The organism is Kocuria sp. WRN011, from assembly GCF_002295155.1.
Lineage (GTDB): Bacteria > Actinomycetota > Actinomycetes > Actinomycetales > Micrococcaceae > Kocuria > Kocuria carniphila.
Genome location: NZ_NSGI01000001.1, coordinates 512,822 through 569,351 on the forward strand (window position 1 = coordinate 512,822; position 56,530 = coordinate 569,351).

At 62.9% G+C, this 56,530-nt stretch carries 61 protein-coding genes and 1 riboswitch (1 of these 62 only partly in view); of the genes, 56 read left to right on the forward strand and 5 right to left on the reverse strand.

Annotated features, from left to right (window positions below; translation table 11 throughout):
* Positions 1-36: 36 nt before the first annotated feature.
* From rplL to gcvT, 3 genes are all read left to right on the forward strand, one after another.
* Positions 37-423: a 50S ribosomal protein L7/L12 gene (gene rplL / locus CKW39_RS02425; protein WP_095796560.1), complete on the forward strand. Its 387-nt coding sequence runs from the start codon at positions 37-39 to the stop codon at positions 421-423.
* A gap of 152 nt (positions 424-575) precedes the next feature.
* Positions 576-679: riboswitch (glycine riboswitch) on the forward strand.
* 170 nt (positions 680-849) lie between these two features.
* Positions 850-3,747 carry an aminomethyl-transferring glycine dehydrogenase gene (gene gcvP, locus CKW39_RS02430; RefSeq protein ID WP_095796561.1) on the forward strand — a complete coding sequence of 966 codons (2,898 nt, stop codon included), beginning with the start codon at positions 850-852 and terminating at the stop codon, positions 3,745-3,747.
* A complete protein-coding gene (gene gcvT / locus CKW39_RS02435; RefSeq protein WP_095796562.1) occupies positions 3,747-4,892 on the forward strand; it encodes a glycine cleavage system aminomethyltransferase GcvT in 1,146 nt (381 codons plus the stop codon). Before gcvP ends, gcvT begins: the two co-directional genes overlap by 1 nt.
* A 169-nt stretch (positions 4,893-5,061) precedes the next feature.
* Here gcvT and CKW39_RS02440 read toward each other — a convergent pair whose 3' ends face one another.
* Positions 5,062-5,451 (reverse strand): CDGSH iron-sulfur domain-containing protein, encoded by a 390-nt coding sequence (locus CKW39_RS02440; RefSeq protein ID WP_254049235.1) that lies wholly within the window; start codon positions 5,449-5,451, stop codon positions 5,062-5,064.
* Positions 5,448-6,497, reverse strand: coding sequence for an iron-containing redox enzyme family protein (locus CKW39_RS02445; protein ID WP_095796563.1), 1,050 nt, complete (start codon positions 6,495-6,497; stop codon positions 5,448-5,450). Before CKW39_RS02445 ends, CKW39_RS02440 begins: the two co-directional genes overlap by 4 nt.
* 208 nt (positions 6,498-6,705) lie before the next feature.
* Here CKW39_RS02445 and CKW39_RS02450 point away from each other — a divergent pair, with 208 nt between their 5' ends.
* The 5 genes from CKW39_RS02450 to CKW39_RS02470 all read left to right on the forward strand — a co-directional run bounded on the left by CKW39_RS02450 (position 6,706) and on the right by CKW39_RS02470 (position 18,082).
* Positions 6,706-7,449: an MBL fold metallo-hydrolase gene (locus CKW39_RS02450; protein WP_095796564.1), complete on the forward strand. Its 744-nt coding sequence runs from the start codon at positions 6,706-6,708 to the stop codon at positions 7,447-7,449.
* Between the two features lie 207 nt (positions 7,450-7,656).
* Positions 7,657-9,381, forward strand: coding sequence for a cytochrome c oxidase subunit I (gene ctaD / locus CKW39_RS02455; RefSeq protein WP_095796565.1), 1,725 nt, complete (start codon positions 7,657-7,659; stop codon positions 9,379-9,381).
* 306 nt (positions 9,382-9,687) lie between these two features.
* A complete protein-coding gene (gene rpoB, locus CKW39_RS02460) occupies positions 9,688-13,197 on the forward strand; it encodes a DNA-directed RNA polymerase subunit beta (protein WP_095796566.1) in 3,510 nt (1,169 codons plus the stop codon).
* A gap of 64 nt (positions 13,198-13,261) precedes the next feature.
* Positions 13,262-17,152: a DNA-directed RNA polymerase subunit beta' gene (locus tag CKW39_RS02465; protein WP_095796567.1), complete on the forward strand. Its 3,891-nt coding sequence runs from the start codon at positions 13,262-13,264 to the stop codon at positions 17,150-17,152.
* 168 nt (positions 17,153-17,320) lie between these two features.
* Positions 17,321-18,082, forward strand: a complete 762-nt coding sequence (locus tag CKW39_RS02470; RefSeq protein WP_095796568.1) for an IclR family transcriptional regulator — start codon at positions 17,321-17,323, stop codon at positions 18,080-18,082.
* Between the two features lie 123 nt (positions 18,083-18,205).
* On the opposite strand, the gene CKW39_RS02475 is transcribed toward CKW39_RS02470, so the two are convergent.
* Both CKW39_RS02475 and CKW39_RS02480 read right to left on the reverse strand, forming a co-directional pair.
* Positions 18,206-20,329 (reverse strand): heavy metal translocating P-type ATPase, encoded by a 2,124-nt coding sequence (locus CKW39_RS02475; RefSeq protein ID WP_095796569.1) that lies wholly within the window; start codon positions 20,327-20,329, stop codon positions 18,206-18,208.
* Positions 20,330-20,364: 35 nt separating this feature from the next.
* The gene (locus tag CKW39_RS02480; protein WP_095796570.1) at positions 20,365-20,940 is read right to left on the reverse strand and encodes a YdhK family protein; all 576 of its coding nucleotides are present in this window, start codon (positions 20,938-20,940) and stop codon (positions 20,365-20,367) included.
* 367 nt (positions 20,941-21,307) lie between these two features.
* Here CKW39_RS02480 and CKW39_RS02485 point away from each other — a divergent pair, with 367 nt between their 5' ends.
* The 12 genes from CKW39_RS02485 (at position 21,308) to CKW39_RS02535 (ending at position 31,003) form a co-directional block, all read left to right on the forward strand.
* Complete coding sequence (locus CKW39_RS02485) at positions 21,308-21,931, forward strand: CueP family metal-binding protein (protein ID WP_031272447.1); 624 nt, start codon at positions 21,308-21,310, stop codon at positions 21,929-21,931.
* A 121-nt stretch (positions 21,932-22,052) separates the two neighbouring features.
* On the forward strand, positions 22,053-23,249 hold the full coding sequence (locus CKW39_RS02490) for a 4-hydroxybenzoate 3-monooxygenase (RefSeq protein WP_095796571.1): 1,197 nt from the start codon (positions 22,053-22,055) through the stop codon (positions 23,247-23,249).
* Between the two features lie 45 nt (positions 23,250-23,294).
* A complete protein-coding gene (pcaH, locus tag CKW39_RS02495; protein WP_095796572.1) occupies positions 23,295-24,110 on the forward strand; it encodes a protocatechuate 3,4-dioxygenase subunit beta in 816 nt (271 codons plus the stop codon).
* Positions 24,103-24,678: a protocatechuate 3,4-dioxygenase subunit alpha gene (gene pcaG, locus CKW39_RS02500; protein WP_095796573.1), complete on the forward strand. Its 576-nt coding sequence runs from the start codon at positions 24,103-24,105 to the stop codon at positions 24,676-24,678. The genes pcaH and pcaG overlap by 8 nt, the downstream gene beginning before the upstream one ends.
* Positions 24,675-26,120 (forward strand): lyase family protein, encoded by a 1,446-nt coding sequence (locus tag CKW39_RS02505; protein WP_095796574.1) that lies wholly within the window; start codon positions 24,675-24,677, stop codon positions 26,118-26,120. The genes pcaG and CKW39_RS02505 overlap by 4 nt, the downstream gene beginning before the upstream one ends.
* Positions 26,117-26,557: an alpha/beta fold hydrolase gene (locus tag CKW39_RS15670; protein ID WP_254049236.1), complete on the forward strand. Its 441-nt coding sequence runs from the start codon at positions 26,117-26,119 to the stop codon at positions 26,555-26,557. The genes CKW39_RS02505 and CKW39_RS15670 overlap by 4 nt, the downstream gene beginning before the upstream one ends.
* Positions 26,554-26,904: an alpha/beta fold hydrolase gene (locus tag CKW39_RS15675; RefSeq protein ID WP_254049237.1), complete on the forward strand. Its 351-nt coding sequence runs from the start codon at positions 26,554-26,556 to the stop codon at positions 26,902-26,904. The genes CKW39_RS15670 and CKW39_RS15675 overlap by 4 nt, the downstream gene beginning before the upstream one ends.
* 14 nt (positions 26,905-26,918) lie before the next feature.
* Positions 26,919-27,326 carry a 4-carboxymuconolactone decarboxylase gene (gene pcaC / locus CKW39_RS02515; protein ID WP_095796575.1) on the forward strand — a complete coding sequence of 136 codons (408 nt, stop codon included), beginning with the start codon at positions 26,919-26,921 and terminating at the stop codon, positions 27,324-27,326.
* A 173-nt stretch (positions 27,327-27,499) separates the two neighbouring features.
* Positions 27,500-28,711: a thiolase family protein gene (locus CKW39_RS02520; RefSeq protein WP_095796576.1), complete on the forward strand. Its 1,212-nt coding sequence runs from the start codon at positions 27,500-27,502 to the stop codon at positions 28,709-28,711.
* A 39-nt stretch (positions 28,712-28,750) separates the two neighbouring features.
* Positions 28,751-29,449, forward strand: coding sequence for a 3-oxoacid CoA-transferase subunit A (locus CKW39_RS02525; RefSeq protein WP_016998027.1), 699 nt, complete (start codon positions 28,751-28,753; stop codon positions 29,447-29,449).
* Positions 29,446-30,105, forward strand: coding sequence for a 3-oxoacid CoA-transferase subunit B (locus CKW39_RS02530; protein WP_095796577.1), 660 nt, complete (start codon positions 29,446-29,448; stop codon positions 30,103-30,105). Before CKW39_RS02525 ends, CKW39_RS02530 begins: the two co-directional genes overlap by 4 nt.
* A 103-nt stretch (positions 30,106-30,208) precedes the next feature.
* A complete protein-coding gene (locus CKW39_RS02535; RefSeq protein WP_095796578.1) occupies positions 30,209-31,003 on the forward strand; it encodes an IclR family transcriptional regulator C-terminal domain-containing protein in 795 nt (264 codons plus the stop codon).
* On the opposite strand, the gene CKW39_RS02540 is transcribed toward CKW39_RS02535, so the two are convergent.
* A complete protein-coding gene (locus tag CKW39_RS02540; RefSeq protein ID WP_095796579.1) occupies positions 30,939-31,571 on the reverse strand; it encodes an RDD family protein in 633 nt (210 codons plus the stop codon). The genes CKW39_RS02535 and CKW39_RS02540 overlap by 65 nt on opposite strands.
* A 269-nt stretch (positions 31,572-31,840) precedes the next feature.
* Between CKW39_RS02540 and rpsL the strand changes: the two genes are divergently transcribed.
* From rpsL to rplM, 36 genes are all read left to right on the forward strand, one after another.
* The gene (gene rpsL / locus CKW39_RS02545; protein WP_016998029.1) at positions 31,841-32,215 is read left to right on the forward strand and encodes a 30S ribosomal protein S12; all 375 of its coding nucleotides are present in this window, start codon (positions 31,841-31,843) and stop codon (positions 32,213-32,215) included.
* Positions 32,215-32,685 (forward strand): 30S ribosomal protein S7, encoded by a 471-nt coding sequence (rpsG, locus tag CKW39_RS02550; protein WP_095796580.1) that lies wholly within the window; start codon positions 32,215-32,217, stop codon positions 32,683-32,685. Before rpsL ends, rpsG begins: the two co-directional genes overlap by 1 nt.
* A gap of 79 nt (positions 32,686-32,764) precedes the next feature.
* Positions 32,765-34,879 (forward strand): elongation factor G, encoded by a 2,115-nt coding sequence (gene fusA, locus CKW39_RS02555; RefSeq protein ID WP_095796581.1) that lies wholly within the window; start codon positions 32,765-32,767, stop codon positions 34,877-34,879.
* Between the two features lie 159 nt (positions 34,880-35,038).
* Positions 35,039-36,229 carry an elongation factor Tu gene (tuf, locus tag CKW39_RS02560; protein WP_095796582.1) on the forward strand — a complete coding sequence of 397 codons (1,191 nt, stop codon included), beginning with the start codon at positions 35,039-35,041 and terminating at the stop codon, positions 36,227-36,229.
* A 535-nt stretch (positions 36,230-36,764) separates the two neighbouring features.
* A complete protein-coding gene (gene rpsJ / locus CKW39_RS02565) occupies positions 36,765-37,073 on the forward strand; it encodes a 30S ribosomal protein S10 (RefSeq protein WP_003803825.1) in 309 nt (102 codons plus the stop codon).
* A 16-nt stretch (positions 37,074-37,089) separates the two neighbouring features.
* Positions 37,090-37,746, forward strand: a complete 657-nt coding sequence (gene rplC / locus CKW39_RS02570) for a 50S ribosomal protein L3 (RefSeq protein ID WP_095796583.1) — start codon at positions 37,090-37,092, stop codon at positions 37,744-37,746.
* Between the two features lie 6 nt (positions 37,747-37,752).
* Positions 37,753-38,382: a 50S ribosomal protein L4 gene (gene rplD, locus CKW39_RS02575; protein ID WP_095796584.1), complete on the forward strand. Its 630-nt coding sequence runs from the start codon at positions 37,753-37,755 to the stop codon at positions 38,380-38,382.
* On the forward strand, positions 38,379-38,684 hold the full coding sequence (gene rplW, locus CKW39_RS02580) for a 50S ribosomal protein L23 (RefSeq protein ID WP_016997045.1): 306 nt from the start codon (positions 38,379-38,381) through the stop codon (positions 38,682-38,684). Before rplD ends, rplW begins: the two co-directional genes overlap by 4 nt.
* 31 nt (positions 38,685-38,715) lie before the next feature.
* Complete coding sequence (gene rplB / locus CKW39_RS02585) at positions 38,716-39,555, forward strand: 50S ribosomal protein L2 (protein WP_095796585.1); 840 nt, start codon at positions 38,716-38,718, stop codon at positions 39,553-39,555.
* Between the two features lie 12 nt (positions 39,556-39,567).
* The gene (gene rpsS, locus CKW39_RS02590; RefSeq protein WP_016997047.1) at positions 39,568-39,849 is read left to right on the forward strand and encodes a 30S ribosomal protein S19; all 282 of its coding nucleotides are present in this window, start codon (positions 39,568-39,570) and stop codon (positions 39,847-39,849) included.
* A 50-nt stretch (positions 39,850-39,899) separates the two neighbouring features.
* Positions 39,900-40,265: a 50S ribosomal protein L22 gene (gene rplV / locus CKW39_RS02595; RefSeq protein WP_016997049.1), complete on the forward strand. Its 366-nt coding sequence runs from the start codon at positions 39,900-39,902 to the stop codon at positions 40,263-40,265.
* Positions 40,266-41,108 carry a 30S ribosomal protein S3 gene (gene rpsC, locus CKW39_RS02600; RefSeq protein ID WP_016997051.1) on the forward strand — a complete coding sequence of 281 codons (843 nt, stop codon included), beginning with the start codon at positions 40,266-40,268 and terminating at the stop codon, positions 41,106-41,108.
* A complete protein-coding gene (gene rplP, locus CKW39_RS02605) occupies positions 41,108-41,524 on the forward strand; it encodes a 50S ribosomal protein L16 (protein ID WP_016997053.1) in 417 nt (138 codons plus the stop codon). Before rpsC ends, rplP begins: the two co-directional genes overlap by 1 nt.
* 3 nt (positions 41,525-41,527) lie before the next feature.
* Entirely contained in the window at positions 41,528-41,833 is a 306-nt protein-coding gene (gene rpmC / locus CKW39_RS02610; protein WP_016997056.1) for a 50S ribosomal protein L29, read from the forward strand.
* Positions 41,830-42,114: a 30S ribosomal protein S17 gene (rpsQ, locus tag CKW39_RS02615; protein WP_016997057.1), complete on the forward strand. Its 285-nt coding sequence runs from the start codon at positions 41,830-41,832 to the stop codon at positions 42,112-42,114. The genes rpmC and rpsQ overlap by 4 nt, the downstream gene beginning before the upstream one ends.
* A gap of 571 nt (positions 42,115-42,685) precedes the next feature.
* The gene (gene rplN / locus CKW39_RS02620) at positions 42,686-43,054 is read left to right on the forward strand and encodes a 50S ribosomal protein L14 (RefSeq protein WP_095796586.1); all 369 of its coding nucleotides are present in this window, start codon (positions 42,686-42,688) and stop codon (positions 43,052-43,054) included.
* 1 nt (position 43,055) lies between these two features.
* Positions 43,056-43,400, forward strand: a complete 345-nt coding sequence (gene rplX, locus CKW39_RS02625) for a 50S ribosomal protein L24 (RefSeq protein WP_095796587.1) — start codon at positions 43,056-43,058, stop codon at positions 43,398-43,400.
* Complete coding sequence (gene rplE, locus CKW39_RS02630; protein ID WP_095796588.1) at positions 43,400-43,969, forward strand: 50S ribosomal protein L5; 570 nt, start codon at positions 43,400-43,402, stop codon at positions 43,967-43,969. The genes rplX and rplE overlap by 1 nt, the downstream gene beginning before the upstream one ends.
* A gap of 75 nt (positions 43,970-44,044) precedes the next feature.
* Complete coding sequence (gene rpsH / locus CKW39_RS02635) at positions 44,045-44,443, forward strand: 30S ribosomal protein S8 (RefSeq protein ID WP_095796589.1); 399 nt, start codon at positions 44,045-44,047, stop codon at positions 44,441-44,443.
* A gap of 32 nt (positions 44,444-44,475) precedes the next feature.
* Positions 44,476-45,012, forward strand: a complete 537-nt coding sequence (gene rplF, locus CKW39_RS02640) for a 50S ribosomal protein L6 (protein WP_095796590.1) — start codon at positions 44,476-44,478, stop codon at positions 45,010-45,012.
* 2 nt (positions 45,013-45,014) lie between these two features.
* Complete coding sequence (gene rplR / locus CKW39_RS02645) at positions 45,015-45,386, forward strand: 50S ribosomal protein L18 (protein WP_016997064.1); 372 nt, start codon at positions 45,015-45,017, stop codon at positions 45,384-45,386.
* Positions 45,383-46,108 carry a 30S ribosomal protein S5 gene (gene rpsE, locus CKW39_RS02650; protein ID WP_095796591.1) on the forward strand — a complete coding sequence of 242 codons (726 nt, stop codon included), beginning with the start codon at positions 45,383-45,385 and terminating at the stop codon, positions 46,106-46,108. The genes rplR and rpsE overlap by 4 nt, the downstream gene beginning before the upstream one ends.
* Positions 46,108-46,317: a 50S ribosomal protein L30 gene (rpmD, locus tag CKW39_RS02655; protein WP_095796592.1), complete on the forward strand. Its 210-nt coding sequence runs from the start codon at positions 46,108-46,110 to the stop codon at positions 46,315-46,317. The genes rpsE and rpmD overlap by 1 nt, the downstream gene beginning before the upstream one ends.
* A gap of 2 nt (positions 46,318-46,319) precedes the next feature.
* Positions 46,320-46,790 carry a 50S ribosomal protein L15 gene (gene rplO, locus CKW39_RS02660; RefSeq protein WP_095796666.1) on the forward strand — a complete coding sequence of 157 codons (471 nt, stop codon included), beginning with the start codon at positions 46,320-46,322 and terminating at the stop codon, positions 46,788-46,790.
* Positions 46,791-46,986: 196 nt separating this feature from the next.
* Positions 46,987-48,300 carry a preprotein translocase subunit SecY gene (gene secY / locus CKW39_RS02665; RefSeq protein ID WP_095796593.1) on the forward strand — a complete coding sequence of 438 codons (1,314 nt, stop codon included), beginning with the start codon at positions 46,987-46,989 and terminating at the stop codon, positions 48,298-48,300.
* 99 nt (positions 48,301-48,399) lie between these two features.
* Entirely contained in the window at positions 48,400-48,966 is a 567-nt protein-coding gene (locus CKW39_RS02670; RefSeq protein ID WP_095796594.1) for an adenylate kinase, read from the forward strand.
* A 116-nt stretch (positions 48,967-49,082) separates the two neighbouring features.
* Positions 49,083-49,916 (forward strand): type I methionyl aminopeptidase, encoded by an 834-nt coding sequence (gene map, locus CKW39_RS02675; RefSeq protein WP_095796595.1) that lies wholly within the window; start codon positions 49,083-49,085, stop codon positions 49,914-49,916.
* 37 nt (positions 49,917-49,953) lie between these two features.
* On the forward strand, positions 49,954-51,099 hold the full coding sequence (rlmN, locus tag CKW39_RS02680) for a 23S rRNA (adenine(2503)-C(2))-methyltransferase RlmN (protein ID WP_095796596.1): 1,146 nt from the start codon (positions 49,954-49,956) through the stop codon (positions 51,097-51,099).
* Between the two features lie 264 nt (positions 51,100-51,363).
* Entirely contained in the window at positions 51,364-51,585 is a 222-nt protein-coding gene (gene infA, locus CKW39_RS02685; protein WP_016997072.1) for a translation initiation factor IF-1, read from the forward strand.
* Between the two features lie 90 nt (positions 51,586-51,675).
* Positions 51,676-51,789, forward strand: a complete 114-nt coding sequence (gene rpmJ, locus CKW39_RS02690; protein WP_016997073.1) for a 50S ribosomal protein L36 — start codon at positions 51,676-51,678, stop codon at positions 51,787-51,789.
* Between the two features lie 161 nt (positions 51,790-51,950).
* A complete protein-coding gene (gene rpsM / locus CKW39_RS02695) occupies positions 51,951-52,319 on the forward strand; it encodes a 30S ribosomal protein S13 (RefSeq protein ID WP_095796597.1) in 369 nt (122 codons plus the stop codon).
* A 59-nt stretch (positions 52,320-52,378) separates the two neighbouring features.
* The gene (rpsK, locus tag CKW39_RS02700; protein WP_012397714.1) at positions 52,379-52,783 is read left to right on the forward strand and encodes a 30S ribosomal protein S11; all 405 of its coding nucleotides are present in this window, start codon (positions 52,379-52,381) and stop codon (positions 52,781-52,783) included.
* A 144-nt stretch (positions 52,784-52,927) separates the two neighbouring features.
* On the forward strand, positions 52,928-53,947 hold the full coding sequence (locus CKW39_RS02705; RefSeq protein ID WP_095796598.1) for a DNA-directed RNA polymerase subunit alpha: 1,020 nt from the start codon (positions 52,928-52,930) through the stop codon (positions 53,945-53,947).
* A 74-nt stretch (positions 53,948-54,021) separates the two neighbouring features.
* Complete coding sequence (rplQ, locus tag CKW39_RS02710; protein ID WP_095796599.1) at positions 54,022-54,783, forward strand: 50S ribosomal protein L17; 762 nt, start codon at positions 54,022-54,024, stop codon at positions 54,781-54,783.
* Positions 54,784-54,850: 67 nt separating this feature from the next.
* A complete protein-coding gene (locus tag CKW39_RS02715) occupies positions 54,851-55,747 on the forward strand; it encodes a tRNA pseudouridine(38-40) synthase TruA (protein ID WP_095796600.1) in 897 nt (298 codons plus the stop codon).
* A gap of 377 nt (positions 55,748-56,124) precedes the next feature.
* Positions 56,125-56,530: the 5' portion of a 50S ribosomal protein L13 gene (gene rplM / locus CKW39_RS02720; RefSeq protein WP_016997080.1), read on the forward strand. Its footprint extends 38 nt past the window's final position; only the first 406 of its 444 coding nucleotides appear in the window; it begins with the start codon at positions 56,125-56,127; the stop codon falls past the right edge of the window.

A 56,530-nucleotide genomic window follows, 5' to 3' on the forward strand; every position in this document is an offset into this window, starting at 1 on the left:
GGCACTGACAACCACGTAAAAGAAGGAGCCAACACCATGGCTAAGCTGACCACCGAAGAATTGATCGAGGCTTTCAAGGAGCTCTCCCTCATCGAGCTGTCCGAGTTCGTCAAGGCCTTCGAAGAGACCTTCGACGTAACCGCTGCTGCCCCCGTGGCCGTGGCTGGTGGCGCTCCCGCCGCCGGCGGCGAAGCTGCTGCTGAGGAAGAGAAGACCGAGTTCGACGTCATCCTCGAAGCTGCAGGCGACAAGAAGATCCAGGTCATCAAGGAAGTTCGTGCCTTGACCTCCCTGGGCCTGAAGGAAGCCAAGGACCTCGTGGACGGCGCTCCCAAGCCCGTTCTGGAAGGTGCCAACAAGGAAGCCGCAGACAAGGCCAAGGAATCCCTCGAGGCTGCTGGCGCTACCGTCACCGTCAAGTAATTCCCCGCGCTTCGAGCGCAGGTACGGCCGCGTAGCCTGACCCGCAAGGGCAGGTGGCGGTACTGCTACTTCGCAAAGCCCTGCACTGTTTTCGGTGCGGGGCTTTGTGCTGCCCGGGGTTGTGCGAAACTAGGACTGACCATCTTGGCCGTCACAGTGCGGCGGGAGAGCATGGCGGGTGCGTAAGCATCGCGCCATCGCCGAAGGAGCAAACCCTCCCCGGGAATCTCTCAGGCACCCGTACCGCCGCACCAGGCCACTCTGAAGAGCTCGTCCCTGGCATGACGCCGCGGCCGAGCACCGACGGGGCAGGTCGGTGATCGCGGATATCCGCGGCCACCGGCGAAATCTCTCAGGTTGATGTACAGAGCGGGGAGGAACTCACCGGGACTTAGCACGCCCTCAAGTAACCCAGGAGACCCTCACATGTCTTTCCTGCCCCGCCACATCGGCCCAGACGCCGATGACATCACCACCATGCTCAACGCCGTGGGCGTGGACAGCCTCGATCAGCTGATTGATCGGGCCGTCCCCGAGAGCATCCGATTCCGCGACACCTTGGACCTGCCTGCGCCCCTTGACGAGACCGAGGCGCTGGCGGCCATCCGCACCATCGCGGGCAAGAACACCGTGATGCGCCAGATGATCGGTCAGGGGTACTTCGACACGGTCACCCCCGCCGCGATCCGCCGCAACATTCTGGAGAACCCGGGCTTCTACACCTCGTACACCCCGTACCAGCCCGAAATTTCCCAGGGCCGCTTGGAACTGCTGCTTACGTTCCAGAACGCCGTGATCGACCTGACCGGCATGGACGTGGCCAATGCGTCCCTGCTGGACGAGTCCTCCGCCGTGGCCGAGGCCGTTCTGATGATGCGCCGCGCCAACCGCAAGTCCCGTAGCTCCCGTGTGATCGTTGACAGCCGTTCCCTTCCGCAGACGCTCGCCATTCTCACCGGCCGCGCTCGCGCCGCCGGCATCGAGCTGGTCATCGCGGACTTGGGCGCCGACGACGCCGCGGCCACCTTGGCCTCGGACGGAGACTTCTTCGGTGTGGTCGTCGCGCAGATCGGCGCGGACGGTGATGTCATCGATCCCAGCTCCGTGATCGAGGCTGCCCACGAGGCCGGTGCTCTGGCGACCGTGAGCACCGATCTGCTGGCCCTGACCATGCTGCAGAGCCCGGGTTCTGCCGGCGCCGATATTGCCGTAGGTTCCGCCCAGCGATTCGGTGTGCCGCTGTTCTACGGTGGTCCGCACGCCGCGTTCATGGCCACCCGCAAGGGCGTGGAGCGTTCGATGCCCGGTCGCATCGTGGGCGTGTCCACGGATTCCTCCGGTGCCCCCGCCTACCGTTTGGCCCTGCAGACCCGCGAGCAGCACATCCGCCGCGAGAAGGCGACCTCCAACATCTGCACCGCTCAGGCATTGCTGGCCATCGTGGCCGCCGCGTACGCCGTGTACCACGGTCCCGCAAAGCTGCGTGAGCTGGCCGAGCGCCTGCACGGGCTGGCCACGGTCTTCGCGGAGGGGCTGCGCGAGCGCGGTATTTCGGTCGCGCACGAGCGGTTCTTCGACACAGTGACGTTCACGGTCGAGGGCAAGGCCGATGACATCTTGGCTGCTGCGGCACAGCGCGGCATCAACCTGCGCCGCGTGGACCAGGACACCGTGGGCGTGAGCTTCGGTGAGTCTCACACCGGCGAGGACGTCGAGGACGTGTTGGCAGCGGTGTCCGAGGCGTGCACCATCGGGGAGAACGTGGAGCGCAGCTCCGATCTCCTGGATGGTGTTCCAGAGGAGTGGCACCGCACGGACGAGTACATGACCCACCCGGTCTTCCACACGCACCGTTCCGAGACCTCGCTCATGCGTTGGCTGCGTCAGCTGGCAGACAAGGACCTGGCGCTGGACCGCACCATGATCCCGCTGGGTTCGTGCACCATGAAGCTCAACGCCGCTGCGGAGATGGAGCCCATTTCCTGGCCGGAGTTCGCCAACATCCATCCGCTGGCCCCACAGGACCAGGCACAGGGATGGCACGAGTTGATCGAGCAGCTCGAAGGCTGGCTCGCGGAGATCACCGGTTACGCAGCAGTGTCCGTGCAGCCCAACGCGGGTTCGCAGGGCGAGCTGGCCGGGCTGTTGGCCATCCGCCGCTACCAGGTCGACCGCGGGGAAACCCAGCGCAAGACCATCCTGATCCCGTCTTCCGCCCACGGAACCAATGCGGCATCGGCGGTTCTGGCGGACCTGAAGGTCGTGGTGGTCGCGACCGCAGCGGACGGTCTGATCGATCATGAGGACCTCAAGGCCAAGATCGAATCGGTGGGTGACGAGCTCGCGGGCATCATGGTCACCTACCCCTCGACCCACGGCGTGTACGACACGGACATCTCCATGGTTTGCGAGGCCATTCACGATGCCGGTGGCCAGGTGTACGTGGACGGCGCGAACCTCAATGCGTTGATGGGTCTGGCACGTCCGGGCCGGTTCGGCGGAGACGTCTCCCACCTGAACCTGCACAAGACCTTCTGCATCCCACACGGCGGTGGCGGGCCCGGCGTGGGTCCCGTGGCCGTGGCCGAGCATCTGGTGCCCTACCTGCCCGGTAACGCAGTGGAGGCCAAGCTCGACGAGCGCGGCGCGGGCTTCCCTGTCTCGCAGGCCCCCTTCGGTTCGGCCGGTGTTCTGCCGATCACGTGGATGTACATCGCCATGACCGGTGCCAAGGGGCTCACCGAGTCCACGCGCACGGCCGTGCTGAGCGCCAACTACATCTCCCGGTCGCTTTCGGACGTGTTCCCCACGCTGTACTCCGGCGACGGTGGACTGGTTGCCCACGAATGCATCCTGGACCTGCGTGCCATGACCAAGGCCTCCGGTGTGACCGCAGAGGACGTGTGCAAGCGACTGGTCGATTTCGGTTTCCACGCACCCACCCTGGCGTTCCCGGTGGCGGGCACACTCATGGTGGAGCCCACCGAGTCCGAGTCCCTAGAGGAACTGGATCGTTTCATCGAGGCCATGCGCACCATCCATGCCGAGATGCAGGAGATCGCCGACGGCAAGGTCGCGCTTGCGGATTCCGTGGTTCGCCATGCCCCACATACAGCCCAGGTGCTCACTGCCGACGAGTGGGATCGCTCGTACCCGCGCTCGCAGGCCGCTTACCCCGTGCCCTCGCTGCGTCGCCTCAAGTACTGGTCGCCCGTGGGTCGCGTGGACAACGCTGCCGGTGACCGTAACCTGGTGTGCTCGTGCCCGCCGATCGAGGCGTTCGACGCCGCCTACGCCGTCGCTGCTGCGGGGGAGGAGCACTGATGAGCGAGAAGAAAACAGCCCTGTACGACGCACACGAGGAACTGGGCGCCCGGTTCACCGACTTCGGCGGCTGGTCCATGCCCGTGCGCTACGCGAGTGACACCGCTGAGCACCACGCGGTGCGCCGCGGTGCCGGAATCTTCGACCTGTCCCACATGGGTGAGGTGGAGGTTTCCGGTCCGCAGGCCGGGGCGTTCCTGGACTTCGCGCTGGTGGGCGTGCTGTCCGCGATCTCCGTGGGCCGCGCCAAGTACTCGGTGATCGTGGACGCGGCCGGCCGCGTGCTCGACGACCTGATCACCTACCGGCTCGAGGAGAACCGCTACCTGGTGGTCCCCAACGCGGGCAACCAGGAAGTGGTCGTGCGTGAGCTGACCGCTCGCGCCGAGGGTTTCGACGTCGCTGTGACCGACCAGGGTGCCGAGACCTCCTTGATCGCCGTGCAAGGTCCCCGCGCTCTCGAGGTGCTCAAGGCCACGGACCTGGACCCGAGCGACGTCGTCGAAAATCTCAAGTACTACGCCGCCGCTTCCGCTCGCTGTGCGGGCGTGGAGGTTCTGGCCGCTCGAACCGGTTACACCGGCGAGGACGGTTTCGAGCTGTACTGCAGCAACCAGGACGCCCCGGCGCTGTGGTCCGCGCTCCTGAAGACTGCGGAGAAGCTGTCCACCGAGGACGCTCCCGTGTCTGCGGCCGGACTGGCCGCGCGTGACTCGCTGCGGCTCGAGGCCGGTATGCCGCTGTACGGACACGAACTGTCGACCGAGATCACCCCGGCCGAGGCCGGCTTGGGCAAACTTGTGGAGATCGCGCTGCGCAAGAAGGGTGAAGCGGGCACGGACACGGTGGGCCGTGAGGCGCTCGCGGCCGTGGTCGAGTCCGATCCCGAGCGCACCCTGGTGGGTCTGGAAGGTGTGGGCCGCAAGCCCATTCGCGCCGACTACACCGTGGTCTCGGGCGGGGAGACGGTGGGGGTTGTCACCAGTGGACTGCCCTCGCCAACGCTGGGCAAGCCCATTGCCATGGCCCTTGTAGCCACGGACGCGCTGGGCCGGATCGCCGACGGCGACGTGAGCGTTCAAGACGCCCGCGGCCGTGACATTGAGGTCAAGCAGACCGACATGCCGTTCTACAAGCGCGGCTGACCAGCGCTTCAGACGTTCCGTTCAGCAAACGCTGTCACGACAACGGGCCGGATACCTCGTTCGAGGTATCCGGCCCGTTGAGTCCTTCGAGGTCAGTGCTGGTTTCGGAAGGCACGCTCTTGGCGTGTCGATGTCTACCGGAACGCGGGAGCTTTCGGGCTCGGTTTGGTCAGTCCCGGTCCTTGCGCGGCATGAACGCGCGAACCTTGGCCAGCTTGTGGGAACCGTCGCAGTGCGGGGCGATGCTGGTCATCCCACACCGGCACAGGGCAATGACCTTGCGTTCGGGCGGTAGCGGTTCCGCACCGGGCTCCGCAGCCATCAGGAAATCCCCGCGCACCAACAGGGGACCCTTGGTGCATACGGTGATCACGGGCGATTCGGCAGAGCCTGGCGCCGGCCGGGGTTCCGCAGAAGCATCGGTCTCGGACAGCTCCGTTGCATCCCTGAGATCGTTCTGCGTGCGGGACAGTGGTTGCGACTCGCGGGGGACGGAACGATCGGGCAGCGCCCCCTCGTTGTGGGGGTGCGGCATGTCGTCGGTCCTGTCCGCGCTCATACCCGGGGTTCCGGGGTGAGCAGCGAAGACCGGCCCGAGGACCATGCCTCCAGCATGTGATCACCCGCGCGTCCGTCCACGTAGAGGCACGCGGCGGCCCCGAAGAAGATATCCTCGGTCAGCTGAGGTTCGTCATCGACGAGGTTGCCCACGAGGTCTCGGGCGGCCAACTGTTCGTGCACGGCGTCGGCCTCGACGTGTTCGTCGAAGTACCAGGTGACGTCCTGGCCGTAGCCACGCTTGCGGAACGCGTTGCCGTAGTGCTTGTTGGGGATCGTCGAAGTCATTTCGAAGGCCGCAAGGTGCCCCACATTGGCCCCGCGCAAGCGGCGGTGGAGACCGAACATGCTGATGAGGTTGGTCGAGGCCAAGGTGCTCGCCGGTACCACGTCCAAATAGACATCAGGGGTGTCGTCCAAGCCGAAGTTGCGCATGGTGCGGGCAAAGATTTCCGAGTGCACCTTGTCCGGGTGACCGCCACCGTATTCGTCGGCCTGGATCTCGACCATGGCAGCCTTGGCGCGTCCCTGGAGCTTGGGGATGGACCACGTGTGCGGATCCGCCTCGCGCAGCGTGTAGATGGAACGCTGAATCAGGAACTCCCGAAGCAAGTCCTCGGTGGCGTTCTTGGCCAGCCACATGGCGGTGCCCGGCTTGGCGGCAGGTTGAGTCATCTCGAAAAGCATTTCCGCGGCGGCCTTGCCGTCACGGGGGAGCGGGGAGGGTAGTTCGACCTCGGCTCGCAGTTGTGCTTCGAAGCGTTCCTCGATGGATGAGCGAATACGGATCAGGTCCGGGTCCCACTCCCATTCGCCGCGCACGAACTCGGCCGGGCCGTAGTGCAGCAGGTACAGCAGGAAGAGGGAGAGCTGAAGGTCTTCGTCGGTCTTGATGTCGTGGCACTCGTCCAGCGCCCGTTCGACTGCGGCACCCAGTTCGAGCTTCGCTTCGGGGGATGGGTGCCCGTTGGTCAATAGGGCGATCAGCGCCGAGCTCGCAAGCCCTCGGGCAGTGGGGGCCTCGGTTCTTTCCTTGAGTGTGGTCACCGGTCTCAACTTTCTGTCACTCGCAGCATCCTGCTTGTATACATGGACCCAACAGTGTGGCCCACCATGCGTGACACCGCAGAGGACGGACCGTAATCTACTATAAGGCGGCTTAGCTTGGGTGGGTCGTCCACTACCAGTATGTGGTCCGAACCTTGTTCCGGGCGAGTATGCCCGTTCATGGGTTACGGGCTGGGAGGGAAGAAACGTGTTCCTGAAGAATGTGGCCCCCGGAATCCATTTGATCCAGAGTCATAACGTCAACTGCTATCTGCTCGAGGACGATCAGGGACTCACCCTGGTGGACGCGGGTCTTCCGAGGGTCTGGAACGAACTGGGGCATGCGATCCGTGAACTCGGGCGAGCACCCGCAGACCTCCAGGCATTAGTGCTGACACACGCCCATTTCGACCACGTGGGAGTGGCCGCCAAACTCGTTGAGCGTCTCGATATTCCGGTGTATGCCCACCACCAGGAAGTAACCCTGGCCGCGCACCCCTACCGTTACGCGCATGAGAATCCGGCCGCGGCGTATCCCTTGCGACACCCTCGGGCCATCCCGGTGCTGCTGTCCATGGTGTTCGGGGGCGCGGCAGCGGTGAAGGGGGTGACGGTCTCACAGCCGCTCGAAGCGGGGCAGGAGGTTCCTGTTCCGGGGCGTCCCAGGGTGGTCCTCTCTGCCGGCCACACGTACGGGCACTGCGCCCTGCACATGCCCCAATCCGACGCGCTGATTACCGGTGACGCGCTCGTCACGCTGGATCCGTACACTGCGCTCACCGGGCCTCGAATTGTGGCAAAGGCGGCGACCGCGGACAGCGCCATGGCCATGGAATCACTGCGCGCCTTGGCGCAGACCGGCGCCACGGTGGTGCTTCCGGGGCATGGGGACCCGTGGCTGCGAGGGGTTGAGCAGGCGGCCGATGAGGCGCGCCGCAGGGGAGTTGCTTAGCGGCCGGGTGAACCGGACGTGGCCAGGACGGTGGTCTGCATGATGGTAGTTAATGGGCGAATCATTAAAGCAGCAAGAAACTAATCAGTAGGTATACCATTTGCGATGGCCACCGCGTAGCGTGGACTGACACGGGCCCCTTCTCGTCTCATCGTCTCGGAGAAGTCGCTCCTGCACCAGAGCTGAACCGCTCGGTTAGGACATGTCATGGCCATCCACGCGTACACGGCAACCGAACGCCGCCAGCGAGTCGAAGCACCCGCGGTGCCCCGGTCCAAGGGCCGGATGATCGTCGGCTGGCTCACCTCGACCGATCACAAGACGATCGGATACATGTATCTGATCTCGTCATTCGCCTTCTTCTGTGTGGGCGGTGTGATGGCACTGTTGATCCGCGCCGAACTCTTCGATCCCGGTCTGCAGATCCTGGAGACCAAGGAGCAGTACAACCAGCTGTTCACCATGCACGGCACCTTGATGTTGCTGATGTTCGGAACACCGCTGTTCATCGGCTTCGCCAACGTGTTGGTGCCCATTCAACTCGGCTCCCCTGATGTCGCGTTCCCCCGGCTCAACGCGCTAGCGTTCTGGTTCTTCCTGTTCGGGTCCCTCGTGGCAATGGCCGGGTTCGTCACTCCGCAGGGTGCGGCGTCCTTCGGATGGTTTGCGTACGCCCCGCTCAATGACACGACCTTCAGCCCTGGTGTGGGTGGAGACCTGTGGTTATTCGGGCTGGCACTGCAGGGCTTCGGCACCATCTTGGGCGGCGTCAACTTCATCACCACGATCCTCTGCATGCGCGCTCCTGGGATGACCATGTGGCGCATGCCCATCTTCACGTGGAACATCCTGCTGACGTCCATGCTCGTGATCATGGCGTTCCCACCGCTCGCCGCCGCGCTGTTTGCGCTGGGTATGGACCGGCGCATGGGAGGACACATCTTCGATCCGGAGAACGGCGGCGCCATCCTGTGGCAACACTTGTTCTGGTTCTTCGGTCACCCCGAGGTGTACATCATCGCCCTGCCGTTCTTCGGCATCGTGTCCGAAATCATTCCGGTCTTCTCCCGGAAACCGATTTTCGGGTACAAGGGTCTGGTCTTCGCGACCATCGCGATCGCCGCGCTGTCCATCACGGTGTGGGCCCACCACATGTTCGTCACCGGAGCGGTGGCGCTGAGTTTCTTCGCGTTCATGTCCATGATGATTGCGGTGCCAACCGGTGTGAAGTTCTTCAATTGGATCGGCACGATGTGGCAAGGCTCGGTGACGTTCGAGACGCCCATGCTGTGGGCCCTCGGTTTCCTCTTCACGTTCCTCTTCGGAGGGCTCACGGGCATCATCCTGGCCACGCCCGCCCTGGATTTTCACGTATCTGACACGTACTTCGTGGTCGCGCACTTCCACTACGTGGTGTTCGGCACCGTGGTGTTCTCCATGTTCGCTGGCTTCTACTTCTGGTGGCCCAAGTTCACCGGCAAGATGCTCAACGAGCGGCTGGGTAAGGTCCACTTCTGGATGCTGTTCATCGGCTTCCACATGACCTTCCTCATCCAGCACTGGGTGGGGGTCAGTGGTATGCCCCGCAGGTACGCGGACTACCTGCCGGAGGACGGGTTCACGTGGATGAATCAACTCTCGACCGCCGGAGCCATGCTGTTGGGGCTGTCCATGATTCCGTTCTTCTGGAACGTGTACGTCACCCACCGGCACGCCAAGAAAGTGGAGGTGGACGACCCTTGGGGCTTCGGCTGTTCGTTGGAATGGGCCACGTCCTGCCCGCCACCGCGCCACAACTTTGCATCCTTGCCCCGCATTCGCTCCGAACGGCCCGCCCTGGATTTACATCATCCGGAGTTGGCGGCCTTTGCCAGTCAACAGTTCGACGCCGGGAAACCGGTGGCCGGGGGTGTCGGAACACGCGGCAGTTGATGACCCGGGCCGCGAAACCCGGCCGAGCGGCGTCGTCGTCCTGGGTGGGGGTTCGGCACGGAAGGGGAGGTCGGAAACCGGAGGGGCGGGGTATCTTACGACGAGTTGTCCCGTCCGTCCACTACGGGTCTGGACAAAGTGGAAAAAAAGTCCTAGACTGATAGCTTGCGTTGTCCCTTATACATGCGTGCCTTCATATAGCGGTGGGCGCCACCGGGGCGTGTTGCGCAATCAGCCAACACCGGCCCCCAATTCTCATCTCGGGAACCTCGCGAATTCACTGCATGTCTGTGGAAGGATCACATCTTGGTCGCCTCGAGCACCGATTCGAACGTCACCGCCAATCACCCCACGAGCGATAACATTCCTCGCCGAATTTCCTTCGCAAAGATCCACGAGCCGCTGGACGTCCCCAACCTGCTTGCACTTCAGACGGACAGCTTTGACCGTCTGGTGGGCAACGAGCGTTGGCAGGCCCGTTTGGCACAGGCCCAGGAGACCGGCGAAACCGGCGTGGCCACCACGTCCGGCCTGTCGGACATCTTCGAAGAGATTTCCCCCATCGAGGACTTCCAGGGCACCATGTCCCTGTCGTTCTCCGAGCCGGAGTTCTACGACCCCAAATACACCATGGACGAGTGCAAGGACCGTGACGCCACCTATTCGGCGCCGCTGTACGTCAAGGCCGAGTTCATGAACAACACCACCGGTGAGATCAAGCAGCAGACCGTGTTCATGGGCGATTTCCCGCTCATGACCGAAAAGGGAACCTTTGTGATCAATGGTTCCGAGCGCGTGGTCGTCTCTCAGCTGGTGCGTTCCCCCGGTGCTTACTTCGAAAAGGGCCAGGACCGCACCTCGGACAAGGACATCTTCTCCGCGAAGATCATCCCGTCCCGCGGCGCATGGTTCGAGCTCGAGATCGACAAGCGCGATCAGGTGGGCGTTCGCCTGGACCGCAAGCGTAAGCAGTCCGTGACCGTTCTGCTCAAGGCACTGGGCTGGACCGAATCCAAGATCCTCGAGGAGTTCGGCGAGTACGACTCGATCCGCGCAACCCTCGAGAAAGACACCACCGAAACCCGCGAGGATGCCCTGCTGGACATCTACCGCAAGCTGCGTCCGGGAGAGCCGCCCACGGTTGATGCTGCCCAGTCCCTGCTGGACAACATGTACTTCAACCCCAAGCGCTACGACTTGGCCAAGGTGGGTCGCTACAAGATCAACCGCAAGCTGGGTCTGGACAAGGCCTTCACGGATGCGGACGCTTCCGTGCTGTCCGTGGACGACATCGTGGCCATGATTCGTTACCTGGTCACCCTGCACGCCGGTGGCAGCACCATGGAGGGTGTCCGCGACGGGGAGCCGCGCGAAATTCACGTTGACGTGGACGACATCGACCACTTCGGTAACCGTCGCATCCGCGCGGTGGGCGAGCTCATCGAGAACCAGATCCGCACGGGCCTGTCCCGTATGGAGCGCGTGGTTCGCGAGCGCATGACCACTCAGGACGTCGAGGCCATCACGCCCCAGACCCTGATCAACATCCGTCCCGTTGTTGCCGCCATCAAGGAGTTCTTCGGAACCTCCCAGCTGTCGCAGTTCATGGACCAGAACAACCCGCTGGCCGGTCTGACGCACAAGCGTCGCCTCTCCGCGCTGGGCCCGGGTGGTCTGTCCCGTGACCGCGCCGGCATGGAAGTCCGTGACGTGCACCCCTCGCACTACGGCCGGATGTGCCCGATTGAAACCCCTGAGGGTTCCAACATCGGTCTGATCGGTTCGTTGGCGACCTACGCGCGCATCAACCCGTTCGGCTTCATCGAGACCCCTTACCGCAAGGTGGTCAACGGTGTGGTCACGGACGAGGTCAGCTACTTGACCGCGGACGACGAGCGTGGCGTGACCATCGCGCAGGCCAACGCACCGTTGACCGAGGACGGTCACTTCGCCGAGGACGCCGTTCTGGCACGTGCCGCTGACGGTTCCGGTGAAGCCGTGCTGGTCGAGCCTTCGGACGTCGAGTTCATGGACGTGTCCCCGCGCCAGATGGTGTCGGTGGCCACCGCCCTGATTCCGTACCTCGAGCACGACGACGCCAACCGCGCGTTGATGGGTGCCAACATGCAGCGTCAGGCTGTGCCGCTGTTGGTCTCGGAAGCACCGCTGGTCGGTACCGGTATGGAGCGCTACGCCGCTATGGACGCCGGCGACTCCGTTCTGGCCATCAAGCCGGGTGTGGTCGAAGAGGTCTCCGCCGATCAGGTGAAGGTTCTCAACGACGACGGCACCACCAAGCTCTACCCGATCAACAAGTTCGTTCGTTCGAACCCGGGTAACACCTACAACCAGCGCGTGATCGTCTCCGAGGGCGAGCGGATCGAGGACCGTACGGTCATCGCCGACGGCCCCTCGACCGACCAGGGCGAGCTGGCACTGGGTAAGAACCTGCTGGTTGCCTACATGTCCTGGGAAGGCCTCAACTACGAGGATGCGATCATCCTCTCCCAGCGCATGGTCTCCGAGGACGTTCTGACCTCGATTCACATCGAGGAGCACGAGATCGATGCCCGCGACACCAAACTCGGTGCCGAGGAAATCACCCGTGACATCCCCAACGTGTCCGAGGAAGTGCTCTCCGCCCTGGACGAGCGCGGCATCATCCACATCGGTGCCGAGGTTCAGGCCGGTGACATCCTGGTGGGCAAGGTGACCCCCAAGGGTGAGACCGAGTTGACCCCGGAGGAGCGCCTGCTGCGCGCCATCTTCGGTGAGAAGTCCCGCGAAGTGCGTGACACCTCCCTGAAGGTGCCCCACGGCGAGTCCGGCACCGTGATCGGCGTCCGCGTGTTCGATCGCGACGACGAGGACGACGACCTGCCCGCCGGCGTGAACCAGGTGGTTCGCGTGTACGTGGCCCAGAAGCGCAAGATCACCGACGGCGACAAGCTCGCCGGTCGTCACGGTAACAAGGGTGTGATCTCCAAGATCCTGCCCATGGAGGACATGCCGTTCCTTGCGGACGGTACCCCCGTTGACGTGATCCTGAACCCGCTGGGTGTGCCCGGCCGTATGAACCTGGGCCAGGTGCTCGAGGTTCACACCGGTTGGCTCGCCAAGCAGGGCTGGAACATCGAGGGCAATCCCGAGTGGTTGGACCGCCTGTCCAACTTCCCCAAGAGCTCCGGCCCCACCAACGTGGCCACCCCGGTGTTCGACGGCGCTAGCGAGGACGAGATCTTCGACCTGTTGGATCACACCAACCCGACCCGCGACGGCGATCGTCTGATCGACCGCAGCGGCAAGGCCCGGTTGTTCGACGGTCGTTCCGGCCAGCCGTTCCCGGACCCCGTGTCCGTCGGCTACCAGTACATCTTGAAGCTCCACCACTTGGTGGACGACAAGATCCACGCTCGTTCCACCGGTCCGTACTCCATGATCACCCAGCAGCCCCTGGGTGGTAAGGCTCAGTTCGGTGGTCAGCGCTTCGGTGAGATGGAGGTGTGGGCGCTGGAAGCGTACGGTGCCGCGTACACCCTCCAGGAACTGCTCACGGTGAAGTCCGACGACGTTCACGGTCGCGTCAAGGTGTACGAAGCCATTGTCAAGGGCGAGAACATCCCCGAACCGGGTGTGCCCGAATCCTTCAAGGTGCTCATCAAGGAAATGCAGTCGTTGTGCCTGAACGTCGAGGTCCTCTCGGCGGACGGCAACGCAGTGGAAATGCGTGATTCCGAAGATGACAGCTTCCGTGCAGCCGACGAGCTCGGCATTGACCTTTCGCACTCCGAGCCCAGCTCGGTCGAAGAGGTCTGATTCCCCACTCGTAACCGGTAAGCACGAACAACTTCAGGATTTTTAGAAAGAGGGACAGGACCTTATGTCCAACGATTCTTCACTAGGCCTCATGCGTATTGGCCTGGCCACCGCGGACCAGATTCGTAGCTGGTCCTACGGCGAGGTCAAGAAGCCCGAAACCATCAACTACCGCACGCTCAAGCCCGAGAAAGACGGCTTGTTCTGTGAAAAGATCTTCGGCCCCACCCGGGACTGGGAGTGCTACTGCGGTAAGTACAAGCGTGTCCGTTACAAGGGCATCATCTGTGAGCGCTGCGGCGTCGAGGTGACTCGCGCCAAGGTGCGTCGTGAGCGGATGGGCCACATCGAGCTCGCTGCTCCCGTCACCCACATCTGGTACTTCAAGGGCGTTCCGTCGCGCTTGGGTTACCTGCTGGACCTGGCTCCGAAGGACCTCGAAAAGGTCATCTACTTCGCTGCCTACATGATCACCTCCGTGGATGAGCAGGCCCGTCACGACGACCTGCCCAACCTGCAGGCTGCCATCGACCGCGAGAAGAAGCAGATGGAGGACACCCGCGACGCAGACATCGCTGCGATCGCCCGTGACCTCGAAACCGAGCTGGCTCGTGTCGAGGAAGAAGGCGGCAAGGCCGCCGAGAAGCGCAAGCTGCGTGACTCCGCCGATCGTCAGATGGCCAACGTGCGTAAGCGCGCCGACCGCGAGATCGATCACATCGAAAAGGTCTGGGACCGCTTCAAGAACCTCAAGGTCAACGACCTCGAGGGTGACGAGGCCCTGTACCGCCAGATGGTGGATCGCTACGGCATGTACTTCGAGGGCTCCATGGGCGCCGAGGCCATCAAGAAGCGTCTGGAGACCTTCGACCTGGCTGCGGAAGCCGAGTCTCTCAAGGAGACCATTGCCACGGGTAAGGGTCAGCGTAAGACTCGTGCCCTGAAGCGCCTCAAGGTCGTCAACGCGTTCCTGACCACCGACAACTCCCCGTTGGGTATGGTCCTGGATGCCGTTCCGGTGATTCCGCCGGAGTTGCGTCCCATGGTTCAGCTCGACGGTGGCCGTTTCGCCACCTCGGACCTCAACGACCTGTACCGTCGCGTGATCAACCGCAACAACCGTTTGAAGCGTCTGCTGGATCTTGGTGCTCCTGAGATCATCGTGAACAACGAGAAGCGCATGCTCCAGGAAGCTGTTGACTCGCTGTTCGACAACGGCCGTCGCGGCCGCCCCGTCACCGGACCGGGTAACCGTGCCCTCAAGTCGCTGTCCGACATGCTGAAGGGTAAGCAGGGTCGTTTCCGTCAGAACCTGTTGGGTAAGCGTGTGGACTACTCGGGCCGTTCGGTCATCGTGGTGGGTCCGCAGCTCAAGTTGCACCAGTGTGGTCTGCCCAAGCAGATGGCGTTGGAGTTGTTCAAGCCCTTCGTGATGAAGCGCCTGGTTGACCTCAACCACGCTCAGAACATCAAGTCCGCCAAGCGCATGGTGGAGCGTTACCGCCCGCAGGTGTGGGATGTCCTCGAAGAGGTCATCACCGAGCACCCGGTTCTGCTGAACCGTGCTCCCACCCTGCACCGTCTGGGTATTCAGGCGTTCGAGCCGCAGCTGGTCGAAGGTAAGGCCATTCAGCTGCATCCGCTCGTGTGTGGTGCGTTCAACGCTGACTTCGATGGTGACCAGATGGCAGTGCACCTGCCGCTGTCGCCGGAGGCTCAGGCCGAGGCTCGCGTCCTGATGTTGTCCTCGAACAACATCTTGAAGCCCTCGGACGGTAAGCCGATCGCCCTGCCTTCGCAGGACATGATCATCGGTCTGTACCACCTGACCACCGTTCGTGACGGCTGGGCCGGTGAAGGCAACAGCTACTCATCGGTGGCCGAAGCCATCATGGCCTACGACTCCGGCGAGCTGCACCTGAACTCCAAGGTCAAGATCGAGCTTGAGAACTTCGTGCCGTACGCCGGTTGGGAGGCTCCCGAAGGTTGGGAACCCGGCCAGCCCGCCCTCGTCGAGACCACCCTGGGTCGCGTGCTCTTCAACGAAACGCTGCCCGAGGATTACCCGTGGGACGAGAACGTCGCCGACAAGAAGCACCTGTCGTCGTTGGTCAATGATCTTGCCGAGCGTTACCCCATGACCCAGGTGGCTCACACCTTGGATCTGCTCAAGGACGCCGGTTTCCACTGGGCATCCCGTTCGGGTGTGACCGTGGCGATCTCGGACATCGCGACTCCGCCGGAGAAGCCCGCCATCATGGAGGGCTACGAGGCTCAGGCCGCGAAGATCCAAGGCCAGTACGACAAGGGCCTGATCGATGACGACGAACGTCGTTCCGAATTGATCGACATCTGGTCCAAGGCAACCGATGAGGTCGCCGAGGCCATGCGTAACAACCTGACCGCGAGCAACACCATCAACCGCATGGTGTCCTCGGGTGCACGTGGTAACTGGATGCAGGTCCGTCAGATCGCGGGTATCCGTGGTCTGGTGGCCAACCCCAAGGGCGAGATCATGCCCCGTCCGATCAAGTCCTCCTACCGCGAGGGCCTGTCGGTTCTGGAGTACTTCATCGCTACCCACGGCGCTCGTAAGGGCCTGGCCGATACCGCGCTGCGTACCGCCAACTCGGGTTACCTGACCCGTCGTCTGGTCGACGTTTCGCAGGATGTCATCGTTCGCGAGGCGGACTGCCAGACCAGCCGTGGTCTGGTGCTGCCCGTCTCGGAGACCGACGAGTCCGGTGTGCGTTCGTTGCACGAGGACGTCGAGAACACCGTGCACGGTCGTGTGCTGGCTACGGACGTGGTCGACGCCAACGGCGAGATCGTGGCCGAGGCCGGACAGGACATGTCCGACGCCCTGATCAATAAGCTGTTCACCGCCGGTATCGACGAGGTCCGCGTGCGCTCCGTGCTCACGTGTGAGTCCGCCGTGGGTGTGTGTGCTGCTTGCTACGGTCGCTCCTTGGCCACCAACCAGTTGGTGGACATCGGCGAGGCCGTGGGCATCGTGGCTGCGCAGTCGATTGGTGAGCCCGGTACTCAGCTGACCATGCGTACCTTCCACACCGGTGGTGTTGCCTCCTCGGACGGTGACATCACCCAGGGTCTGCCCCGTATTCAGGAGCTCTTCGAGGCGCGTACCCCCAAGGGTGTCGCCCCGATCTCCGAGGTGGCCGGCCGCGTGCGCATCGAGGACACCGACAAGTCCCTCAAGATCGTTATTGTCCCGGACAACGGCGACGAGGAATTTGCCTACCCGGTGCTGCGTCGCGCCAAGTTGCTCGTGCACGACGGTGATTCCGTGGTGGTCGGTCAGCAGCTCGTGACCGGTGCGGTTGACCCCAAGGAGGTGCTGCGTATTCGCGGTCCTCGTGAGGCTCAGAAGCACCTGGTGGACGAGGTCCAGGGCGTGTACCGCTCCCAGGGTGTGGGCATCCACGACAAGCACGTGGAGGTCATCGTCCGTCAGATGCTGCGGCGCGTGACCATCATCGAGTCCGGCGACACCGCGTTGCTGCCGGGTGAGCTGGTGGACAGCGTGCGCTTCCTGGAGGCCAACCGCGGTGCGGTGGCCGAGGGCAAGCGTCCCGCAGCGGGCCGTCCGGAGCTCATGGGTATCACCAAGGCTTCGTTGGCGACCGACTCGTGGCTGTCCGCCGCGTCCTTCCAGGAGACCACCCGCGTTCTGACGCAGGCGGCCATGGAAGGTAAGTCGGATCCGCTGCTGGGTCTGAAGGAGAACGTGATCATCGGTAAGCTCATCCCGGCCGGTACCGGCCTGGCACGTTACAACAACGTTGACGTGGAGCCCACCGAAGAGGCCAAGGCCTCGATGTTCACCGATCCTTCCGCGTTCGCTGACTTCAGCTACGCCGAGGAGAACTCGGGTGCGTTGGGTTCGGAGTTCCAGGCCATCCCCTTGGATGACTACGACTTCGGCACCAACTGATCACACGACGCGGTAGCTGAGCTGCCGTAGTTCGTTCGACCGAAGGCCGGTCCCCAAGGATGTGGGGGCCGGCCTTCGGCGTTGTCCGGGAGACTACGCTGGGTACAGGTAATTCTGGTGGTGGTACTGGCACGGGCAGGGCCCGCTTTGGCGGGGCAGGAGGGCGACATGGCGAATTCGACGTCGGGTGATTCGGTTCTCGCTCGCGTGGAACGGATTCTGGCGGCGTTCGGTTCAGAGACCCCGGTGTTGCAGCTCAAGGACATCGCCAGTTCTGCTCAGCTCCCCACGTCCACTGCACACCGTTTATTGACAGATATGAAGCAGATCGGCTGGATCGAGTCCGCCCGCGGGCAGGGCTATCGGGTGGGGACCCGGTTGTGGGAACTGGCCTCCCGGGCCGCATTGGCAGAGGACCTGGCGTCGGTTGCCATCCCGTTCATGTCGGACGTCCACGCGGTGCTTCGACAGCACGTGCACGTGGGAGTCGTGGAAGGCGACGACGTTCTGTTCGCCGAGCGGATCCTCGGCAAGAAGTCGGATGTGCCGCTGCGCTCGAACGTGGCGGGCAGGTTACCCCTGCACCAATCGGCGGCGGGGCTGGTGCTGATGTCCCAATACTCGGAGTCTTTCGTCACGGAATATTGCCAGCGGGTGCGCGACGACAGTTTTCCCGAGGGGATTCCTACGGATCGTCTGATGACTGACCTGCGCCGTTTCGCGCAACGCGGTTATGCCCTGCAACGCGGTCGAATTGACCAGGAAACCGGTGGTATCTCGGTGCCGGTACGGGTGCCACAGTGGCACCGCCCGGTGGCGCTGGGCGTGGTCATGGCGCTCGAGGATATGGGCCCGGCAGAAGTGCCCGGCGTCGTGCAAACGTTAAGGGTTGCCTCGCGCGGAATCTCCCGTGCCATGGGCGCACCGTAACAACTGTCAAAGGTTGTCCTTTGTAGCAGAAACCTTTGCCGCGTCCTGGATGAATGTCTGTGCGTCCACAGCCGCCGCATATTGAGCGGACGTGAGGGAAGGGCCCGAAGCCCGACCTCATGTCTACCGGCTGTGGAGCATGTGATCAGTGCTAACTTCCGGGGCCAGGTTGAGACGGCGCAGTAATTGAGCATTGAGTGCCACGACGACTGTCGATGCGGACATGAGGATTGCGCCGATGCTCATGGGCAGAACGAACCCGATCGGAGCCAGGATGCCCGCGGCGAGAGGTACGGAGATCAAGTTGTACCCGGCAGCCCACCAGAGGTTTTGCTTCATCTTCCGAAAGCTCGCACGCGAAAGTTCTAACACCGAGAGCACCGAACGGGGGTCGGAGCTAGCCAGGATGACTCCGGCCGATCCGATGGCGACATCCGTGCCCGCGCCGATGGCGATGCCGACGTCGGCCTGGGCCAGCGCAGGAGCATCGTTGACTCCGTCGCCGACCATCGCAACCTTGCGGCCCTCGCCTTGGAGCTCCGCGACCTTCATGGCTTTGTCCTCGGGGTGCACGCCGGCGAAGACACGGTTGATACCAAGCTCGTCGGCAACCGCTTGAGCCACGGCCTCTGCATCGCCGGTGATCATGACGACCTGAACGCCCTGAGCGTGGAGAGCGTCAACGGCGTCGCGTGACTCGGTGCGGATTGCGTCGGCGAGACGCAAAGCACCGATCACCTGACCGTCGGAAATGACGTGGAGGATGATCGCACCCTCATTTCGCCATTGCGCTGAGATGGGTAACTCCTTGAAGGAGCGCTGCTCAAGAAGGTACGGGCCCCCAACTTCGATGACCATGTTGTCGACGGTGGCCCTAACCCCGATGGCTGGGGAGGACGTGAAGTTCCTGGCTCGAGGTGGTTCCAGACCGCGTTGCTGGGCTGCATGGGTAATGGCACGAGCGAGGGGGTGTTCACTGTCGGACTCGGCCGCTGCCGCTAAGGCAAGCACCGTGTCCTCGGTATGTACGCCGACAGTATCGACGGCGGTGACCGTAGGTTCGCCCTTGGTCAGTGTGCCGGTTTTGTCGAAGAGGACTGCATCAACGGTGCGCGTAGACTCCAATGCGAGCCTGTCTTTGATGAGCACTCCGCCGCGGGCGGCGCGTTCGGTAGCGATGGATACTACCAGCGGTATTGCGAGGCCAAGGGCATGGGGGCAGGCGATGACCAGGACCGTAATGGTGCGCACGACGGCTTCGTCAGGGAGACCTATTAGGGACCACACGAGCGCCGTAATTACGGCAGCGCTGAGGGCGAACCAGAACAACCATCCGGCGGCGGTATCGGCGATCCGCTGGGCACGGGAGGAGGACGCCTGAGCATCGGTCACAAGCCTCTGGATGCCTGCCAAGGCAGTATCTTCGCCGGTAGCGGTTACCTCGATCCGCAGCCCCGAGTCTGTGGAGATAGTGCCGGCGACCACGTGACCACCGACCCCTCGGCTGACGGTCCTGGACTCGCCGGTGACCATCGATTCGTCCATGGACGCGGACCCGTCGATGATCTTTCCGTCAGCTGGCACAGAGGCACCCGGACGGACAATCACGATATCTCCGACAGCAAGGGCTGTGGGCGCGACTTTCACGACTCTGTCGCCCTCAATCTTCTCGGCTTCATCGGGGATGAGCGCCGCGAGAGAGTCAAGGGCCGAGGTGGTCTGGGCTAGGGAGCGCATTTCTATCCAGTGGCCCAGAAGCATGATGACCACTAGTAGTGCGAGTTCCCACCAGAAATTGAGTTCATGACTAAGCCACTGCAGACTTGCGCCCCAAGAGGCGAGGAAGGCTACGGTGATGGCCAAAGCGATGAGCAGCATCATGCCGGGTTTGCGAGATCGGATCTCGCTGAACCCGCCAGTGAGGAACGGCCATCCACCCCAAAAGTACATGACCGTGCCCAGGACCGGGGAAACCCACCGCACCCAATCGGCATCTGGGAGTGTGTAGCCGATGAGCTGGGCAAACATGTCATTGAATCCCACGACGGGAATCGCGAGGACGAGCATGATCCAGAACAACCGCCGAAACTGTCCGACATGATCACCGTGCCCGCCTTGACCTGCGTGGCCATGACCACCGTGCTCCATGGGTGCACCCCGCTCCCCGTGTACAGAGTGGTCGTGGTGGCCCGCATATTCGTGGGGGGTAGCCTCGGTTGCCCCGTGGTGGGTGTGCTGATTATTCATGGTCTGTCCATTCCTCGATGCCCGGTTCCTGTTGGCTAGGAGTCGGGCTGCATCTCGCTTTCGACAACCCACTTGTGGTTCGTCATTTCCATCCCGTCGGCTTCGTAGTCAACGACGTAGACGGTCTCGTCGGTTGAAAACGCGATCGTTGCTATTGCTCCGTTCATACCTTCCATATGATCGGCAGCTACCTTGACGTCGGTGCCATCGGCCAGGCGCTCGTTACCCGCGTCTTCAAGTTCTTCCTGAACGACCCATTTGTGATCGGTGACGGGGTCTCCACCCTCGGTGGGCGTGTAGTCGATCGCGTACGTGTACGTGTTGTATGCGCCGACCACGGTCGCGCTGGCACCGTTCATACCTTCCATGTGATCGGCTGTGAGGGTTACCTCGGTATCCACGGGATATTCCGGGTCGGTGGCTGCTGTCATGCCCTCGGGCACGGGGCCGCCGTCCATTGGGTGATCCATGCCGCCATGCCCCGCGTGCGCGTTGTCACTCTGGGAAGCCGACGATGCTGGCTCTTCGTTGGCTGAATTCGAACAACCGGTGAACGCGATTGCTCCGGTGAGCGTCACAGTGGCTATGAGGGTGCGCGTGCGCTTGTTCATCTGAAGCTCCTTGTCTGACGGGGTGAACTGGAGAGAAGTGGGATTCTTGCAGACTATTGAGTACCCATCGACGGATATCGAAGTTGATGGCCACCCGTGTGGCTCTTCTGAAGAGCTTGGTTTCAGGATATACCCGTGGGGGGTATGGGGCAAGGCTGTTTGCCTCGTTCTTCAGAGTCCAGCACATGTCAGCACTGGGTCTGTGGTGTTGTCTCGGGTGCGCACACGGGTCTGCCAAGGGGGGTCCACGGTCAAGCGGGCGAGTGCATGGAGTCAAAGGGGTTGGCGCGGGTTCAGGGTCGATGGAAACTGCTCCGGTCGGAATAAGATGATGTGTGTACGTGCCAGTTCATTGGAGGAGCACCGCATGACTAAGCTTCAGTCAGGCCGTCGACAAAAGCTGATTCTTGCATCTTCGGCAGTCTGTTTCGCATCCGCTCTTGCACTCTCGGGCTGCACAATATCTGCCCCTGAGGCAGTGCCTACATCGTCGGGTGACCTTGCAGTAAAGAGTGACCTCTTGGCTAACCATGGCTTGGAAGGACTTGGTGCGGCGGAAGTCATTGAGCGCTTGGACACCATGCCTGTTTCCAATCGGCCCGCTGGCCTGCAGGCGTCAGTGCAGCCTGATGCGGTCGTGCTTTCTGACACGCAGCAGCGCGAGGCTCGGCTCCCCCTGCCTGAGGATGGGATGTATGTCTCAATCGCTCCTTACAAGAGCCAGACACACGATTGTTATTTTCATAGCCTGACTACTTGTGTCGGCGAGCTGGGTAACACGGACGTGCAGGTCAGACTCACGAGCGGCAGCGGTGAGGTTCTTGTCGATGAAGTGCGCAAGACGTACGACAATGGCTTCCTTGGACTTTGGGTACCGCGTGATATAGACGCCACGCTCAGAATTAGTCACGCAGGTCAGATCGGAACCGCAAGCATCTCGACTAAAAACGAGGACGATCCCACTTGCATCACCAACTTGCGCCTCGCATGAACGATTGACGGGCCTGTGTCGCCAGCGGCTTTCGAATGCGCCATTCCATTCAATGGAAGCACTGTGATGCGAGCCATGTCCGCCACGCATAATGTGAGTCACACGTGCGCAAGGAGGACACATGGTCAAAGAGCGAACAATCGTGGAAACCCAGGTCGGCATCGTGGGCGCAGGCCCCGCCGGGCTGATGCTTTCCCACCTGCTGTACAAGGCAGGTATCGACAGCGTGGTTGTGGAGAAGCGTTCCCACGACGAGATTGCCAACACGCACCGCGCCGGCATTCTCGAGGCCGGCACCGTCAAGATGCTGGTGGAATCCGGCGTTGACGGGAGGGTCCTGACAGAAGGCCACGAACACGAAGGCACCACGTTGCGCTTCGAGGGTGTCAGCCACCGCATCGATTTACAGAAGCTCGTGGGGGAGTCCGTGTGGCTCTACCCGCAGAACGAGGTGTTCGTCGATCTGGCCGCCGCTCGCAAGCGCGATGGTGGAGACGTCCGCTACGAGGTGACGGACACCCAGATCGTTGACCTCACGTCCGAGCAGCCCAAGATCCTGTGTACCTCGGCTGACGGAGAAGACCTCGAGATCCGCTGCAAGATCCTGGTCGGTGCAGACGGCTCCAAGGGTATTTCCAAGCGTCAGATCCCCGAGGACATCCGTACGGACAACTTCATTGAGTATCCGTTCGCGTGGTTCGGCATCCTGTGTGAGGCTCCGGCCTCGGCTCCCGAACTGATCTACGCGAACTCGGAGCACGGCTTCGCATTGATCTCCCAGCGCAGTGACACCGTTCAGCGCATGTATTTCCAGTGCGATCCCAACGAGAACATCGACGACTGGGACGACGAGCGCATCTGGGCGGAGCTGCAGCGCCGCATCGACGGCCCGGACGGGCTCCAGTTGCAGCGCGGCAAGATCTTCGACAAGACCGTGCTGCCCTTCCGCTCCTATGTATGCGAACCGCTGCGCTACGGGAACATGTTCCTGGTGGGGGATGCCGGTCACACGGTTCCGCCCACCGGTGCCAAGGGTCTGAATCTCGCCTTCTGCGATGTTCGCGTGTTGGCTCCGGCCATCATTGACTTCTTCGACAAGGGTGACGAGAGCGGTCTGGCGGAGTATTCGGCCAAGGCCCTGGAACGCATTTGGAAGGCGCAGAACTTCTCGTACTGGGCCACCAATCTCATGCACATCCAGCCGGGGGAGAACCCTTTCAACCAGAAGCGCCGCCGCGGCGAGTTCGCGGCGATCACCGGATCGGAACGGGGCTCCGCCTACTTCGCCGAAAGCTACACCGGTTGGCCGGACAACTGAGCCACGCACTAACCACCGCAGCTATGTCCCCAAAGGAGATGAATCATGGCAGCTGAGAATCCAGAAGACGCCTTCGAGCCGCTCACGGCCAAGGGCGCCGACGACGCCGCTGACAGCCAGGACCAGCTCAACAACGAGATGGCCGAGATCACCAAGCAGTACGAGGAGTCCGGTCGCACGGAGACCCAGCCCCGGCTGGACTACGCGCCCTACCGCAGCTCCATCCTGCGTCACCCCACCAAGGACCCGCGGCACACGGACCCGGAGACCATCGAGCTCTACGCCCCGGCCTTCGGCGAGCGTGACGTGCACAAGCTCGAGTCGGACCTGACCATTCAGGACGGCGGCGAGCCGATCGGTGAGCGCATTCGCATCACCGGTCGGATCCTGGACGGCGATGGTCGCCCGGTACGTAACCAGCTGGTCGAGATCTGGCAGGCCAACGCCGCGGGTCGTTACATCCACAAGCGCGATCAGCACCCCGCACCCATCGACCCGAACTTCACGGGCGTGGGTCGCTGCCTGACCGGTGACGACGGGTCCTACTCGTTCGTGACCATCAAGCCCGGACCGTACCCGTGGAAGAACCACCAGAACGCATGGCGCCCCGCGCACGTGCACTTCTCACTGTTCGGAACCGACTTCACCCAGCGCATGATCACCCAGATGTACTTCCCGGGTGACCCGCTGTTCGCGCTGGATCCCATTTACCAGTCGATCGTGGACCCCAAGGCTCGTGAGCGCCTCGTGGCCGACTACGACCACAACGTGTCCGAGCACGAGTGGCTGCTGGGCTACAAGTGGGACATCGTGTTGAGCGGTTCCAACCGGACCTGGACGGAGGATGACAGCAATGTCTGAGAACACCCAACGCCTGGTACCCACCCCGGGCCAGACCATCGGCCCGTTCTACGGGTACGCACTGCCGTACGAGAACGGCGAGAACCTGGTGGATCGCTCGCACCCCGGTTCCGTGCGACTGCACGGCACCGTGTACGACGGCCACGGCGTTCCCGTGCCGGACTCCATGCTGGAAATCTGGCAGGCGGACGAGAACGGCAACGTCTCCCAGGAGACCGGTTCGTTGATTCGTGACGGCTACACCTTCACCGGATTCGGCCGTGTGGCTGTGGACAACGAGGGCCACTACACCTTCACGACCGTCAACCCGGGCCCGACCGAGGCAGGCAAGGCACCGTTCATCTGCCTGACCGTGTTCGCCCGCGGCCTGCTCAACCGGTTGTTCACGCGCATTTACCTGCCCGAGGACACCGAGGCGCTCGCCAACGACCCGCTGCTCTCGGGGCTGTCCGAGGACGAGCGCGCCACCCTGGTGGCCACCCGCGAAGCGGACGGCTCGTTGCGCTTCGACGTGCACCTGCAGGGTGACGGCGAGACCGTGTTCCTGGCCTACCCGGGGCTTGAATGATCAACACGGGTCTTCTCACACCGGGAAGCCACCGGGCGGCTGAGCTGCTCGACGACCGTGCCGTGGCCCGCGCCGTCCTCCTCACGGAGGCGGCGTGGGTCGCGGCCCAGTCACGTCTGGGGCTCGTTCCGGAAGACATCGCTCACACCTGTCGTGAGGCGGTCGACCGCGTCACTCTCGACGAGGTGTCGCTGAACCGACTGGCAGTAGCCTCCGAGGGCGGCGGCAATCCGGTGATTCCGTTGCTCGCCGATTACCGCGCCGCGGTCAAGGAACTGCACGGTTCACCGGTGGCCGCGGTGCACAAGTCCCTCACGAGCCAGGACGTCATGGACACCGCGCTCGCGCTGGTGCTCAAGGCCGCGCAGGACAGTCTGGTGCCGGATCTGCAGCGCACCGGTGACGCGCTCGCCGGCCTGGTCGAAGCACACGCGGAGACCGTCATGGTCGGCCGTACCCTCACCCAGCACGCCCTGCCCATTTCGTTCGGTCTCAAGGCTGCCTCGTGGCTTGCCGGTGTCGACGACGCCGCTCGCGACGTTTTCGAGCGCGCCCACCTTCCCGTGTCCTACGGGGGAGCCTCCGGAACCCTGGCCGCGGGCATGGCCCTGTGTGATCAGGGTGCAGGCGCGGATGAAACCGCAGAACGACTTTTCACTCTCATCGGGTACTGGGCCGAGGAACTCGGACTGGCCGTCCCGGAGCAGGTCTGGCACACCGACCGAGTGCCCGTCCTCAGGGTGGCCGGAGCGCTCGCGGAAACGACTGCCGCATTGGGACGCATGGCCAATGACGTGCTGTTGATGTCCCGGCCCGAAGTGGGGGAGCTGCGCGAGCCCACAGCCCCGGGTCGAGGGGTCTCCTCCGCCATGCCGCAGAAGCAGAATCCCGTGTTGAGCGTGTTACTCAAACGCACCGCCTTGGCCGCGCCTCACCTCCTGGGGCAGGTCAACTCCGGTGCCGCGGCGGCCGTGGACGAACGCCCGGACGGTGGCTGGCACGCCGAATGGCCCGCACTCCGCGAGCTGGCGGTCCTGACCACCGCGGCGGCGTCGCACGCTGCGGAACTCACCGAGGGCCTGACCGTCAATGCGGAGCGGATGGCTCACAACCTGCGCGATGCGGGCACCGGTGTGATGGCCGAACGGCTGAGCGCCGCGCTGGCCCCCGTGCTCTCCGAATCCGACGGCTCCACTGCCAAGCAGCGGGTGCAGGCGGCCGTGCGCGAGCACTCCGTCGATACTGACGCGCTCGCAAACCACTTGACCGATTTGGTCATGGCCGAGGACGCGCCGGCCTTGCCGGAGGGTGTGAACCCGCAGGACCGTGACGGCGTGAGCGCCTGGCTGCGGCAGCTGCTGGACCCGCGCGGCTACCTGGGTGCCACGCAGCAACTGTGTGCCCGCGCCGTGAAAAACCACCGAGGAAGGTTGATTGCATGAGCGTTCCCGAGCTTGGACTCGTGGAGTTCTCCAACCCCGAACAGCTTCCCGATGACGCCCCACTGGCGGTCCTGGGGCCAGGAATCGGCACGTCCGTGAGCAACCTGTACGGCCGTGTTGCCTCCCAGCTGGGCCAAGAGATGCGCGTGGTCGGCTGGGATCTCCCCGGTCACGGCGTGAGCGGGCCGGCACAGGAGTTCACTGTTGCGGAGCTTGCGCAGGGTGTTCTGGATGCGGTCGCCGGACACGTATCTGCCGGGCCCTTCCACTACGTGGGCACGTCCATCGGCGGCGCAGTGGGGCAACAGTTGCTCGCCGAGCACTCCGACCGCCTGGCCTCGCTGACGCTCATTGCCACGACCGACTACTTCCCGGATCCCGCAGGCTGGCACGAACGCGCGGATCTTGTGGCGCAGGCCGGGCTCCGACCCAGGTGATCAACTCCGCCAAGTTGTGGTTCGCCCCTGACTTCTTGGCGAACAACGCCGAGGCCGGTACGGCCTTGCTGCATGATCTCCAGAACGCGGACCGGCTCAGCTACGCGGCCGCGTGCCGATCACTGGCAACCTTCGACCTGCGGGACACCAAGCCGGAGACCAAGGTGCCCGTTCAGACGCTGTCCGGACCGAGCGACGTCGTCACCGGTCCTGAGACCGTGCAGGAACTGGCCGACAAATTAGGCGCCCGCCACGAAACCGTGGCGAACACCTCCCACCTGCTGGCGGTCGAGGCGCCGCAGGTCACCGCAGAGCACATTTCCCGATTCATCTCGGCCCACCGCTGAGCAGAAAGGACATCATGACGGATCGTTCAGAACGCACCCAGTCCCAGGCCCACAGCGAGGGCATGACCGTGCGCCGCGAGGTGCTCTCCGACGCCCACGTGGATCGTGCGGAGGCGGGCAAGACCGAGTTCACCGAGGAGTTCCAGGACTTCATCACCCGCTACGCGTGGGGCGAGATCTGGACCCGCCCGGGCCTGGATCGACGCATGCGCAGCGCGTGCGTGCTCACCGCTCTGATCGCGGCGGGGCACTGGGAAGAGTTCGAGATGCACGTGCGCTCGGCCATCGGTAACGGTCTGACGCCGGACGAGATCAAGGAGATCCTGCTCCAGTCGGCCATCTACCTTTCCGTGCCGTCTGCCAACAACGCGTTCAAACACGCCCAGAAGGTGCTCTCGGACATGGGCGTGCTGGGTGAGTAGTCCCAAGGGCGCCGCGACGAGGGCAACAGTTCATCAATTATGTTCGCTATACGAACAGGTGTTCACATGGCGCGCACTTTTGGTTACTCTGAAATCACGCAACGCGGCGTCGTCGGTCGATGGAGACGGTGTCGCCCCGGAAGACCGGGTGAGCCCAAACCGTGAGGATTCACATGAACCACGCTTACGTGTACGACGCAGTCCGCACCCCGTTCGGCAAGGTGGGCGGCGCGCTGTCCAGCCACCGCCCCGATGACCTGGCCGCCCTCGTGGTCAAGACCATGGTGGAGCGCGCTCCCCAGCTGGACGCTTCCAAGATCGACGAGGTCTACTTCGGTAACGCCAACGGCGCCGGCGAAGAAAACCGCAATGTGGCCCGCATGGCCACCCTGCTCGCGGGTCTGCCGACCTCGGTGCCCGGCTCCACGATCAACCGCCTGTGCGGTTCGTCCCTGGACGCCGCGATGATGGCTTCGCGTCAGATCGAGGTGGGTGAGGGGGACCTGCTGCTCGTGGGCGGCGTGGAATCCATGTCCCGCGCTCCGTGGGTGCTGCCCAAGACCGAACGCGCTTTCCCGATGCAGGATCTCAAGCTCGCCAACACCACCCTGGGCTGGCGCCTGGTCAACCCGGAAATGCCGGATGCCTGGACCGTCTCCCTGGGCGAGGCCACCGAGCAGCTGCGCGAGAAGCACAACATATCCCGTGAGGACCAGGACGAGTTCGCCGCTCGCTCGCACCAGCTCGCCGCCAAGGCCTGGGACGAGGGCAAGTACGACAACCTCACCGTGAGCGTGAAGCCCAACACCAAGCGCGGCGTCGAGTTGACTCGCGACGAGACCGTTCGCGCGGACTCCACCGCGGAGACCCTGTCCGGTCTGCGCACCGTGTTCCGCACGGGCGAGGACGCCACGGTCACCGCCGGTAATGCGTCCCCCATGAACGACGGCGCGTCCGCCGCGTGGCTGGGCAGCGAGAAGGGCGCGGATCTGCTCGGCAGCGCACCCATCGCACGCATCGCCGGTCGCGGGGCTGCGGCCAATGAACCCCAGTTCTTCGGTGAGGCACCGGTCGAGGCCGCCAACCTCGCGCTCAAGCGCGCGGGCATCTCCTGGGACGACGTCGCCGCGGTAGAACTCAACGAAGCGTTCGCCGCACAGTCGCTTGCGTGCCTGCGCCAGTGGGGCGTGGACCAGAGCATCGTGAACACGTGGGGCGGTGCGATCGCGATCGGTCACCCGCTCGGCGCCTCCGGTACCCGCGTGCTCGGCACCCTGGCACGTCGTCTCGAAGAGTCCGGCGAACGGTGGGGCGTGGCCAGCCTGTGCATCGGCGTGGGTCAGGGCCTCGCCGTGGTGCTCGAGAATGAAAACGCCAAGGGCTAAGCGCTCAACACAGACCAAACGAAGAAAGACATACAGCTCATGCTGAATATTGCAGACAGCGTGGCCGCGGCCGTGGAGCCCATCCACGACGGCGCCTGCGTGATGATCGGTGGCTTCGGTGTTGCCGGGCAGCCCGTTGAGCTCATTGACGCGCTCATCGAGAACGGCGCCAAGGACCTCACCGTGGTCAACAACAACGCCGGCAACGGTGACGTGGGATTGGCCAAGCTCATCCAGCTCGGCCGCGTGAAGAAGATCATTTGCTCCTTCCCGCGTCAGGCGGATTCGTGGCACTTCGACGAGAAGTACCACGCCGGCGAGATCGAGCTCGAGGTCGTGCCGCAGGGCAACCTGGCCGAGCGAATTCGCGCCGCCGGTGCCGGTATCGGTGCTTTCTACACGCCCACCGGCTACGGCACCCCGTTGGCCGAGGGCAAGGAAGTTCGTGAACTGGACGGCAAGCACCAGGTGCTCGAATACCCCATCCACGCGGACTTCTCCCTGACCAAGGCACACACCGCTGACACCGCGGGCAACCTGGTCTACCGCAAGACCGCTCGGAACTTCGGCCCCATCATGGCGGCCGCTGCCAAGCACTCCATCGTGCAGGTGAGCGAGATCGTCGAGCGCGGTCAGATCGACCCCGAGGTCGTGGTGACCCCCGGTATCTACGTGGACACCGTGGTCAAGCTCGAAGCTCCCAAGCAGGTAGACCCGCGAGAGGAAGGTGCGGCATGAGCGCCCCGCAGAACAGTGATCACGCACTGAGCCCCGAAGAGCTCGCAGAGGTCGTAGCCCGCGATATCCCCGCCGGCGCCTACGTCAACCTGGGCATCGGCCAGCCCACGCTGGTTTCCAACTACTTGTCCCCCGAGGACGACGTCACCCTGCACACCGAGAACGGCATGCTGGGCATGGGCGCGGAAGCCAAGGGCGACGAGGTCGACGCAGATCTCATCAACGCGGGCAAGATCCCCGTGGTCGAGACCGAGGGTTGTTCCTACTTCCACCACGCTGACTCCTTCGCGATGATGCGCGGCGGTCACCTGGACTGCTGTGTCCTGGGTGCCTTCCAGGTGGACCAGAACGGCAACCTGGCCAACTGGCACACCGGCAAGCCCGGCGCCATCCCCGCAGTGGGCGGTGCCATGGACTTGGCCACCGGCGCCAAGCAGACCTTTGTGATGATGACCCTGCAAACCAAGAAGGGCCAGTCCAAGCTGGTGGCAGAGTGCGATATGCCGCTGACCGGTGTGGGTTGCGTGTCTCGCATCTACACGGACAAGGCTGTGTTCCTCATCGAGGAGGACGGCGTGCGCGTGCGCGAGACCTTCGGCATCGGTTTCGACGAACTCACCGAGTTGGTCGACATCGAGCTGAAGCCCGCCAACTGACGCCAGCGCGGGGGCGGAACTTTCGAGGTTCCGCCCCCGCCTTGCTTTAATCGAAGTTGCTTTCGACAAAACCCGTGCTCGACCCGTGTGATTTGGAGCCCCCGTGAGTGCCGACGCAGACTCCGCCGACAAGAGCCAGTACGTCCAGTCGCTTGCGCGCGGGCTGTCCGTGATTTCCGCCTTCGACGCCGCTCAACCCGTCATGACCCTCTCGGACGTCGCGCGCCACACGGGTTTGACGCGAGCCACCGCCCGCCGGTTCCTCCTGACGCTCGAGTCCCTGGGATACGTACGATCCGACGGGCGGATGTTCGAACTCACGCCCAAGGTGCTGCAGCTGGGCTACTCGTATCTGTCGGCGCTGTCGCTCCCGCAGATCGCGAATCCACACTTGAAGAATCTTTCGGACACGCTTCAGGAATCCACGTCCCTGTCCGTGCTCGACGGGCAGGACATCGTGTATGTGGCTCGGGTGGCCACCCACCGCATCATGACCGTGGCCATTGCGGTGGGAACCCGGTTCCCCGCGTATGCCACGTCCATGGGGCGAGTGCTGCTCGCAGGACTCACCGCCAAGGAGCTGGGGGAGTACCTCACCACTGCGGAGCTCTCTCCGTTGACCCGGCGGACCACCACCGAGCGTGATGCCCTGGTTCAGGAGCTGCAGCGCGTGCGGGAACGGGGGTACGCCGTGGTCGACCAGGAACTGGAAGTCGGGTTGCGCTCGGCCGCGGTTCCGGTCAAGGACCTCACCGGGCGCACCGTTGCCGCGATCAACGTGTCCATGCGCGTGGGAATGCCCGGGGTGGACACCGAGCACCCGGAGGCTCAGGTCATTCCGGAACTATTCGCGTGCGCAGCGGCGATTTCCCAGGACCTGGCGGCGTCGGGGAACTGATCGTCGCGTGCCCGTGGTGTGTGGGGACCCTGACGACGGACGTGCCCGTAGCAGCGTCGTACGGGGTTCTGCCGGTGTGCAGGAACAGGGACGCGACGTATGCGATCGGAAGCGCGTAGGAGAACGCCGTCAGAAGCCACACGATGGGCGGCACGGCACCGGACGTATCGCCGGGCATGGTCAAGGCGAACACGGCCGCGTGACCGATGAGCCACGGAACCCCGATCTTGAGCGCATTGCGGACCAGCGCCGCCCAGACCGATGGGCCGCCGTGTCCTTTGGAGACTCGCAATCCCGTAAGGCGTTTACCCGGCGTTGCTGCGCGCGGTCGTGATTCGGTGACGGCGGCGGCCAGTACCACGGGCACCACAACTACAAGAGCGCCGATCAGATTCAGCTGAAAGTAGCTGAGGCCTCCGGTGAGGCCCGCCAGATGGAGTGGCACTCCCACCGCCGCGGTGAGACCCACCCACCCGAGGATGCACACCCAGTCAATGATCCAGGCGACAAGTCTGACAACCCCTAGTCTCTTGTCAGCCCGGGCGGTGGGTCCTGAACGAGTCGACATCTTCAAAAATTACGTATCGATGTCTTCCAGGTCAATGGGGACTCGGGGGCCAGTTCGCAGTTGCCCGCGACAGCTGCTATGGTAGCTAGGAATTGCTCGGTCACGAGCGTGTGCATTTTCGATTCAATGGCAAATTGGACCCTGTCCTTTGGTACGCGGTTTGTACCTAGATGCCATTTTTTTGTCATGCCTGCTTCCGTGACTCACCAATCCGCAGTCAGCAGGCCGTTCACCCGGTGAACGCAAGGTCTGCCCAAACAGGAGGCACTGTGCCAACTATTCAGCAGCTGGTCCGCAAGGGCCGGACGTCCAAGGTCGTCAAGACCAAAGCCCCCGCGCTCAAGGGCAACCCCATGAAGCGCGGCGTGTGCACCCGTGTGTTCACCACCACCCCCAAGAAGCCGAACTCGGCTCTCCGTAAGGTGGCTCGTGTCAAGCTCAACGGCGGCGTGGAAGTTACCGCGTACATCCCCGGTGAGGGACACAACCTGCAGGAACACTCCATCGTGCTGGTGCGCGGTGGTCGTGTGAAGGACCTGCCGGGTGTTCGCTACAAGATCGTGCGCGGCGCACTCGACACCCAGGGTGTCAAGGGTCGCCAGCAGGCTCGTTCCCGCTACGGCGCCAAGAAGGAGAAGAAGTAATGCCTCGTAAAGGTCCCGCTCCCAAGCGCCCCCTCGTCGTAGACCCCGTCTACAGCTCTCCCGTTGTCACGCAGCTGATCAACAAGGTCCTGCAGGACGGCAAGAAGTCCACCGCAGAGCGCATCGTCTACGGCGCCCTGGAGGGTGTTCGTAACAAGACCAACGCCGACCCCGTCGCAACCTTGAAGAAGGCCCTCGACAACGTCAAGCCGGCCCTCGAGGTCCGCTCCCGCCGTGTCGGTGGCGCCACCTACCAGGTTCCCGTAGAGGTCAAGGCAGGCCGCGCCACCGCGCTGTCCCTGCGCTGGCTTGTCGGCTACGCCAAGGTTCGTCGCGAAAACACCATGACTGAGCGTCTCCAGAACGAGATCCTCGACGCCTCCAACGGCCTGGGTGCCGCTGTGAAGCGCCGCGAGGATACTCACAAGATGGCTGAGTCCAACAAGGCCTTCGCCCACTATCGCTGGTAAAATCCGATAGTCGTGTCGACCCCGCCAACAGCGGGGTCGACACCTGGGCCCGGCACCAACCTTTACGAAGGGAACCATCGTGGCACTTGACGTGCTTACCGACCTGAACAAGGTCCGCAATATCGGCATCATGGCTCACATCGATGCCGGTAAGACCACGACCACCGAACGAATCCTGTTCTACACGGGCATCAACCACAAGCTCGGCGAGACGCACGACGGTGCATCCACGATGGACTGGATGGCGCAGGAGCAGGAACGCGGCATCACCATTACCTCCGCCGCGACCTCGTGCTACTGGCACGACAACCAGATCAACATCATCGACACCCCCGGTCACGTGGACTTCACGGTCGAGGTCGAGCGCTCCCTGCGTGTGCTCGACGGCGCCGTGGCAGTTTTCGACGGCAAGGAGGGCGTTGAGCCCCAGTCCGAGACCGTGTGGCGTCAGGCTGACAAGTACGAAGTTCCGCGTATCTGCTTCGTCAACAAGATGGACAAGCTCGGTGCTGACTTCTACTTCACCGTGGACACCATCAAGTCCCGTCTGGGTGCAACCCCGCTCGTTCTGCAGCTGCCCATCGGCGCCGAGAACGATTTCGTGGGCGTTGTCGACCTGCTCACCATGAAGGCTTTCGTGTGGGAGGGCGACTCCAAGGGTGACGTGTCCCTGGGTGCCAAGTACGAAATCCGCGAGATCCCCGAGGATCTGCAGGAGCGTGCCGAGGAATACCGCAACCAGCTGGTCGAGTCCGTGGCCGAGGCCAACGACGACCTCATGGAGAAGTACCTCAACGGCGAAGAGCTCACTCAGGACGAGATCAAGCACGGTATCCGTGAGCTGACGATCAACTCCAAGGCATACCCGGTGCTGTGTGGTTCGGCATTCAAGAACCGCGGCGTGCAGCCCATGCTCGACGCAGTCGTTGACTACCTCCCCACTCCGCTGGACGTGCTCTCCGTGCAGGGTCACTCCGTGAAGGACGAGGAAGAGGTCATGACCCGTCCGGCAGACGCGAACGCTCCGTTCGCTGCTCTGGCGTTCAAGGTCGCGGCTCACCCGTTCTACGGTCAGTTGACCTACATCCGCGTGTACTCCGGTAAGGCCAAGGCCGGGGAGCAGGTGCTGAACTCCACCAAGGGCAAGAAGGAGCGCATCGGCAAGCTGTTCCAGATGCACTCCAACAAGGAGAACCCGGTGGACGAGATCTCCGCCGGTCACATCTACGCGGCCATCGGACTGAAGGACACCACCACCGGTGACACCCTGTGCGATCCCTCGGACCCCATCGTTCTGGAGTCCATGAGCTTCCCCGAACCCGTGATCTTCGTGGCCATCGAGCCCAAGACCAAGGGTGACCAGGAAAAGCTCTCCACCGCTATTCAGAAGCTCTCCGCTGAGGATCCCACCTTCACGGTGTCCCTCAACGACGAGACCGGCCAGACCGAGATCGGCGGCATGGGCGAGCTCCACCTGGACATCCTGGTGGACCGCATGAAGCGCGAGTTCAAGGTCGAAGCCAACGTGGGCAAGCCGCAGGTGGCTTACCGCGAGACCATCAAGAAGCCCGTGGAGAAGGTCGACTACACCCACAAGAAGCAGACCGGTGGTTCCGGTCAGTTCGCAAAGGTGCAGGTCGCTTTCGAGCCGCTTCCGCTGGACGCCGAGGAACTCTACGAGTTCGACAACAAGGTGACCGGTGGCCGCATCCCGCGCGAGTACATCCCCTCCGTGGATGCCGGTATCCAGGACGCCATGCAGTTGGGTGTTCTCGCCGGTTACCCCATGGTCGGTGTCAAGGCCACCCTGCTCGACGGTGCCTACCACGATGTCGACTCGTCCGAAATGGCGTTCAAGATCGCCGGTTCGATGGTGTTCAAGGAAGGCGTTCGTCGCGCCAACCCTGTGCTCCTCGAGCCGCTGATGTCCGTGGAGGTTCGCACCCCCGAGGAGTACATGGGCGACGTGATCGGCGACCTGAACTCCCGTCGTGGTCAGATCCAGTCCATGGAGGACGTCACCGGCGTCAAGCTGGTGAAGGCCCTCGTGCCGCTGTCCGAAATGTTCGGCTACATCGGTGACCTGCGTTCCAAGACCCAGGGTCGCGCCGTGTACTCGATGCAGTTCGACAGCTATTCGGAGGTCCCCAAGGCTGTCGCCGACGAGATCATCCAGAAGAACCGCGGCGAGTAAGCCCACCGGGGACTAGTCCCCGAATTTCGATAAACCACTAAAGCCAAAGTAGACTTGCACAGGTTTCGACTGCAGCAGTGCTATGCGCTGTGATAGCAGACTCCGGACATTCGGAGTCGTCGAGTAAGTCTCACCTCAATGTTCTAGGAGGAACACATCATGGCGAAGGCCAAGTTCGAGCGCACCAAGCCGCACCTCAACATCGGCACCATCGGCCACGTTGACCACGGCAAGACCACGCTCACCGCTGCGATCTCCAAGGTGCTTGCTGACAAGTACCCGGACATCAACGAGCAGCGCGACTTCGGTGCCATCGACTCCGCTCCGGAGGAGAAGCAGCGCGGCATTACCATCAACATCTCTCACATCGAGTACCAGACCGAGAAGCGTCACTACGCACACGTTGACGCCCCCGGTCACGCGGACTACGTGAAGAACATGATCACCGGTGCTGCTCAGATGGACGGCGCAATCCTCGTGGTTGCCGCTACCGACGGCCCCATGGCTCAGACCCGCGAGCACGTTCTGCTCGCCCGTCAGGTGGGCGTTCCCTACCTGCTGGTCGCACTGAACAAGTCCGACATGGTCGACGACGAGGAACTGCTGGACCTCGTTGAAATGGAAGTTCGTGAACTGCTGTCCGACCAGGGCTTCGACGGCGACAACGCACCCGTGGTGCGCGTGTCCGCTCTGAAGGCTCTCGAGGGCGACGCTGAGTGGGTCAAGTCCGTCGAGGACCTCATGGAGGCCGTAGACGAGAACATCCCGGAGCCGGAGCGCGACACCGACAAGCCGTTCCTGATGCCCGTTGAGGACGTCTTCACCATCACCGGTCGTGGCACCGTGGTGACCGGCCGTGCCGAGCGTGGCACCCTGCCGATCAACTCCGAGGTCGAAATCGTCGGCATCCGCCCGATCCAGAAGACCACCGTGACCGGTATCGAGATGTTCCACAAGCAGATGGACGAAGCCCTCGCGGGCGAGAACTGTGGTCTGCTGCTGCGTGGCCTCAAGCGTGACGATGTCGAGCGTGGCCAGGTTGTCTGCAAGCCGGGTTCCATCACCCCGCACACGGACTTCGAGGCAAACGTCTACATCCTGTCCAAGGAAGAAGGCGGACGTCACAACCCGTTCTACTCGAACTACCGTCCGCAGTTCTACTTCCGCACCACCGACGTCACCGGCGTCATCACGCTGCCCGAGGGCACCGAGATGGTCATGCCCGGTGACAACACCGAAATGAGCGTTGAGCTGATCCAGCCCATCGCCATGGAGGACGGCCTCGGCTTCGCTATCCGTGAGGGTGGCCGCACCGTTGGTTCCGGCAAGGTGACCAAGATCATCAAGTAATCTCTGATGACTGAAGTGATCGTCGGCTAGCCCGATACACCACTCCGTAAGGCCCCGCCAGTTTCGTGCTGGCGGGGCCTTACGCGTCTCGGCAGTACGGCGACGACGACGCTCGGCCGGCCGCGGCGGCGTCGTCGGCCTTGCGTACGGCCTGCGGGCGGGGGATGAGAAGAGCGCGTTTGCAAAGGCGTGTAAATCTCTGGCAGAATGGTCGCTGTTGTTCACGTGTCGGCGTGTGCCCGTAAAAAGGTCCCGACCGCGTCGGGCGAACCGGTACACCGAAGCAGCCTCAACGAGCCATGGCCTCCATGGGAACCACATGAACAGCCATCCAATCGACACCATAGAAATTATTTGTGCGAACTCGTGTTTGCGTTTTCCGCGACACGCCCGAGTTCGGGTGTCGGTGCTTCAGCAGGGTGAGGAACCCGGTTCTACCGGATTCAGCCTGTGTGAAGTGGCGATATAAGCGCCAAAACACAAGGAGCGAAAGCTCCACACAGGGAAGTACTTGAAGAAAGAGAGTCACGACGCCATGGCGGGACAAAAAATCCGCATCCGGCTGAAGTCCTATGACCACGAGGTCATCGACGTCTCGGCCCGGAAAATCGTTGAGACGGTGACGCGCGCAGGCGCCACGGTAGTGGGACCCGTCCCGCTGCCCACGGAGAAGAACGTCTACTGCGTGATCCGCTCGCCGCACAAGTACAAGGACAGCCGTGAGCACTTCGAAATGCGCACACACAAGCGGCTGATCGACATCATCGACCCCACGCCCAAGGCCGTCGATTCGCTCATGCGTCTCGACCTGCCGGCTGACGTGAACATCGAAATCAAGCTGTAAAAAGGATCGCACCCCAATGACTACCACTTTCGAACGCCAGGTTAAGGGCCTGCTGGGCACCAAGCTCGGCATGACCCAGGTCTGGGACGAGAACGGGAAGTTCGTGCCGGTGACCGTGGTCAAGGCCGACTCCAACGTCGTGACGCAGCTGCGCAACGAGGACAAGGACGGCTACAACGCCGTTCAGATCGGCTTCGGTGCGATCGATCCCCGCAAGGTTTCTAAGCCGCTGGCTGGCCACTTCGCCGCCGCCGGAGTAACCCCGCGCCGCCACGTCGTCGAACTTCGTACTTCCGACTCCGCTGACTACGAGCTCGGCCAGGAACTGTCCGTCGAAATCTTCGACGCCGGTACCAAGGTCGACGTCGTCGGCACCACCAAGGGCAAGGGCACCGCCGGTGTTATGAAGCGTCACGGCTTCTCCGGCGTTGGCGCCTCCCACGGTGCACACAAGAACCACCGCAAGCCGGGATCCATCGGCGGCGCGTCTTACCCCGCACGTGTTTTCAAGGGCATGAAGATGGCTGGTCGCATGGGCAACGCCCGTCACACCACCATGAACCTGACCGTTCACGCTGTTGACGCCGACAACTCCCTGCTGCTCATCAAGGGCGCCCTGCCGGGCCCCAAGGGATCGGTCGTCCTCGTCCGAACCGCAGTGAAGGGAGCCTGATAAGCCATGGCAACTGAAACCGTAAACGTCGAGCTGCCCGCTGAGATCTTCGACGCGCAGACCAACGTGGCACTGCTTCACCAGGTCGTCGTCGCTCAGTTGGCCGCTGCTCGCCAGGGAACGCACAAGACCAAGACCCGCGCCGAAGTTTCCGGTGCAGGCCGTAAGCCGTTCAAGCAGAAGGGCACGGGTCGCGCTCGTCAGGGCTCCATCCGCGCTCCTCACATGACCGGCGGTGGCGTTGTCCACGGTCCGACCCCGCGTGACTACTCGCAGCGCACGCCCAAGAAGATGAAGGCGGCTGCCCTGCGCGGTGCCCTCTCGGACCGGGCTCGCAACAACCGCATCCACGTGGTTGCCAATCTGGTGACTGCTTCCGAGCCGTCCACCAAGGCTGCCAAGGAAGCACTGCGTTCGATCACCGAGCGCAAGAACGTGCTGGTTGTTCTGGACCGCAGCGACGATGTCACTGCATTGTCCGTGCGCAACCTGGTCAACACGCACGCCGTGTACGCAGACCAGCTCAACACGTACGACGTGCTCGTCTCGGACGACGTGATCTTCACCAAGGCCGCTTACGACTCGTTCGTTGCTGCTGCGTCCGCTACGGGTAAGAACCAGGAGGACGCCAAGTGAGCGCGATCTACAACAAGGACCCGCGCGATGTGATCATTCGCCCGGTCGTCTCCGAGAAGTCCTACGGACTGATCGACGAGGGTAAGTACACCTTCCAGGTGGACCCCTCAGCGAACAAGACCGAGATCAAGTACGCCGTGGAGAAGATCTTCGGTGTCAAGGTCGAGTCCGTCAACACCCTCAATCGTCCCGGTAAGCGCAAGCGCACTCGCTTCGGCTGGGGAACGCGAAAGGCCACCAAGCGTGCCATCGTGTCCCTTCGGGAAGGTTCCATCGACATCTTCGGCGGTCCGCTCGCCTGAGCGGAGACCACTTTAACGAGGAATTTCAACTATGGCTATCCGTAAGCACAAGCCGACAACCCCGGGCCGTCGTGGCTCGTCGGTTGCCGACTTCGTAGAAATCACGCGCACCACGCCCGAGAAGTCTCTGGTGCGTCCGCTGCCCAAGAAGGGCGGTCGTAACAACACCGGTCGTATCACCACCCGTCACAAGGGCGGTGGACACAAGCGCCAGTACCGTGTCATCGACTTCCGTCGTCACGACAAGGACGGCATTGACGCCAAGGTCGCTCACATCGAGTACGACCCCAACCGTACGGCTCGCATTGCGCTGCTGCACTTCGTTGACGGCACCAAGCGCTACATCGTGGCTCCCAACAAGCTCAAGCAGGGCGATGTTGTCGAGTCCGGCCCGTCCGCCGACATCAAGCCCGGTAACAACCTGCCGCTGCGCAACATCCCCGTGGGCACCGTGCTCCACGCCGTGGAGTTGCGTCCCGGTGGCGGCGCCAAGCTGGCTCGTTCGGCCGGTGCCTCCGTGCAGCTCGTCGCCAAGGAAGGCAAGTACGGCCAGCTCCGTCTGCCCTCCGGCGAGATCCGCAACGTCGACGTGCGCTGCCGCGCAACCGTGGGCGAGGTTGGCAACGCCGAGCAGTCCAACATCAACTGGGGCAAGGCCGGCCGTAACCGCTGGAAGGGCATCCGCCCGACCGTCCGCGGTGTCGTCATGAACCCCGTGGATCACCCCCACGGTGGTGGTGAGGGTAAGACTTCCGGTGGTCGCCACCCGGTCAACCCGAACGGCAAGCCCGAGGGACGCACCCGTCGCCCCAACAAGGAAAGCGACAAGCTCATCGTCCGTCGTCGTCGTACCGGCAAGAACAAGCGCTAAGGAGCCTGACTAATGCCACGCAGCCTCAAGAAGGGCCCTTTCGTTGATCAGCACCTCTACCTGAAGGTCGCCAAGGAGAACGAGAAGGGCACCAAGAACGTCATCAAGACGTGGTCCCGCCGCTCGATGATCGTGCCCGACATGCTCGGCCACACGATCGCCGTGCACGACGGACGCAAGCACATCCCGGTGTTCATCACGGAGTCGATGGTCGGGCACAAGCTCGGCGAATTCGCTCCCACCCGCACATTCCGCGGCCATGTGAAGGACGACAAGAAGGGCAAGCGTCGCTGACCTCTGGTTAGCACGTAGCACTTCTTCGACAAGACGAGAGAAGGAAAGCAATGGAAGCCAAGGCATCTGCGCGCTACATCCGCGTGACGCCTATGAAGGCCCGGCGCGTCGTCAACCTGATTCGTGGCCAGCAGGCGAATGAGGCATTGGCGATTCTGAAGTTTGCCCCCCAGGCAGCTTCCGAGCCGGTATTCAAGGTTCTCGAATCCGCCGTAGCTAACGCACGGCAGAAGGCCGACCGTGAAGGCCTCGCGTTCAAGCAGGAAGACCTCGTTGTCTCCGCTGCTTACGTGGACGAGGGCCCCACCATGAAGCGGTTCCAGCCGCGCGCCCAGGGTCGTGCGTACCGCATCAACAAGCGCACGAGCCACGTGACCGTGGTCGTGGCGACCCCGGAGAAGGAGGAGGTCCGCTAAGTGGGACAGAAAATCAACCCCAACGGATTCCGTCTGGGTATCACCACCGACCACATCTCGCACTGGTACGCCGACTCCAACCAGCCGGGCCAGCGCTACAAGGACTACATCCGCGAGGATGTGAAGATCCGCGAACTCATGTCCAAGGGCATGGAGCGCGCCGGCATCTCCAAGGTCGAGATCGAGCGCACCCGTGACCGTGTGCGTGTGGACATCCACACCGCCCGCCCGGGCATCGTGATCGGCCGCCGCGGCGCCGAAGCTGACCGCATCCGCGGTGAGCTCGAAAAGCTGACCGGCAAGCAGATCCAGCTGAACATCCTGGAAGTCAAGAACCCCGAGACCGACGCACAGTTGGTTGCTCAGGGCGTCGCCGAGCAGCTCGCTTCTCGCGTGGCCTTCCGCCGCGCCATGAAGAAGGCTATTCAGTCCGCACAGCGTGCGGGTGCCAAGGGTATTCGTATCCAGTGCGCCGGCCGCCTGGGTGGCGCTGAAATGTCCCGCTCGGAGTTCTACCGCGAAGGCCGTGTGCCCCTGCACACCCTGCGCGCGAACATCGACTACGGCTTCTTCGAGGCCAAGACCACCTTCGGCCGTATCGGCGTGAAGGTCTGGATCTACAAGGGCGACCTGACCTCCAAGGAACTGGCTGCACAGCAGGCCGCTGCTCCGTCTTCGCGCGGACGCAACGACCGTCGCGGTGGCGCCGGTGGCGGCGAGCGTCGTCGTCGTGGTGGCAATGACCGTAACGACCGTGGCGGACGCCGTGAGCGTAACGACTCCGCCGCAGCCCCGCAGCAGAACAACGCTGCGGAGGCGCCCAACGCAGAGGGTGGTAAGTAATGCTTATCCCACGTCGTGTTAAGTTCCGCAAGCAGCACCACCCCAAGCGTCGGGGCCAGGCTAAGGGCGGAACCCAGGTATCGTTCGGCGAGTGGGGCATCCAGGCACTGAGCCCGGCATATGTCACCAACCGTCAGATCGAGTCCGCGCGTATCGCAATGACCCGTCACATCAAGCGTGGCGGTAAGGTCTGGATCAACATTTACCCGGACCGTCCCCTGACCAAGAAGCCTGCCGAAACCCGTATGGGTTCCGGTAAGGGTTCTCCCGAATGGTGGGTCGCCAACGTCAAGCCCGGACGCATCATGTTCGAGATCTCCGGCGTGTCCGAAGAGGTCGCCCGTGAGGCGCTTCGTTTGGCAATCCACAAGCTCCCGATGAAGGCACGTATTGTGCGTCGCGAAGGTGGTGAATGATCAATGGCCATTGGATCTAAGGATCTGAACATGGAAAACCTCGCGGAGCTCGACAACAGTGCTCTGACCGAGCAGTTGCGGAAGTCCAAGGAAGAGCTGTTCAACCTGCGCTTCCAGTCCGCAACCGGTCAGCTCGAGAGCAACGGTCGTCTGAAGTCCGTCAAGCGTGACATCGCCCGCATCTACACCGTGCTCCGTGAGCGCGAGCTGGGCATCCGCGAAGAGGTCCAGGCGACTGCTGTAGAGACCGACAAGAAGGCAGCCAAGAAAAGCAAGAAGGCCGCCAAGTCTGAGGATGATGCCAAGTGAGCGAGCAGGTTAACAACGAGGCCACGGCCGAGCGCGGTGACCGTAAGACCCGTCGCGGCTACGTAGTCTCCGACAAGATGGACAAGACCGTGGTCGTGCAGGTCGAGGATCGTGTGAAGCACGCCCTCTACGGCAAGGTCATGCGTAAGTCCAAGCGCATCAAGGCGCACGACGAGGAGAACACCGCTGGTGTCGGTGACCTCGTGCGTATCGCCGAGACGCGTCCGCTGTCCGCCAGTAAGAACTGGCGCATCGTGGAGATCATCGAGAAGGCCAAGTAAGGCTTCCCGAGATCGACAAAGCATGCCGGCTCTGAGCCGACACACGGGCCCTCATCTTCGGATGGGGGCCCGTGGCTTTGCCGGAACCGCCCAGTTGGACCTACCAGTCCGTGGGCTGTACAGTGGATCAGTACGCGTGTGGCACACGTGTGCCCACGTCACTGACTTCGACACTGCTGAGTCAGAATCCACAATGCCCCACGGCCCGCCCGGCGGACCGTGATTTCCGCAGGGAAATCGGGGCATGAACCAGCGTCTTCGTGCGGCTTTACGCGCGAAGTACCACGCGGCATCGCCAAGCGATGTTCACCGCGTGCCGTTGCCCGTTCACGGATTCTGGTTGAGCAGACCGATCCTCGGTGGGGCAGCGAAGCAGACGATTAGTTCGTCTGAATTACTTCGAATCACTCACGCCACAAACCCAGCGCGTACGTGCTTTGCGAAAACGCCTCGGGCCCCTCCTACGGCCACGGGGAGCACCGTTCAGCGAAGCGTTCAAATATCTACCGTTCCGCAAGGCTCGACATCGTCCAAATATGGATGAGAACCGGCGCGACGACAGGAGAAATCAGTGATTCAGCAGGAGTCGCGGCTTAGGGTCGCCGATAACACGGGTGCGAAGGAAATCCTCACCATCCGTGTACTCGGTGGATCCGGACGCCGTTACGCAGGCATTGGTGACGTCATTGTCGCCACCGTTAAGGACGCAATCCCCGGTGGCAACGTCAAGAAGGGCGACGTTGTCAAGGCAGTTGTGGTCCGTACCAAGAAGCAGAGGCGCCGTTCCGACGGTTCCTACATTCGTTTCGACGAGAACGCCGCAGTGATCTTGAAGACCGACGGGGATCCCCGTGGCACGCGTATCTTCGGCCCCGTGGGCCGCGAGCTGCGCGACAAGAAGTTCATGAAGATCATCTCGCTGGCTCCGGAGGTGCTCTGACATGGCGAAATTCAAGATCAAGACCGGAGACCTGGTTCAGGTTATTTCCGGCAACAAGCAGAACAAGGGCAAGCAGGGCAAGGTCCTGCGTGTGATCACCGAGACTTCCCGCGTGGTTGTCGAAGGTGTCAACGTGGTGACCAAGCACAAGCGTGCCAGCGCCCAGGGCGAAGCCGGCGGCATCGTCAAGACCGAGGCTCCCATTCACATCTCGAACGTGATGCTCGTGGACCCGGAGACCGGCAAGCCGACCCGCGTGGGCTATCGCACCGAGACCGTGGAGCGTGACGGCAAGCAGAAGACCGTTCGCGTTCGCGTGTCCAAGAGCACCGGCAAGGATCTGTGATGAGCGAAACGACCGAAACCAAGATGACCCCGCGGTTCAAGACCAAGTACCAGGAAACCGTTGCGCCGGCACTCCAGGAAGAGTTCGGTTACACGAACGTCATGGAACTGCCCCGCATCACCAAGGTTGTCGTGAACATGGGTCTGGGCGAGGCAGCCAAGGATTCCAAGCTGGTGGATTCCGCCATCAAGGACCTGACCGCCATCACCGGCCAGAAGCCCGTGGTCAACCGTGCCAAGAAGTCCATCGCGCAGTTCAAGCTGCGCGAAGGTATGCCCATCGGCGCTCACGTCACCATGCGTGGCGATCGTATGTGGGAATTCCTGGACCGTCTGGTCACGCTGGCCCTGCCGCGTATCCGTGACTTCCGTGGCTTGTCCGACCGTCACTTCGACGGCAACGGCAACTACACCTTCGGTTTGACGGAACAGTCCATGTTCCACGAAATCGACCAGGACCGGATCGACCGTGTGCGCGGTATGGACATCACCGTGGTGACCACCGCAAAGACTGACGACGAGGGTCGCGCGCTGCTCAAGGCGCTCGGCTTCCCGTTCAAGACCAACTAATTCCCGCGACGTCAGAGGTCCCGACTGGCTGTAACCGGTCGGGAAACCGTGACGAGGAAGGGCATGTGCCCAAACATGACAATGACAGATCCTGTCGCAGACATGCTGACGCGTCTGCGTAATGCGAACTCCGCATACCACGACACCGTGAGCATGCCGTACTCCAAGCTGAAGGCTCGGGTTGCGGACATCCTCAAGGCCGAAGGTTACATCGCGGACTGGAGTGAGGAACCGGCCAAGGTCGGTAAGACCCTCACCCTGTCCCTGAAGTTCGGCCCCAACCGTGAGCGCTCCATTGCAGGCGTTCGCCGTATCTCCAAGCCGGGTTTGCGCGTTTACGCGAAGTCCACCAACCTGCCGAAGGTTCTCGGCGGCATGGGCATCGCGATCCTCTCCACCTCTTCGGGTCTGCTGACTGACAAGCAGGCCGGCAAGAAGGGCGTGGGCGGGGAAGTCCTCGCGTACGTCTGGTAATCGGCAGCACAGAACAAAGAAAGGAAGAGAACATGTCACGTATTGGACGTCTCCCGATCTCTGTGCCCGCCGGTGTGGAGGTCGCTGTGGACGGTTCCGTGGTGAAGGTCAAGGGCCCCAAGGGCGAATTGACTCACACCGTGGCCGCTCCCATCACCGTGGTTGTTGAAGACGGCACCGTTCAGGTTGCCCGCCCCAACGACGAGCGCGAGTCCCGCGCTCTGCACGGTTTGACTCGTACCCTGATCGCCAACATGGTCCAGGGTGTCTCCGAGGGTTACAGCAAGCAGCTGGAAATCGTCGGAACCGGTTACCGTGTTCAGGCCAAGGGCGCCAACCTGGAGTTCGCTCTGGGTTACAGCCACCCTGTTCCGTTCGAGGCTCCGGACGGCATCACGCTGTCCGTGGAAGGTTCGAACAAAGTCACCGTCGCCGGTATCGACAAGCAGCAGGTTGGCCAGGTTGCCGCAAAGATCCGCAAGCTGCGTCTGCCCGACCCCTACAAGGGCAAGGGCGTGCGTTACGCCGGCGAGCAGATCCGCCGCAAGGCCGGAAAGGCTGGTAAGTAATCATGGCTCTCGTAATCAAGGGCAAGTCGAAGTCCGCTCAGCGCGCACGTCGTCACCGCCGCGTACGCAAGTACGTTTCCGGTACCGCTCTGCGTCCCCGTCTCGTAGTGACCCGTTCCGCGCGTCACATGGTCGCTCAGGTGATCGACGACGACAAGGGTGTAACCCTGGCGTCAGCTTCCACCATGGAAGCTGACCTGCGGGCCGCCTCGGAGGACAAAACCGCCAAGGCCAAGCGTGTCGGCGAACTCGTCGCCGAACGCGCCAAGGCTGCCGGTGTCGAAACGGTTGTCTTCGACCGTGGCGGTAACAAGTACCACGGCCGTGTGGCCGCGGTGGCCGATGGTGCCCGTGAAGGAGGTCTGGCGCTATGAGCGAGCAGAACAATGAGAAGGAAACCAAGGTGAGCGAAGCCACCAACGCTTCCAACGAAGCTACTGAGGCTCAGCAGGGAACCGAGGACAACCGCGGTGGCCGCGGCGGTCGCGGTAACCGCAACGAGCGCGGTGGCCGTGGCGAGCGCGGCGGTCGTAACGAGCGCGGCGGCCGTGGTGGCCGTGGCGGTCGCGAGGAAGAGAAGGACAAGTTCCTCGAGCGCGTCGTGACCATCAACCGTGTCTCCAAGGTGGTCAAGGGTGGCCGCCGCTTCAGCTTCACCGCCCTCGTGGTGGTTGGCGATGGCAACGGCATGGTTGGCGTGGGCTACGGCAAGGCCAAGGAAGTTCCCGCCGCCATCTCCAAGGGCGTCGAGGAAGCCAAGAAGAACTTCTTCCGGGTTCCTCGCGTGGAAGAGCGCACCATTCCGCACCGCGTGCAGGGCGAAGCCGCTGCCGGTGTCGTGATGTTGCGTCCGGCCACTCCGGGTACCGGTGTTATCGCCGGCGGTCCGGTGCGTGCCGTACTCGAGTGCGCGGGCATCCACGACGTGTTGTCCAAGTCCTTGGGCTCGTCCAACCAGATCAACATCGTGCACGCAACCATTGAGGCCCTGCGTATGCTCGAAGAGCCCGCTTCCGTGGCTGCCCGTCGTGGCCTGCCCATGGACGAGGTTGTTCCGGGCCCGCTGCTGCGCGATATCCAGAAGGCAGGTGCCTGATGAACGGAAAGCGTATTCAGGCCAACGGTGCCACACTGCGTATCAAGCAGATCCGCTCCGTGGTCGGTCAGAAGCAGAACATGCGCGACACCCTTCGTTCCCTCGGTTTGAAGAAGCCGGGCAACGTGGTGGAGCGCAAGGCCGATGCAGCGACCGCGGGCATGATCAATACCGTGTCGCATCTCGTAGAGGTTGAGGAGGCCGAGTGACCATGGCTGAAAACACTGGGAGCAAGAAGCAGCACGCTCTGAAGGTTCACCACCTGCGTCCGGCCCCCGGATCTCACCAGTCCAAGACCCGTGTGGGTCGTGGTGAGGCTTCGAAGGGTAAGACTGCCGGTCGCGGTACCAAGGGCACCAAGGCGCGTTACCAGGTGAAGGCCGGTTTTGCCGGCGGTCAGCTGCCGTTGCACATGCGTCTGCCCAAGCTGCGCGGGTTCAAGAACCCGTTCCGCGTCGAGTACCAGGTCGTGAACCTGGATCGTCTGGGCGAGCTGTTCCCCGAGGGCGGCACGATCGGTATTTCCGATCTCGTTGCCAAGGGTGCAGTGCGCAAGAACCAGCCGGTCAAGGTTCTGGGCACCGGAGAGATCTCCGTTGCACTGAACATCACCGCGGACAAGTTCTCGGCCTCCGCGGCTGAGAAGATCGCAGCTGCCGGCGGTTCCACGCAGACCGCGTGAGACTGAACGCAGTAATCGGTTGTAGGGTGTAACCCTGAACTGAAGCGGGCCCCGTGCCGTATTGTCGGCACGGGGCCCGCTGCTTTTTATCAGGGTGTTCGCGCTCACCTCTCGCGTGTGCGCGCAACATCCTTCGCTAGACTTGCCCGGGGTCGGGACCGGCCGGGCCAACACTGAAGTTTTTGGAGGAGGACCTGTGCTCAGTGCTTTCGCACGGGCGTTCACAACGCCGGAACTGCGCAACAAGCTGCTGTTCACCCTCGGGATCATCGTGATCTACCGGTTGGGCACTTTCATTCCTGCGCCTGGCGTGGACTACGGCAACGTACAGCAGTGTCTAGCACTGGGTAACACGACCGGTGGCGTGTACGACTTGGTCAACCTGTTCAGCGGTGGCGCACTGTTGCAGTTGTCCATTTTTGCGCTCGGTGTGATGCCGTACATCACGGCGAGCATCATCGTGCAGCTGTTGCGCGTGGTGATTCCCCGGTTCCAGGAACTCCACGAAGAGGGTGCCCAGGGGCAGACCAAACTCACTCAGTACACTCGTTATCTGACCATTGGGCTGGCCGCGCTCAACGCGACCACCGTGGTCTCGCTGGCTCGATCCGGCGCGCTGTTGGGTGACTGCCCCTTGCCGATCATCCCGAACGATTCCCTGATGATCCTGGTCATCATGATTCTTACGATGACCGCCGGCACCACGCTGATCATGTGGCTGGGCGAACGCATCACCGACCGCGGTGTCGGCAACGGCATGTCCTTGCTGATCTTCACCTCGATCGCCGCAACCTTCCCGTCCGCACTGGGCGACATCCTTCGCACCCGCGGCTGGGGCCTGTTCCTGGCCGTGTGCGCTGTGGGACTCGTGGTCATCACGTGCGTCGTGTTCGTGGAGCAGTCGCAGCGTCGCATCCCGGTGCAGTACGCCAAGCGCATGGTGGGTCGTCGAACCATTGGCGGCACCAGCACCTACATCCCACTCAAGGTCAACATGGCCGGCGTGATCCCCATCATCTTCGCCTCATCCATGCTCATGCTGCCGTCCATGATCGCGCAGTTCGGGATGCCGAATGACGGCTCTCCGGTGCCCGGTTGGGTCAATTGGATCAACACGTACCTGACATCCGGTGACCACCCGGTCTACATGGTCACGTACTTCCTGATGATCGTGGCGTTCACGTACTTCTACGTGTCCATCACGTTCAATCCGGAAGAGGTCTCCAACAACATGAAGCGATACGGCGGCTTCATCCCCGGAATTCGCGCGGGCCGGCCCACGGAGAACTACCTGCGCTACGTGCTGTCCCGCATTACGCTCCCGGGTGCTCTCTACCTGGGCATCGTGTCCATGATCCCGCTCATCGCTCTGGTGTTGTTCGACGCCAACCAGAACTTCCCGTTCGGTGGTCCTTCGCTGCTGATCATGGTGGGCGTGGGTTTGGACACCGTGAAGCAGATCGACGCGCAGCTGCAGCAGCGTCACTACGAGGGGTTGCTGCGTAAGTAGTTGTCCACCAAGTCCCGCGGATCCGTACGATCCGCCCCGCTGCCGGGCTGTTGCCAGTAAAGTGGTGGGGGACCAGAGAAGTTCGTGCAAGGAGAAACCATGACCCGTTTGTTGATCATCGGACCGCCAGGCGCTGGCAAGGGCACTCAGGCGGCTCGCATTTGTGAACGGTTGAACGTTCCTGCGATCTCCACCGGGGACATTTTCCGAGCCAATATCAAAGAGCAGACCGAACTCGGCAAGGAAGCGCAGCGGTACACGGACGCGGGCAATCTGGTGCCGGACTCCGTGACCAATTCCATGGTGCGGGACCGTTTGGCACAGGATGACGTGAACAACGGGTTCCTGCTGGACGGTTACCCGCGCACCGTGGCCCAGGTCGAGGAGCTGGACAGCATCCTCGAGGCCAATGGCACTCACCTGGATGTCGTGCTGCTGCTGACCGCTGACAACGACGAGCTCGTCAAGCGCTTGCTCGGCCGCGCGCAGGATCAGGGCCGCACCGATGACACGGAAGACGTCATTCGGCACCGCCTGGACGTGTATGACCAGCAGACCGCGCCGGTCGTTGGCGTGTACGAGAAGCGCGGCATTGTCACCGAGGTCGACGGCCTGGGCGACATCGATCAGGTCACCGAGCGCATCATGGCGGCGCTGGCCAGCTGAAATGCGATCTCGCTGAGATAAGAATTTGGGTGTGAGCCCTCGGAACGGCGCCATACAGCGCGTTCCGAGGGCTTAGCCGTTGATAGAACTCACCACTACGAAGGGAAGCGCGCACCGTGTTTGGTCGCCGCAAGGTAGAACTGAAGTCCGATGCCCAGCTTGCGCTCATGTCGCGAGCCGGGGTGGTGACCTCGCGCGCGCTCGACGCCGCCGTGGCCGCTGCCGTTCCCGGGGCCACCACCGCTGATGTGGATCAAGCTTTCCGGGACGTCCTGGCGGCCAACAATGCCGAGTCCAACTTCCTGGGCTACTACGGTTATCCGGCCACGGTGTGCGTATCCGTCAACTACCGCGTTGTTCACGGAATCCCGGGGGACCAGGTGTTGCTCGATGGGGACATTGTTTCCATCGACGGCGGTGCCATCGTGGATGGTTGGCACGGTGACTCGGCTCGCACTGTCCTGGTGGGGGAGCACCACGACCCGGCGGACGTCGAGCTGTCCAAGGTGACCCGCGCGGCGATGTGGCGCGGCATCGCGGCCATGGCCACCGGCACTCACGTGGGTGACATCGGTCAGGCTGTGGAGGATTACGTCCACGGATTGGTCGGACAGCGGTTGGGGATCCTCGAGGACTACGTGGGCCACGGCATCGGCACCGCCATGCACATGGCCCCGGACGTTCCCAATTACGCCGTGCGCAACCGCGGACCCCGGCTCGTCCCGGGCATGGCACTGGCTATTGAACCGATGCTGGTGCGCGGCGGGATCGAGACCAAGATCCTGGACGACGACTGGACCGTGGTGACCGTGGACGGCGCCAACGCGAGCCAGTGGGAACACAGCGTGTGCCTGCACTCCAAGGGCCTGTGGGTCCTCACCGCTGAAGACGGCGGCGCATCCGAACTCGAACCCCTGGGCGTACATCCCGTCCCGATAGCCGCATCCTGAACCGCACGCGCGGTACGCACGAGCGAAAGGACCTGACATGGCCACCGACGTAGAGATCACCGAACGACCTAAACCCGGGCAGCTGGTATTCAAACCCGCTCGCCGGGGTAAACCCCCGCAGCACCTGGCCGACCTGGATCTGGCCGGGCGCAAGAAGATGCTGCAGGACGCCGGCTACCCGGCGTTCCGAGCGGCGCAATTGTCCAAGCACTACTTCGAACGGTTCGAAACCGATCCGGACAAGATGACCGACCTGCCGGCTGGACAACGCGAGGAACTGGTTGCCGCGGCCATGCCGCCACTGTTGACCACGGTCAAGAACCTCAAGGCGGACCAGGGCATGACGGTCAAGTCCGTCCATCGGCTGTTCGACGGCGCCATGGTCGAGTCCGTGCTCATGCGATACAGCAAGCGCGTGACCATGTGCATCTCATCCCAGGCAGGTTGTGGCATGAACTGCCCGTTCTGCGCGACCGGTCAGGCAGGTCTGACTCGTAACCTCTCCGCCGCGGAGATCGTGGACCAAGTTGTCCAGGGCATCCGAGGTCTGCGTGACGGTGTGGTGGGTCCTGCAGAGGAAGCACCGCTGCGCGTGTCGAACATCGTGTTCATGGGCATGGGGGAGGCCCTCGCCAACTACAAGGCCACCATGGGCGCGGTACACCGCCTGATCGATCCGTCACCGGAGGGTCTGGGACTTTCCGCGCGCGGGTTGACCATGTCCACTGTGGGTCTGGTGCCCGGGATGCGGAAGTTCACGCAGGAGAAGTTGCCCATCACCCTGGCGCTGTCCCTGCACGCCCCGGACGACGAACTGCGCGACGAACTGATCCCGGTCAACAATCGGTGGAAGGTGGATGAGGCGCTGGATGCCGCCCGCGAGTACTACGACGCCACCGGGCGCCGTGTATCAATCGAGTACGCCCTGATCCGTGACATGAACGATCAAGGCTGGCGTGCGGATTTGCTGGGGGAGAAGCTCAACAAGCGCGGTGCCGGTTGGGTGCACGTTAACCCCATCCCGCTCAATCCCACCCCGGGGTCCAAGTGGACGGCCTCGCGTCCTGGAGTCGAGCAGAACTTCGTGGAGCGTCTGCGCGCCCACGGAATTCCCACCACGGTGCGTGATACACGCGGTTCCGACATCGACGGCGCGTGCGGCCAGCTGGCCGCGGACGTCTAGACCCGCGGCGGCGTCGTCGCCCCGGATCGACCCGCCGCGAAGGTCGCAGGTGACTCACTACCCGTTACCGGATTGCATATCAAGTCTCAACCGCGTAAAGTATTGCGTTGGTTGTCTGTGCTCGCGCCGCTGAGCCCTGCCCGTCCACATATCCACCCCGAGCTCACGCTGCAGGGGCGCAATGTGGCTGTCGGCAATCAGCGGAGAGAGTCCTGTAAACCGTCCGGATAGATAACCGGACCCCTCGAAAAGTTAGCGGAGGATATGGCCAAGAAAGACGGAGTCATCGAGATCGAAGGCACTGTGGTCGAGGCTCTGCCCAACGCGTCGTTCCGTGTTGAGCTGAACAACGGTCACAAGGTGCTTGCCCACATCTCTGGGAAAATGCGCCAACACTACATCCGAATCCTTCCTGAGGACCGGGTCGTGGTGGAGCTGAGCCCGTATGACCTAACCCGAGGCCGGATCGTCTACCGCTACAAGTAGAAATTCGCGGCACCACGCACCGCGCGGATCGTTGTGATCTGCGGGGTGTTTGCTGCGTTATTCACCACCACTAGTACGCGAAGGAATGCGATGAAGGTCCAACCGAGCGTCAAGCAGATCTGCGACAACTGCAAGGTGATTCGCCGTAATGGCCGAGTCATGGTGATCTGCTCGAACCCCAGGCACAAGCAGCGCCAGGGCTGACGGGAGCGCTCCCGCCCACGCAAGTGGATTGACAGAACGGACACTGCAGCTAGCACCGCACGGTGCGGCAACCCCCGGCACGGAGGCCGGAGACCGAACGCAACATCTTGTTCGGGACGCAGTGTTCAAGACCTCCGGACAGTACAAGGAGAACCGCCAATATGGCTCGTCTCGCAGGCGTAGACCTCCCCCGCGAAAAGCGGCTGGAAATTGCGCTGACTTACATCTACGGCGTGGGTCGTACCCGTGCACTCGCAACCCTTGAGGCCACCGGCATCTCGGGTGACGTGCGCGTGAAGGATCTCACCGACGCTCAGCTCGTCGAGCTGCGCGACTACATCGAAGGCAACTACAAGGTCGAAGGCGATTTGCGCCGCGAGGTTGCCGCCGACATCCGCCGCAAGGTCGAAATCGGCAGCTACCAGGGTGTGCGTCACCGCCGTGGCCTTCCGGTCCACGGTCAGCGCACCAAGACCAACGCACGTACCCGCAAGGGTCCCAAGCGCACGGTCGCCGGCAAGAAGAAGTAATCGTGGTCGCCACCCAAGCCGGTGGCTGATCAACGTCGAAGATCTTTGTAGGAGAATTCATGGCTCAGAAAACTCGCGCGACGGCTGCTCGTAAGCCGCGTCGCAAGGTTAATAAGAACGTGACTCAGGGCCAGGCCCACATCAAGTCCACGTTCAACAACACCATCGTTTCCATCACCGACCCCTCCGGTGCCGTTCTGTCGTGGGCTTCCGCCGGCGGCATGGGCTTCAAGGGATCCCGTAAATCCACCCCGTTCGCCGCTCAGCAGGCCGCCGAGGCCGCAGCCAAGGGTGCTCAGGAGCACGGCATGCGCAAGGTTGACGTGTTCGTCAAAGGACCGGGTTCCGGACGTGAAACCGCTATCCGCGCACTGCAGGCCACCGGGCTCGAGGTTGGTTCCATTCAGGACGTCACCCCGTCCGCTCACAATGGTTGCCGTCCCCCCAAGCGCCGTCGCGTTTGATGCGTGCAGCGTGAGCACCGAACCCTCAGGGTTCGGTGCCCGCGCATCGACGCGGTGATCTCGCCTGATCTCCGCGCACCTCACCCCTTGTTTTCCACCACCTGCGTGCGTCATATGGCGGAGGCACGCTGAAAGGAAACATCAGTGCTCATCGCACAGCGCCCCACCCTCACCGAAGAGGTAGTGGCTGATAACCGCTCCCGGTTCGTGATCGAACCGCTCGAGCCCGGTTTCGGCTACACCCTCGGCAACTCCCTGCGCCGCACTCTCTTGTCCTCCATCCCCGGTGCCGCCGTGACCAGCATCCGCATTGACGGTGTGCTGCACGAGTTCTCCACCGTGGACGGTGTCAAGGAAGACGTCACCGAGCTGATCTTGAACATCAAGAAGCTCTCGCTCTCCTCCGAGGAGGACGAGCCCGTGACCGCGTGGCTGCGCAAGCAGGGACCCGGCGAAGTGACCGCCGCTGACATCTCGGCTCCGGCCGGTGTCGAGGTCCACAACCCGGAACTGCACATTGCCACCCTGAACTCCAAGGGCCAGCTGGAGATCGAACTGACGATCGAGCGCGGCCGCGGCTACGTTTCTGCTTCGCAGAACAAGTCAGCGGATGCCGAGATCGGTCGCGTTCCGGTCGACTCCATCTACTCCCCGGTGCTCAAGGTGACGTTCCGCGTGGAAGCCACCCGTGTGGAGCAGCGCACCGACTTCGACAAGCTCATCCTGGACGTGGAGACCAAGGAAGCCATCACCCCGCGTGATGCCGTTGCTTCCGCCGGTACCACCCTGGTCGAGTTGTTCGGTCTGGCTCGCGAGCTCAACACCACGGCTGAGGGTATCGAGATCGGCCCGTCTCCCACGGACGCTGCCGCTGCCGCTGACATGGCTCTGCCCATCGAGGATCTCGAACTGACGGTTCGTTCCTACAACTGCTTGAAGCGTGAGGGCATCCACAGCGTGGGTGAACTGGTTGCACGCTCTGAGGCAGACCTGATGGACATCCGTAACTTCGGTGCCAAGTCCATTGACGAGGTCAAGGCCAAGCTCCAGGAGCTCGGCCTGGCACTCAAGGACTCCCCGCCAGGTTATGACCTCGCCGCGCACGCAGCTTCGTTGGAGGACGAGGACGAGAACAACAACCCGTTCGACGTCGACCTCGACTGAAGTCTTACAACTTTCCCGTTTCTCACGAGGCAGCCTGCTAGCCACGCGAGAGACCGACCACCAGGAGACCTACTATGCCTACCCCTACCAAGGGACCCCGTCTCGGCGGCGGGCCTACCCACGAGCGCATGATGCTCTCGAACATGTCTCAGCAGCTGTTCGAGCACAAGCGCATCACCACCACGGTGACCAAGGCCAAGCGCCTTCGCCCGGTGGCCGAGCGTCTGATCACCTTCGCCAAGCGCGGTGACCTGGCTTCTCGCCGCCGTGTGATGCGTCAGCTCAACGACAAGTCCGTCGTGCACGAGCTGTTCACCGCCATTGCTCCGGCCATGGACGGCCGCGACGGTGGTTACACCCGTATCACCAAGATCGGTAACCGCAAGGGCGACAACGCCCCCATGGCCGTCATCGAGCTGGTCATGGAGCCCGTTGCTTCCAAGTCCACCGTTGCCGAGGCCGTGAAGGCCACCGAGAAGGCTGCTGCAGCCCCGGCTGCTCCGGTCGACACCCCGGCCGACACTACTGCCGAAGAGGTCAAGGCTCAGGAGATCCCCGCTGAAGAGCAGGCTCCCGAGACCCTTGAAGAGGCAGCTGAGGTCGCAGCCGAGAACCAGGATGCTGAGTTCGCCGGTTCGCACGCACCGTTGGAGTCCGGCGAAGCCCCCGTGGGCTTCTCCATCAAGGGCAACAAGAACTCCATGAAGTACCACGTTCCCGGCTCCCGCTGGTACTCCGGTACCACCGCCGAGATCTGGTTCGATTCCCCGGCCAACGCAGAGGCCGCTGGTTTCCAGCCGGCCGGTGGCGCTGCCGCTCAGAAGATCTCTGAGTAAGCACGTAGCTGCTTGATCGACGCCGCCGCAGGTAACCTGCGGCGGCGTCGTCGTTTTTCGGGAGGTTATGAACATGTCGGGTGAATTGGTTCGTCTGCGGATCGATTTGGCCTACGACGGCGCTCCGTTCAGCGGGTGGGCGGCGCAGCCTTCCCTGCCCACGGTGCAGGGAGCGGTGGAGGCCGCGCTCGAGCTGGTGCTGCGCCATCCGTTGCGCACCGTGGTGGCCGGTCGCACGGATACGGGTGTGCATGCTCGCCGTCAGACCGTTCACGTGGATGTTCCGGTCGATGCGTGGGATACGGTGACGCGTGGCGCGGAGGTTGCCCCCGGGGCGGCTCTGGTGCGCAGGTTGAACGGGGCGCTCAACCGGGTTCTCGGTAAGGACCGTACGAATCTTGGCTTTCAACCAGCCCTCGGTGCCGTGGTGATTCACGACGCCGCTCTGGCACCCGCCGGTTTCGACGCTAGGTTCTCGGCGTTGTCGCGTAGCTATGCCTATCGCATCTCCGACGCCGCCAGCGGCCACGATCCGCTCACGCGTGGTTTTGCGTGGTGGGTCAATGAGGAGCTCGACGTCCCTGCCATGAATGCCGCAGTGACCGATCTACTGGGGCTGAACGACTTCCTGAGTTTCTGCAAGCCGCGGGAGGGCGCAACGACGATTCGCGAACTGCAATCCGCGTCGGTGGAACGGGATGCTTCGGGTCTTGTGACGGTGCGGCTGCAGGCGGACGCATTCTGCCACCACATGGTCCGCTCCGTGGTGGGCGCCGCAGCACGGGTGGGCCAGGGGCGCTACGAACAGGACTGGTTGGGGGAGCGGTTGGAGGCGCGCGTGCGCGACGCTCGCGTGTTGCTCGCACCCCCGCACGGGTTGGTTCTGGAATCCGTCGAGTACCCCGCGGATCACGAACTGGCCGCCCGTGCGGAACAGACTCGGGCCAAGCGTCCGGAGGACTGAACCCCTGGTTACCGACTGGTTGAACGCGTAGTCTCGGTAGAAGAGCACTCATCTTTGCGGCTCTGGATGACCCTCACGGGATTCTGACCGCGATAGGTGGGAGCGCGCCGTCGGCGGACGTCGTGTGTGTGGAAAAGCGGAGGATCCGTTAATTGGCGCGGATTTGAAGCTTCCGGTAACATTGATTGCTGTTGTGCGTGCCCGCCTCGGTCACGTGTACCCATAGCGGTTGCTCATGTTGCAGAGCGCAAGACCGATTGGTGCACCGGGTTGCGGGAGCGCGGATGCCGCCAGGCTCTCACCCTGGCCCCGAAGCACAGCGAAACAACCCGACACGGTCTCTCGTGTCATCAGTAGACAAACGAAGGCAGATCAACGTGCGTACGTACACTCCGAAGCCCGGTGACGTCCAGCGTCAGTGGCACGTCATCGACGCCACCGACGTAGTCCTGGGTCGTCTTGCCAGCCAGACCGCAACACTGCTGCGCGGGAAGCACAAGCCGACCTTCGCTCCCCACGTGGACATGGGCGATTTCGTCATCATCATCAACGCAGAAAAGGTCGCACTGACCGGCGCCAAGCTGGAACAGAAGCGTGCCTACCGCCACTCCGGTTACCCGGGCGGTCTCAAGTCCACCAACTACGCAGAGTTGCTGGAAAAGAACCCCACCCGTGCAGTGGAAAAGGCCATCAAGGGCATGCTGCCCAAGAACAAGCTGGCCGCTCAGCAGCTTTCCAAGCTGAAGGTCTACGCAGGCCCCGAGCACCCGCACTCGGCACAGC

Excerpts from the sequence above, each read along its gene's own strand:
- rplL (WP_095796560.1), top strand. The coding sequence starts at position 37 with ATGGCTAAGCTGACCACCGAAGAATTGATCGAGGCTTTCAAGGAGCTC.
- gcvP (WP_095796561.1), top strand. The coding sequence starts at position 850 with ATGTCTTTCCTGCCCCGCCACATCGGCCCAGACGCCGATGACATCACC.
- gcvT (WP_095796562.1), top strand. The coding sequence starts at position 3,747 with ATGAGCGAGAAGAAAACAGCCCTGTACGACGCACACGAGGAACTGGGC.
- CKW39_RS02440 (WP_254049235.1), bottom strand. The coding sequence starts at position 5,451 with ATGAGCGCGGACAGGACCGACGACATGCCGCACCCCCACAACGAGGGG.
- ctaD (WP_095796565.1), top strand. The coding sequence starts at position 7,657 with ATGGCCATCCACGCGTACACGGCAACCGAACGCCGCCAGCGAGTCGAA.
- CKW39_RS02465 (WP_095796567.1), top strand. The coding sequence starts at position 13,262 with ATGTCCAACGATTCTTCACTAGGCCTCATGCGTATTGGCCTGGCCACC.
- CKW39_RS02470 (WP_095796568.1), top strand. The coding sequence starts at position 17,321 with ATGGCGAATTCGACGTCGGGTGATTCGGTTCTCGCTCGCGTGGAACGG.
- CKW39_RS02475 (WP_095796569.1), bottom strand. The coding sequence starts at position 20,329 with ATGAATAATCAGCACACCCACCACGGGGCAACCGAGGCTACCCCCCAC.
- CKW39_RS02480 (WP_095796570.1), bottom strand. The coding sequence starts at position 20,940 with ATGAACAAGCGCACGCGCACCCTCATAGCCACTGTGACGCTCACCGGA.
- CKW39_RS02485 (WP_031272447.1), top strand. The coding sequence starts at position 21,308 with ATGACTAAGCTTCAGTCAGGCCGTCGACAAAAGCTGATTCTTGCATCT.
- CKW39_RS02490 (WP_095796571.1), top strand. The coding sequence starts at position 22,053 with ATGGTCAAAGAGCGAACAATCGTGGAAACCCAGGTCGGCATCGTGGGC.
- pcaH (WP_095796572.1), top strand. The coding sequence starts at position 23,295 with ATGGCAGCTGAGAATCCAGAAGACGCCTTCGAGCCGCTCACGGCCAAG.
- pcaG (WP_095796573.1), top strand. The coding sequence starts at position 24,103 with ATGTCTGAGAACACCCAACGCCTGGTACCCACCCCGGGCCAGACCATC.
- CKW39_RS02505 (WP_095796574.1), top strand. The coding sequence starts at position 24,675 with ATGATCAACACGGGTCTTCTCACACCGGGAAGCCACCGGGCGGCTGAG.
- CKW39_RS15670 (WP_254049236.1), top strand. The coding sequence starts at position 26,117 with ATGAGCGTTCCCGAGCTTGGACTCGTGGAGTTCTCCAACCCCGAACAG.
- pcaC (WP_095796575.1), top strand. The coding sequence starts at position 26,919 with ATGACGGATCGTTCAGAACGCACCCAGTCCCAGGCCCACAGCGAGGGC.
- CKW39_RS02520 (WP_095796576.1), top strand. The coding sequence starts at position 27,500 with ATGAACCACGCTTACGTGTACGACGCAGTCCGCACCCCGTTCGGCAAG.
- CKW39_RS02525 (WP_016998027.1), top strand. The coding sequence starts at position 28,751 with ATGCTGAATATTGCAGACAGCGTGGCCGCGGCCGTGGAGCCCATCCAC.
- CKW39_RS02530 (WP_095796577.1), top strand. The coding sequence starts at position 29,446 with ATGAGCGCCCCGCAGAACAGTGATCACGCACTGAGCCCCGAAGAGCTC.
- CKW39_RS02540 (WP_095796579.1), bottom strand. The coding sequence starts at position 31,571 with ATGTCGACTCGTTCAGGACCCACCGCCCGGGCTGACAAGAGACTAGGG.
- rpsG (WP_095796580.1), top strand. The coding sequence starts at position 32,215 with ATGCCTCGTAAAGGTCCCGCTCCCAAGCGCCCCCTCGTCGTAGACCCC.
- tuf (WP_095796582.1), top strand. The coding sequence starts at position 35,039 with ATGGCGAAGGCCAAGTTCGAGCGCACCAAGCCGCACCTCAACATCGGC.
- rpsJ (WP_003803825.1), top strand. The coding sequence starts at position 36,765 with ATGGCGGGACAAAAAATCCGCATCCGGCTGAAGTCCTATGACCACGAG.
- rplC (WP_095796583.1), top strand. The coding sequence starts at position 37,090 with ATGACTACCACTTTCGAACGCCAGGTTAAGGGCCTGCTGGGCACCAAG.
- rplD (WP_095796584.1), top strand. The coding sequence starts at position 37,753 with ATGGCAACTGAAACCGTAAACGTCGAGCTGCCCGCTGAGATCTTCGAC.
- rplB (WP_095796585.1), top strand. The coding sequence starts at position 38,716 with ATGGCTATCCGTAAGCACAAGCCGACAACCCCGGGCCGTCGTGGCTCG.
- rpsS (WP_016997047.1), top strand. The coding sequence starts at position 39,568 with ATGCCACGCAGCCTCAAGAAGGGCCCTTTCGTTGATCAGCACCTCTAC.
- rplV (WP_016997049.1), top strand. The coding sequence starts at position 39,900 with ATGGAAGCCAAGGCATCTGCGCGCTACATCCGCGTGACGCCTATGAAG.
- rplP (WP_016997053.1), top strand. The coding sequence starts at position 41,108 with ATGCTTATCCCACGTCGTGTTAAGTTCCGCAAGCAGCACCACCCCAAG.
- rpmC (WP_016997056.1), top strand. The coding sequence starts at position 41,528 with ATGGCCATTGGATCTAAGGATCTGAACATGGAAAACCTCGCGGAGCTC.
- rplX (WP_095796587.1), top strand. The coding sequence starts at position 43,056 with ATGGCGAAATTCAAGATCAAGACCGGAGACCTGGTTCAGGTTATTTCC.
- rplE (WP_095796588.1), top strand. The coding sequence starts at position 43,400 with ATGAGCGAAACGACCGAAACCAAGATGACCCCGCGGTTCAAGACCAAG.
- rpsH (WP_095796589.1), top strand. The coding sequence starts at position 44,045 with ATGACAATGACAGATCCTGTCGCAGACATGCTGACGCGTCTGCGTAAT.
- rplF (WP_095796590.1), top strand. The coding sequence starts at position 44,476 with ATGTCACGTATTGGACGTCTCCCGATCTCTGTGCCCGCCGGTGTGGAG.
- rplR (WP_016997064.1), top strand. The coding sequence starts at position 45,015 with ATGGCTCTCGTAATCAAGGGCAAGTCGAAGTCCGCTCAGCGCGCACGT.
- rpsE (WP_095796591.1), top strand. The coding sequence starts at position 45,383 with ATGAGCGAGCAGAACAATGAGAAGGAAACCAAGGTGAGCGAAGCCACC.
- rpmD (WP_095796592.1), top strand. The coding sequence starts at position 46,108 with ATGAACGGAAAGCGTATTCAGGCCAACGGTGCCACACTGCGTATCAAG.
- rplO (WP_095796666.1), top strand. The coding sequence starts at position 46,320 with ATGGCTGAAAACACTGGGAGCAAGAAGCAGCACGCTCTGAAGGTTCAC.
- CKW39_RS02670 (WP_095796594.1), top strand. The coding sequence starts at position 48,400 with ATGACCCGTTTGTTGATCATCGGACCGCCAGGCGCTGGCAAGGGCACT.
- rlmN (WP_095796596.1), top strand. The coding sequence starts at position 49,954 with ATGGCCACCGACGTAGAGATCACCGAACGACCTAAACCCGGGCAGCTG.
- infA (WP_016997072.1), top strand. The coding sequence starts at position 51,364 with ATGGCCAAGAAAGACGGAGTCATCGAGATCGAAGGCACTGTGGTCGAG.
- rpmJ (WP_016997073.1), top strand. The coding sequence starts at position 51,676 with ATGAAGGTCCAACCGAGCGTCAAGCAGATCTGCGACAACTGCAAGGTG.
- rpsM (WP_095796597.1), top strand. The coding sequence starts at position 51,951 with ATGGCTCGTCTCGCAGGCGTAGACCTCCCCCGCGAAAAGCGGCTGGAA.
- rpsK (WP_012397714.1), top strand. The coding sequence starts at position 52,379 with ATGGCTCAGAAAACTCGCGCGACGGCTGCTCGTAAGCCGCGTCGCAAG.
- rplQ (WP_095796599.1), top strand. The coding sequence starts at position 54,022 with ATGCCTACCCCTACCAAGGGACCCCGTCTCGGCGGCGGGCCTACCCAC.
- CKW39_RS02715 (WP_095796600.1), top strand. The coding sequence starts at position 54,851 with ATGAACATGTCGGGTGAATTGGTTCGTCTGCGGATCGATTTGGCCTAC.